Genomic DNA, 55382 nt, shown 5'->3' on the forward strand with positions numbered 1-55382 from the left:
GCTCTGAAGCTCCGCCTGCCAGGCTTCAATCCCCCTACACCACAAGCTATTTCAGCTCGGCGGACGTCTTCCCCAGCAGCCTGCGGGCAACGATCAACTGCTGGATCTGCTGGGTGCTCTCGAAGATGTCCAAAATCTTGCTGGTGCAGGCGGAGCGGAACCGGCGACGCTGATCGACGCTTGTCGACGTCTCACGGAGCAGTGACGGAGCAGAACCGACGGGACGCCTGCCAATCACTGGATTGCCGAACCTGAACGGAGTCCTTGACTGAGTGCCGCTGTACAGCGGAAGGGCAACAGCTGATCAGCGATGAGGTCCATGCTCAGACCGTGACTCAATGGCGGCCGAGTCGAAGTCGATGCCACACCCACCCTCGACGCCCAGGTCCACGCAGCAACCGAACCCGCCGACGCAGACCGTCTCGCTCGGACCACCTCTCACATCTTCCGCAAGACCACCGCCAGCATCCTCGACAACGACGGCCAAACCGCCCGCCAGATCGCCGACCAACTCGGCCACGCCGCGTCTCCATGACCCAAGACGCCTACTTCGGCCGCAGGACAGGCGATGCGACAGCAGCCGAGGCGCTCCAGCGAGCCTTCGACCGCACCATCAGGCCCGACTCAGCTTTGTGATGTTGCCTTCTCAGAGGCATTGCTTTACTACCTGACCCACCATACTGAAGAGCTAACCACCGCTTAGGTGTGGCGAAGCCGGGCGTCGGTGACGTTGCCAACGCCCCGTCCAAGCACGCCGATTCGGACGCGAGCGGTCAGCGCGGAGCGAGACCGCGCAGGAAGTTGGCTATCTGACGTTGGGTCAGTTCTGGCCACATCGGTTCGGCTGTAGGGAAAGGCTGGGCGATCATGGCCCCGAACACGATGACGTCCAGAGCCGTCACGCCGGGACGGATCGACCCATCCAGGATTCCCTTCTTGATCATCTCTGCCACGCGATCATGCAGCTCGCTCTCCAGCCGCAGCGTCTCTGGGTCCCGCGTCGGAGGGGCCCCATGCCAAGTCATGACCAGCTGCGAGCCGTGCTCGACAGTTCGCGTGAGGAACATCCGGACGCATTCCTGCCCGTCGCAGTCTGCAGCCCCGACTTCGCGCAGCATGTCCACGACCATCTGGTACGAACGACGTTGTAGGTCCTCGAGCAGGTGTTCGCGCGACGGATACCGCCGATAGAGTGTGCCAACACCCACACCCGCTTCCTCGGCGATCTTGGCCATGGATACGCCATGGCCATCCCGCAAGAGAGCTGTCACAGCAGCCGCGAGCAGTCGCTCGCGGTTGCGTTGTGCATCGCGCCTGAGCGGGCGGTCGGCTTTCTTGGGTGAGGCGGACGCCATCGCTTCAGCCTAATCGACTCACACGCAGACAGGCGGCGGCTCGCTGAGATCGGAACCTCGCTCGCCGACGTGCCTCGGCTCCGCAAGCTCGTCATAGAAGTCATTGCGTGACGGTGAAGAAGTCGAGCAGGATCTGGGTAAGTTCTTCCGGGTTTTCGTCGCTGACCCAGTGGCCGGCATGGGACACGACGGCGCTGCGCGGTGACTCAGCCACCTGCGACATCGCCTTGCCGGCCATCTCGCCCAGGTTGTGGCTCCCCCCGATGCCGAGCGCCGGCATGGTGAGCTTTCGCTGCATGCTCGCCTCGTTGGCGGCGAGGTCTTGCCACGCGGCGGCGTAGTACTCGATGCCGGCACGCAGTGCTCCCGGTCGCGAAACGTTCCGCACGTACTCGTCCAGGTGTTCGGGACTCACCGCCGAACCGTCGCACGAGCCGTGCCAGAAGAACCAGTTCAGCAGTTCACGCTCGCGACCACGGAATGCGAATTCGGCGACGTCCGGGACGGTGAAGAACGCCAGCTGCCAGTTGCTGCCCGTGTGCCAATCCGGCGTGGGTTGCATCGCGCGCTCGTAGCCGCACCCCGGCAGTACGTACTCGATGAACGCCAGCTGCGTCACAGAGTCGGGGTCTGCGCTGGCGTAGTTGTAGGCGACGCCGGCCCCGTGGTCGTACCCGACGAGGCGGATCGGCCCCAACTCCAGGTCGTCAACGAGCTGACGGACGGAGCGCGCGATCGACTGCTTGTCGAAACCCGATCGCGGGATCGAGGACGAACCGCACCCCGGCAGATCGGGTACGAGGACCCGGTACTGCTCGGCAAGTCGCGGTGCCACCGAATGCCACTGCAGCGAGTGCTGCGGCCACCCGTGGAGGAGAACGACGGGATCGCCCTCGCCTCCGATCTGGTAGCGCAGAGAAGTCCCCTGGGCCTGGTATCGGCCGTGTTCGAAACCCGCGATGCCGGAACTCATGTTCGTGCCTCTCTGGTGTGAGTGCGCCTCTGCGTGGATCTGGGAGACGCGGTCGTCACGAGTCAATGTCGTCGCTCGCCGGTCGCGGGCGGGCCACTCACCCACCCGCTCACGGATCGTAGACACCTAGGGGGATAAATGGAATGATTCATCCGTTTATCGGATCGGCTGAGCGCCAGCGCCTCAGGCGAAGCGCCAGCCGGCGCCTGCTCGATCACGGGTCGCCGGTTGCAGTTCCCAGCGAAAGGCGCGCGCTCTCAAGCGTGACCAGCACGCCGAGGACCTCGTCGGGCCCGTGTTCTTCCTCGCGTCCCCCGACGCGGACTTCGTCACTGGCCAGACCCTCAACGTCGACGGCGGCATGTACATGAACTGACCACCGACATCGACACCGCGCACACCGAAGAACGGCAACCAGAACAAAGGAAGGGAAACCTCATGACCTCGAACCTCTTCACCCCCGAGGACACCGCGATCCTGCTGATCGACCACCAGGTAGGAACCATGAGCTGGGTCAGGTCCGGCGACCGCGACGAGATGAAGGCAAACGCGTTGGCGCTGGCGAAGGCCGCCAAGGCCCTCGGGATGCCCCTCGTCCTCACCTCATCACTGGAAGACCATCAGCAAGGTCCCCTCGCAGAAGAACTGAAGGACATCGCACCCGAGGAGTACGCGAACCGTATCCAGCGCGTCGGAGTAGTGAACGCATTGGAAGACGAGAACTTCGCAGCAGCGGTTCGCGGCACGGGTCGCAAGAACCTCGTCGTCGCCGGCGTCACCAACGACGTGTGCACCGTCTACCCGACGCTCACCGCACTACAGGACGGCTATCGCGTACAGGTGGTGGCCGACGCCGGCGGCTCGATGAGCAAGCTCGCCGACGACGTCGCCCTCAGGCGCATGGAGAACGCCGGTGCAGGAATCACGTCGACCAACATGATTCTGACCGAGTTGGCGCGCAACTGGGCGTCCGCGGCCGGTGAGGCCCTCATCCCGATCGTGGGTGCCCTCATCCCGCAGTGATCGGACGTGCGTCCGAGACCCCCCGGGCGGACCTGTTGAGGTGGCTCAACCACCTCCGGAGTCCGCCCGGTGAAGGCGATCGAGATCGACAGGCGTTGACCAGGAATTATGCGGAATATATCGTCCACTTAGGAGGATGGATGACTACGTCAGACGATCGAGTGCTCGTGGTCGGAGCGGCCGGCCCCAACGCGGGACTGGTTGTTCCCGAACTGGTTCGACGCGGCGCACTCGTACGAGGGCTTGTGCGCCACGAAAACCAAACGGAAGCGGTACGGTCACGCGGCGCCCACGAAGTCGTCGTCGGTGACCTGACCGACCGAGACAGTGTGCGTGAGGCTCTCGACGGAGTCAGCCGTGCGTTCTATATCGCGCCCGCGTTCATCCCCGACGAAGCAGAGATCGGCCGAGCGTTCGTGACGGACGCCGTCGAATCCGGCGTGAGACGAATTGTCTTCTCCTCCGTCATACACCCCGTGCTTGCCGACCTCGTGAACCACGCAGCAAAGGCGCCGGTCGAAGAGGCGATCCTGAACACCGGCATCGAATTCACGTTCCTGCATCCCGTCCTGTTCTTCCAGATGCTCGAAGGCAGCATTCCCGCCGCCGCGGAGTCCGGAACACTGGCGGAGCCATGGTCGGCCGAGACGCGCTTCTCGCGTGTCGACTATCGCGACGTCGCAGAAGTAGCAGCCCACGCCCTCCTCGAGGACGACCTGCTGTGGGGCACGCTCGACCTGGCCGCGCCGGGGCAACTCAACCGACACGAAGTCGCCTCACTCATCGCCGACGCTTCCGGCCGCGACGTGAAGGCCACGCGAATCGACCCAGATCGACTCGACGTACCCGCGCCAATGCGGGCGATGTTCGACCACTACGACCACACGGGACTGGTGGCCAGCCCGCTCACGCTCCGCGCCGCCCTGGGCCGAGAACCGCGATCCCTACTCGACTACATCGACGAAACACTCGACCAGCATTGACCGCATCCCACAGAAAGTAGACGAGATGACAGCCACCGAGAACACCACCGCGGGCATCCCCGACGACGACCCTTCCCGCTCCCTGACGGTCGTCAAGCCCGACGACCCGGACACTACCTATCTCGCCCTCGCCGGCGACAACTACGCCATGCTGATCGGCGGTGACCAGACCGACGGACGCTATTGCCTGATCGACATGCGGGTGCCGGACGGCGGAGGCCCGCCGCCCCACCGTCACAACTTCGAAGAAATGTTCACCATCCTCGAAGGCGAGATCACCTTCACCTTCCGCGGGCAGGAGCACACAGTCCCGGCCGGGTCGACGGTGAACATCCCCGCGAACGCGCCACACTTCTTCCGCAACAAGTCGGGTGCGCCGGCACGAATGCTCTGCATGTGTACCCCTGCCGGTCAGGAGGAGTACTTCCTCCGAGTAGGTCACGTCGTCGACGGGCCCGAGTCGGCACCTCCGGAGCTCTCCCCCGAGGAGGAGGCCGCGGGTCGACAGCTCGCAGTCGAGCTGGCCGGGCAGTATCAGACCGAAATGCTCATCTGAGCGCGGACCGCCGGAGAGGATGGTGGCAGGTGCCGAGTTTCAACGACGAGATCATCGCCGAATTTCGGACCACCAAGGGACACGTCGGACGAGGGTTCGGTAGCAGCCTGGTGCTGATCCACACGGTCGGGCGCAGTAGCGGGAAACGACGGGTCAACCCCGCGATGTCTCTGCACGACGGCGATGACTGGCTCGTGGTGGGCTCCGCGGCGGGGGCGCAGTCAGACCCGGCGTGGGTGAAAAACCTTCGAGCGCATCCCCGGACCACCATCGAGGTCCCGCGCCGCAGGTCGGCGGGCGGGACGTCGAGCACGTCGAGATCACCGCCGAAGAACTCCAAGGAGCCGAACGTGACCAGGCATTCGCCCGCTTCACGGCGAAATCAGATTCGTTCCGCAAGTATCAAGCACGAGCGGGCCGAATGCTCCCGGTCATCCGACTGCGTCGATCATCCGTTGGATGAATTGCTGCGCCGAGCGGAGCAACAAACCTGATCAAGCATACATATTCCGAGTTCTAACCTCTGGTTCAATGCCGGCGAAACGCCAATAGTCCTTGGACCGTGGCTGGTGCACGGGGCTTGGTTGTCCATGCAACACCCCAACAGAAGTGAGAGTCAGATCCCATGTCCACGACCCCCCTCATACGAGACGGTGACCCAAGCGTCCCGGCCGTCGTCCAAAGAAGGTCCGTACTCAACCCCGAGCGAGCCTTTGCCATCATCGCCCCCATCGATCTCTCCCTCGTGTTCCGAGGATGGGGGCCGTTCCCTGGAGTGCGCGGGGTATCCAACCAGTCCGGCTCGTGGGATGCGGTCGGGGATCACCGGAACCCGGATCTCACCGACGGTTCAACGGCGAATGAACGCTTGACCGAGTACGTCGCACCACACTCGTTCGCCTACGAACTGACCGACTTCACGAACCTCCTGCGACACTTCGTTGCCGGGGTCCGAGGAGAATGGACCTTCGCTCCCGACGGAGGCGGTACGCTCATCCGCTGGACATATGAATTCAAACCTCTTCCCTGGCGAAGGGCAATTGTTGGTGGAGCATTGGCGCCGCTGTGGCGAAGGTATATGGAACAGGCATTGCGCGACGCCGTATCAGCCGCCGAGCGGATAGCGAACTCGGAGTAGCTCCCCGGGAGAGACGAAGTCGGCAGCGGCGACCGCGCATGGGAGCAGTGGCAATGACGAACCCGAGCAACTTCGAGGAGATCGGGGGAGCGAGATCGGGCGACGCGCCGCGGGGAGGAGACGGCCACCCGGCCACGACCCGATCCGAGGTGGCCTCCGGTTCATGCCGGAACTTCTGTGTCTGGTCGTCTGCATGACCGAGCAGGAACGCTGGCGGTCGCTGACCAGCGAGAGGAGATAGCTCGACCGGGATCAGCGCGCGCCGCGACGTGAACGGCGTACGGAACGACGGCTTCTCGCGTGACCGTCTCGGCAGTGCCACGGACCTATCCCGAGGTGGCTGTCGAGCGTGTCCGGCTGATTCAGCAGCTCTTCACCGCCGGCCTGCCCAGCGGGACCATCGTGCAGTGCAATTCGTACCCTGCATCGAGACCGGCCGCGCTTCACACGCGGCCTTCGAGCTGATGGCAGCCGAACGCAACCGCATCACCACTGCGATGACCCAACTTGCGGGCGCGCGAGACGCACTCGACCGCATGATCCATATCGCCAACCGCCCCACCCCGAACACTGCCCCGCCCTCCGGGAGCCGGCCTGGGCTCCGTACGATGCCACGAGCTCGGATGCGGCCGACCCGGAAGCGGCCGTCGCCGTCTGACCGCAGGAGAAACCGGTCCTTGCTCGAGGGTGAGTCGATGCTTCGGGCAACGCCCTGGGACACGATCGCGTCGTGCGCGAGGATCCAGGCCAGACAGATCGCCGCGGGCGCGACGCGTTGCCGCGTCGCGATTTCCCGGACGACGGGTCGTCCGGGGGATGGGATGCCTGCAGTGCACCATCACAGACAAGACCGGCGGCACGTGGCCCACGGCTCGGTGTCGATGCCGAGCATCCGGAATGGGCCATGATGCTCACGGAGGTTGGATGGTCACTCGCTGCCTGCAAAGGACATCCGAGGCCGGCGTCGGTACAAGCCGACAACACGACCGGCATGCATGCTCTGCGGCACTACTACGCGAGCGTGACTCCGTCGGACGCGATCAACATCAAGGAACTCTCGGAGTACCTTGGACATCACGATCCGGGTTCACGCTGCAGATGTACACCCACATGCTGCCCTCGTCGCACGAACGCGCTCGCCAGGCGGTGGATCGCCGGCTCGCGCGACTCGATCTGCGGCTCCCGGAGCAGCGACGGAGCAGGCTCCCATCGGGCCTGAGTACGAACCCCCAGACAACGATCCCAGCCTGCTCTGAGAGGCGCCCACAAAGGCGAGGTTCTCTATTCACAAGCTATTTCAGCTCAGCCGACGTCTTCCCCAGCAGCCGCCGCGCCACGATCAGCTGCTGGATCTGTTGGGTCCCCTCGAAGATGTCCAGGATCTTCGAATCCCGAGCCCACTTCTCCAGCAGCTCGTGTTCGGAGTAGCCGAGGGAGCCGGCCAGTTCCACGCAGCGCAGGGTGATGTCGTTGGCGGCGCGGCCGGCCTTGGCCTTGGCCATGGAGGCCTGCAGGGAGTTGGGCCGCGCGTTGTCCGCCATCCACGCGGCCTGCAGCGTCAGCAGGTACGCCGCCTCCCAGTCGGCCTCGAGTTCCACGAACGTCGCGGCCGCGGCCGGCTGCAGATGGGTCGGGCGGTCGTAGTCGATCTCGACTCCGGCCTCCGCCAGCAGCTCACGAGTGAGCTCCAACGAAGCCCGCGCGCAGCCGACAGCCATGGCGGCGACCAGGGGCCGGGTGTTGTCGAAGGTCTGCATGACGCCCGCAAAGCCCTTGTCGGGATCGACTTCGGGAGAGCCCAGCAGGTTCTCGGCGGGCACGCGGCAGTTGGTGAGGCGAATGGTCGCGGTGTCGGACGACCGGATGCCGAGCTTGTGCTCGACCCGCTCGACCGTCAGCCCTGGCGTCTCCTTCGGTACGACGAACGGCTTGATCGCCGCCCGGCCCAGCGACTTGTCGACCGTGGCCCAGACGACCACCGCGTCGCAGCGGGCGCCGGCGGTGACGAAGATCTTCTCGCCGTCGAGCACGTAGTGGTCGCCGTCGCGGCGGGCCGTGGTCTGGATGTTCGCCGAGTCCGAACCGCAGCCGGGCTCGGTGATCGCCATCGCGGCCCATACCCCGTCGAAGCGGCGCAACTGCTCGTCGGAGGCGACCGACGCGATCGCCGAGTTGCCCAAGCCCTGCCGCGGCATCGACAGCAGCAGGCCGACGTCGCCCCAGCACATCTCCATGATCGACAGCACCGACGACAGGTTGGAGCCGTTCTTCACTCGGCCACTGTCGTCGTCAGCGTCAGTACGCCGTACGCCGCTCGCTCCCGCCCCCGACCCCGTCCCGCTCGCGCCCAGGCCGTCGACGAGAGCGGCCAGCAGGTCGAGCTCCTTCGGATACTCGTGCTCGGCCAAGTCGTAGCGCCGCGAGTTCGGCCGCAACATCTCGGCCGCGACCTGGTGCGCCTGGTTGACGAAGGTACGGAACTTCCGGGGAACTTCCAGGTTGATCATCAGACCAGCACCGCACCTTCCATCACGCCGACGGCCCGCAGGTCGCGGTACCACCGCTCGACCGGATGCTCCTTGACGAACCCGTGCCCGCCGAGCAACTGGACGCCGTCCGTCCCGATCCGCATCCCCTTGTCCGTGCACAGCCGCCGCGCCAGCGCGACCTCTCGCGCGTACGAAAGCCCTTGCTCCGCACGCGATCCGGCCCGGTAAGTGACCAGCCGCATCCCCTCGAGCTCGATCGCGATGTTCGCCACCATGAACGCGACCGACTGCCGATGGCTGATCGGCTCCCCGAACGCCGTCCGCTCGTTCACGTACGGCGTGACGTAGTCGAGCACCGCCTTCGCCGTCCCGAGACTCAACGCGCACCAGCCGAGCCGCGACAAGCGCACACAGTCGGCGTAGTCCGCCAACGTCCCGAGCTGCACCGCCGGCACGTCCTCGAGCACCACCCGGCTGAGCGACGCCGCCCGCAGCCCCATCGACGGCTCGGCTTCGATGGTCACGCCCGGATGGTCGGACTCGACCAGGAACAACGCCGGCCCCTGATCCTCCAACTGGGCCGCGATCACGAACACCTCGGCCTCGGCGCCCCGCGGGACCAGCGACTTCACGCCGTTCAGCAGGTGGCCGGTGCGCTGCCGGGTCGCGCGGGTCTTCAGTGCGAACGGATCGAACAACGGCCGCGGCTCGACGATCGCCAGCGCGGCCGCGGGCACGTTCTCACCCGTGAAGGCCGGCAGGTACGTCGCTTGCTGGGTCTCGTCGCCCCACAGCGAGATCGCCGTACTGACCGCGGCCGGCGCGAGGCAGGCGACCGCCTGGCCCATGTCGCCGTGCGCCATCGCCTCGGCCACCAGGACGCCGGTCATCGCCGACCGCTCGGTGACGATCCCGCCGAGTTCCTCCGGCACCTCGATCAGGCTCAGCCCCAGCTCGGCGGACTGCTCCAGCACCTTCGGGTCGGTCGCGCACGCGGTGTCGGCGTCCGCGGCACCCGGCCGCAGCACCTCCGCCGCGAACTCGGTCACCACGCCGACGACCATCTGCTGGTCCTCGGTCGGCGTCAGGTCGAACCGCCCGGTCCCCCGCGCCGACGGCAGCCGGGCCGGCCTGGCCAGCTTCGTCGCGGCCGAGAAACTCCTGGTCAGCGCGCCGGCCGTGCGGAATCCCGTCCGGGTCGCCTCGAACACCACCCGCTCGGTCTGCTTACGCAGTCCGAGCCGGTCGATCGCCCGCGACCTGGCCAGCTTGTTGAGCAACGCGACGCCGTACCCGATCGCGTCCCGCCCGGTGCGTACCGCTTGGTCACTCGCCATGCGGTCACTGTAAACCGAAGTTACAACTCAAGTCACGCCCGCCACCGGCGCCGACGCGCTCAGACGGTCTTGCTGACCTGCCCGGGCCCGAGCAGCCGCTCGGTGAACTCCCCCACCTTGGCCATCGCCTGCTGCGCCTCGGGCAGGAACGACCAGAACAGCTGGAAGATGTGTGTCTCCACGGCGTACAGCTCCATCGTCACGTCGACGCCCTGCTGCTCCGCCCGCTCGGCCAACTGCCGCGCTCCCACCGCGACCGGATCACCGGTGGCGAGCTGGATCAGCAGCGGCGGAAGCCCGGTCAGGTCGGCGTTCATCGGGTCGAGCAGCGGATCGTCGGTCGGCTGCCCGGCGACGTACCACTCGACGCACTGCGCCAGCATGCCGAAGTTCTCGTGCTCGGCCAGCGGCGACGTTCCTTCGATGATCTCGGTCATGTCCACGCCGGGACACAGCAGCACGGCGCCTGCCGGCGTCGGATGGCCGCGGTCACGCAGAGCCAGCAGGAGCGACAACGCCAGAGCTCCTCCCCCGGAGTCGCCGGAGACGATCAGCTGGTCGGCCGGCACCTGCTCCAGCATCCACAGGTAGGCGCTCACCGCGTCGTCGACCGCCGCCGGGTAAGGATGCTCCGGAGCCAGCCGGTAGTCCGGAACCAGTACGCCGCTCCCGATGCTTGTCGCCAGCGCTCCGGAGAACCCGCGATACCCGTACGCCGAGCCCATCACAAAGCCTCCTCCGTGCAGGTGCAGCACGTTCGGCGGCCTGGACGCGTCAGCAGCGACCTGCAGAGCCGGTACGCCGCCGCACGTCAGCGGCAGCACCACAACGTCAGGCGGCACCGGCGCCTGCGCCAGCATCTGCTCGTACGCCGCACGCAAGCTCGTCAGGCTCTCCTGCCCCCGGTCCGAGCGACCGGTCGCCACCGGCGCCCACATGCGATTCGCCCGTCCGACCAGCTCTCCCCCGACCGATCGCGCAGTCACCAGCGCGCTGTCCAGGTCGGCCAGCAGCGTCCGGGTGCGATCCAGCAGCGCCTCGCCGGCCAGCGTGAGCTCTACCCGGTGGGTCGAGCGCCGGAGCAGGTCACACCCCAGCAGCCGTTCCAATGCACGGATTTGGCGGCTCAGCGCGGGCTGCGACAGGTAGAGCCGGCTCGCGGCGCGGCCGAAGTTCAGCTCCTCCGCGACAGCTACGAACGCCCGCAGGTGCCGCAACTCGATCGCGTCCGGCGTGTTGGACAGCGCCAGGACGTCCGCAGACTCGTTGCTCTCGCTCATGCCGACATTCTGACCCCGAAGCGGGCTGCCGGTCCGTCGTTCGGTCATGCCGTTGCCGCACGACCGCCATGCACAATCGGCCTTTCCCTTGGACCGGTGCGCACTGCGACGGTTTTCGGCATGACCTCCTCACCACCACTGACCCGTCGTGCAGCGGTCCAGCTGCGCGGCACCACCGGCCCGATCTGGGCCCGCATCTACTGGCCGCCCGGCAGCGGTCCGGGCCGGCCACCGCCTCCCCTGCTGATCTATTTCGCCGGGTCGGAAGCCAACGATGCCGACCCGGAGTGCCGGCAGCTCTGCCTGCGCGGCGGACTGGTCATCCTGGCCGGCCCCTCCACCACGCCGTACGACGTGGCGCTGGCCGACGCACAGGCGATCGTCGGCTGGGCCGCCGACCACGCGACCGAGCTGGAAGCCGATCCGGCCCGGCTCTTGATCTCCGGCCGCGGCGACGGCCTCGTACTGGCGACCGAGGTGAGTCGGATCGCCGGACAGGAGGGCTGGCCGGAGCTCCTCCTACTGACCGACCTGGCCACCACCTTGGAAAGGACGAACCGATGAGTGAGACATCTCCGCGCGCGACCCGGCGGGAGTGGATCGGACTGGCCGTACTGGCCCTGCCGACGCTGCTGCTGTCGCTCGACGTCAGTGTGCTCTACCTGGCGCTGCCGAAGCTGAGCGCCGACCTGGGCGCGGATAGCACCCAGCAACTCTGGATCCTGGACATCTACTCGTTCCTGCTGGCCGGCTTCCTGGTCACCATGGGCACGCTCGGCGACCGGATCGGCCGGCGCAAGCTGCTGCTGATCGGTGCGGGCGCGTTCGGCGTGGCCTCGGTGCTCGCGGCCTGGTCCAGCAGCCCGGAGATGCTGATCGGCACCCGGGCGCTGCTCGGCATCGCCGGGGCGACTCTGATGCCGTCGACGATGGCCCTGATCCGCAACATGTTCCACGACCCGCAGCAAATGGGACAGGCGCTCGGACTGTGGTTCAGCTGCTTCATGGGCGGCATGCTGCTCGGCCCGGTGGTCGGTGGGGTGATGCTGGAGCACTTCTGGTGGGGCTCGGCGTTCCTGCTCGGCGTACCGGTGATGGTGCTGCTGATGATCCTCGGTCCGGTGCTGCTGCCGGAGTACCGCGACCCGAACGCGGGCCGGATCGACCTGGCCAGCGTGGCGTTGTCGCTCGCGACGATCCTGCCGGTGATCTGGGGACTCAAGGAGCTGGCCCGATCCGGTTGGGCTGTCAGGCCCGCGGTGGCCATCGTGGTCGGCGTCCTGCTCGGTGTTGTCTTCGTACGGCGGCAGCAGCGGCTCGAACACCCGCTGCTGGACCTCGGACTGTTCCGGCTGCCCCGGTTCACTCCGGCGCTGGCCGTGATGCTCGCCAGTGGGGTGGTGATGGCCGGGATCGCCTTCCAGGCGGCACTGTTCCTGCAGGTGGTCGAGGGGCTGTCGCCGCTGGACGCCGGGCTCTGGCTGATCCCGTCGAACGTCGCGATGATCGCCGGGATGAGCCTGGCGCCCCGGATCGCTCAGCGCCGGCAGACCTCGACGGTGGTCGCGGCCGGGCTGCTGGTCTGTGCCGCGGGGCTGCTGATCGTGACGCTGGCGGACAGCAGCGGCGGACTCGGCGTACTGGTGACCGGTCTGGTCGTGACGTCGTTCGGGATGGGCCTGCCGATGACGCTGACGATGAACCTGATCATGGCGGCGACTCCGCCGGAGCGGGCGGGTTCGGCGGCGTCGCTGAACGAGACCAGCGGGGAAGGCGGGATCGCGCTGGGCGTCGCGATGCTGGGCAGCCTGGGCACGTTCGCCTACCAGCGGAGTCTCGAGGTGCCCGCCGGCCTGCCGTACGGCGTTGCGGAGCAGGCGCGGCAGAGCGTGACCGCCGCGGTTGCGGCGGCAGGTGAGTTGCCTGGTCAGCTGGGTGAGGATCTGGCGTCGGCGGCCAAAGCGGCGTTCACGACCGGGCTCGACGCGGTCGCGATGGTCGGTGCGGTGGTTTTCCTGGGCTGTGCGGTGATGGCCGCGATCCGGCTGCGGACCACGGCCACGCCGGAGCAGGCTACGGCTTCGGAGCCGGTCTCGGATCGCGCCGCCGAACCGGTCTGAGTGCGTTGAATCCGGCCGGGCGTCAGCCGTCGGCGATCTCGGTGGAGATCCCGGCGGCTTTCGCCGTGAGGTAGCGCTGCTCCGGCAGGCTCGTCGTACGGCGGGCCGCTGCGAGAAAATGTTCCCGGGCCGCGGCGAGCTCGCCGGCTCGCTCGAGCAGATGGGCCCGGACGGCGTCGAGCCGGTGGTTGTCGGCCAGGTGCTTGTCGTCGTCGAGCGTCGCGAGCAGGTCCAGCCCGGCCCGGGGCCCTTCGACCTGGGCGAGCGCGATCGCGCGGTTGAGCGTGACCATCGGGTTCGGCGCGAGCTTCTCCAGCAGCCGGTAGAGCGCGAGGATCTGCGGCCAGTCGGTCTCTTCGGCCGTCGGCGCCTCGGCGTGCACGGCGGCGATCGCGGCCTGCAGCTGGTACGGGCCGGCTTCTCCCTTGGCCAGCGTCTCCAGCGTCAGCGCCGCGCCCTCCTCGATGGACTCGCGGTTCCACAGTGAGCGGTCCTGCTCGTCGATCGGGATCAGCCCGCCGTCCTCGGTCGTCCGCGCCGCCCGGCGGGCATCCGTGAGCAGCATCAGCGCGAGCAGACCGGCGACCTCGCCCTCGTCCGGCAGCGACTCGCGCAGCATCCTGGTCAGCCGGATCGCCTCCGCGGTCAGCTCGACCCGCTGCAACTGCTCGCCGGAGCTGGCGGTGTAGCCCTCGTTGAAGATCAGGTAGAGCACCTGCAGGACGACGCGCAGCCGGTCGGCCCGCTCTTCCTCGGGCGGCAGCACGAACCGGCTCCCGGCCGCCTTGATGCTCTTCTTCGCCCGGCTGATCCGCGGCGCCATCGTTGCCTCAGGCACCATGAACGCGCGCGCGATCTCCGCCGTACCGAGACCGCCCACCGCGCGCAACGTCAACGCGACCTGCGAAGCAGGTGTCACCGCCGGGTGGCAGCACAGGAACAACAAGGTCAGCGTATCGTCGCCCTCAGCCGGCTGGTCCTGGTCGGCGCCCGGCGCGACCAGTTCGTCCGGACCCGCCATCGCCGCGACCGAGTCCTCGCGCTTGCGGCGCGCACTCTCGCTGCGGAACTGGTCGGTCAGCCGCCGGGTCGCGACGGTGATCAACCAGCCCCGCGGATTCGCCGGTACGCCGTCGGTCGGCCACTGCGTCGCCGCCGCCAGCAGGGCCTCCTGGACGGCGTCCTCGCAGAGGTCGAACTGCCCGTACCGCCTGGTCAGGAAGCCGAGCACCTGCGGGGTCAGCTCGCGCAGCGACTGCTCGATCCGCCCATCGCTTCCACTCATGACCCCACCCTGCCTCTCCCCCGGCTCACACACCAACCTCCTCCGCCTGGAACTGAGCTGCGGGCGGGTCGTGGATGTCGCTTCAGCGCTGGAGGTGGCGGAGGGCAGTCGTGGGAATCGCCCGGGTGAGCGGGCCGAGGACGGAGGCGTCCCGGAGGGCGGTGCGGGCGGCCAGGTGACCGCAGGCGCCGTGGACACCAGGACCGGGATGGATCGCCGAGCTGCCGAGGTAGAGACCCGTGACGAACGTGCGCGGACTGCCGAGACCAACCGTCGGCCGGAAGATGAGTTGCTGATGAAGCTGCGCGGTACCGCCGCCGAGCGCGCCGAGGCCGAGCGACGCGTTCTGGCCGACGAAGTCGCTGGGCCGTTGCAGGTCGCGGTCGATCACGACTTCGGAGAAGCCGGGGGCATAGCGCTCGATGTGCCGGTCCATCAGGTCGCCGAGCTTCTCGGCGGAGGCGTCGTCGTCGATGCCGCGCGGGAGATGTGAGTACGCCCAGACCGCCTCGGTCCCCTCCGGCGACCGGCTCGGGTCGGCCTTCGTGGTCTGACCGATCAGCATGAACGGTTCCACCGGCAACCGCCCGGTCTCCAGATCCGCGGACAGGTGAACGAGATCGTCGGCGGTCCCGCCGAGGTGAACCACTCCGGCCACGCGCGCGTCGTCGGAGTTCCACGGTATCGGCCCGCTCAGCCGGTAGTTGACCTTCACCGTCGGGTAGTCCCACTCGAACCGCTCGAGATCCCGCCGCAGCCCACCCGGGACACTTGCCTCAGGCAACAGTACGTCGTACAGCGTGCTCGCGGAGACGTCGCCGATCACCGCCCGGCTCACCGCGATGCGTTCACCCGAGGCGGTACGGACGGCGCTCGCGCGGCCGGCGGTCAGCTCGATGCCCGTGACCGGCGTACCGGCGACGAACAGTGCACCGGCGCGTTCGGCGCGGCGGCGCAACGCGTTCGACAGCGCACTCGAACCGCCTTCCGCGACCGGATAACCGACGTCCTGAGCCAGCATCGCGAGCAACCAACCCATCGTGCCGCTGACCGAGCCACTGAGCGGGGCGTCAGCGTGGAACGAGTTCCCGGCGAGCAGCGCACGACCGCCCGGCCCTTCGAACAACTCCTGCGCCATCCGATGCATCGGCATCGCCATGAACCGCGCGAACCGGACCAGCTCCCCCGCCGATCCCAGCCGCCGAGCCAGCCGCGCCGCGGGCAGCACCGGCGGCCACCTGGTCAACAGGGATTGCAGGAACGGCTCGCGGATTCCCACGTACTTGGAGTACAGGTCCAGCCACGCGTCGCCATCGGCCGGATGGTGGCGCGCGACGGAGGCGGCGGTGTCGTTGGGGTCCGGGTGAATCGCGACAGAGTTGTCCGGGTCGAGCAGGTGCGCGAGCGCCAGCGGAGCATGCGCCCACTTCAGCCCGAACTGCTCCAACTCCAGCGCCCGAAACACCGGCGACGCCACGCCCAGCGGGTAGTTCGAGCTGAACCGATCACTCACCCAGCCGTCCTCGACGGTCGACCGCACCGCACCGCCGAAGGTGTCGGCCGCCTCGAGCACCAGTACGTCCCACCCGGCATCAGCCAACTCAACCGCACTGACCAACCCGTTCGGACCCGACCCGATGACGACGGCATCCACCCTGCGAGGAAGCATGCTTCCGACCCTAAGCCATCTCGGTTGCCGCACACGGCAGCGCGCTCGCGATCTGCAGCACACTCCGCTGCCGCGCGACCACCTGACTGGCCGGTGCTCCAGGCGAGCCTGGGGCGGGGCAAGCATCCCGCCGGCGCAGAAAACCGGTCCAGGCAGCCCGCCGGCCCCGGCAGACCGCCTGGCGTGTTCAGCTCTGGCGGGACTCGATGTGTTGCATCAGCGTCGTGAGTTCCCGGGCTCGCGCCAGCATCGCCGGGTCGACCATGCGGCCGTCGGGGAGGACGATGACTCCGCCCTCGGCAACCCCGGCCTTCTCCACCGCCGCCAAGAGGTTGGCTGCATCGGCTAGTTGGGTCGCGGTGGGAGTGAAGGACTCGACGATCGGCGTGAGCTGGCGTGGATGGATCGCCGTGCGGCCGACGAAGCCGAGTTTGCGGCCTTCGAGGCTGGTACGACGGAGGCCTTCCTCGTCGTTGACGTACGGATAGACCGACATCATCGGGGCGCCGAGTCCGGCGGCGCGGGAGGCGGACACGAGTCGGCCGCGGGCCCACGCGAGGCCTTCGGGGCCGTCGACGCCAAGGGCACCGGAGAGGTCGGCTTCGCCGAGGGCGACTGCGACGACGCGGGGGTCGGCCGAGGCGATCTCGAAGGCTCGTTCGAGGCCGAGGGGTGACTCGATCAGGGCCGTGATTCTTGCCGAGGGCACCTGATCGAGGACGGCGCGCACGTCCGCCGCGCTTTCGACCTTCGGGAGTCGCACCCGCACGTCCGGAACCGCCGCGAGCGCGGCCAGGTCGTCCTCGATCCACGGCGTGCCGGGCGCGTTCACCCGTATCTCGAACGCCGCCGACGCGCGCGCCGCGATCCACGCCACGGCCCAGCCTCGCGCATCCGCCTTGTCGTCCACCGGTACGGCGTCCTCGAGGTCGAAGACCACCACATCGGGGCCTGCGGCAACGGCCTTCGCGAAGCGGTCCGGACGGTTGGCCGGCACGTACAGAGCGGTCAGCACTCAGACCACACCCGACTCACGCAGCGCCGCGAGTTGCTCCGGCGTGATGCCGATCTCGGCCAGCACCGCATCGGTGTCGGCGCCGTGCGGACGGCCGGCCCAACGGATCTGGCCAGGGGTGTCCGACAGCCGGAACAGCACGTTCTGCATCGCGACCGGGCCGCCGAGCTCCTCGTCGTCGACCTCGACGATCGTGCCGAGTGCGGCGTACTGCGGGTCCTCGACGATGCCGCGGATGTCGTGGACCGGGCCGACGGCCGCCTCGGCCTTCTCGAAGGCGAACATGACCTCGTCCAGAGAGCGCTCCCCGATCCAGGAACCGACCGCCTCGTCCAGCTCGTCGGCGTGCTGGGCGCGTTCGCGACCGGTGCCGAACCACGGTTGCGCGACCAGGTCCGGGCGACCGACCAGCGTGACCACGCGTTCGGCGATGCTCTGGGAGCTGGTCGAGACGGCGACCCAGCGGCCGTCGGCGGTCTGATAGACGTTGCGCGGAGCGTTGTTCGACGAGCGGTTGCCGAGCCGCGGCTGGACGTACCCGGTCTGCTGGTACGCCGTGATCTGCCCGCCGAGCATCATCAGGATCGGCTCGATGATCGCCATGTCGATCACCTGTCCCTGCCCCGACCGGTCCCGTTCGCGCAGTGCGACCAGTACGGCGTACGCGGTGGCGAGCGCGGTGATCCCGTCGGCCAGGCCGAACGGCGGCAGGGTCGGTGGGCCGTCGGGCTCACCGGTCACCGCGGCGAAACCGCTCATCGCTTCGGCCAGCGAGCCGAAACCCGGCCGGCTCGACCACGGGCCGACCTGGCCGAACGCGGTGATGCGGGCGATGACCAGGCGCGGATTCGCCTCGAGCAGGACGTCGGGACCGAGGCCCCAGCGCTCGAGCGTGCCCGGGCGGAAGTTCTCCACCAGGACGTCCTGTTCGCGGATCAGCTCGAGAAACACGTCGCGGCCGCGGGACAGGTCGAGGGTGGCGAGTCGCTTGTTCCGACCCAGGGTCTTGAACCACAACCCCACGCCGTCTTTCGAAGCACCGTGCCCGCGGGCCGCGTCCGGGCGCGCGGGGTGCTCGATCTTGGTGACGTCGGCCCCGAAGTCGCCGAGGAACGTCGCGGCGAGCGGACCGGCGAACAGCGTCGCCGCCTCCACCACCCTGACTCCCGCCAGCGGTGCCGCCCGACGAGCGGACACGCTCACGCCGGGCGCCGATTCAGTTGCCCCCAGCACCCCCGCATCGCCCGCACCCGCAGGCACGCTCGCGCCCGGCACCGCGGCTGAGGTGTTCCCGGAAGCGAAGTCGCCCGCGCTCACCGCGCGCACCGGAAGCCGATGGTTTCCGAGCGGTCGAGCCCACCGCCGGTGAGGACCAGCTTGAAGCTGACCTCCGGCTCCTGCGGACCACCGTCGGCGTACCAGTCGGAGCCCTCGGCGACGTACCACGAGCCGCCCTTGAGGATGCAGAAGCGGCTCCGGCCGTCGCGGTGCTCGCTCTCCGTCCAGTTCCAGACCTGCGGCTCCAAACGCGTGAACCCGTCCAGGGACGCCGCGACCTGCCACTCGTCCTCGGTCGGCAGCCGACCGCCGGCCCACTGGGCATACGCCCGCGCGTCCGCCAGATCCACATACGTCACCGGCTGGTCCTCGGTCCCCGGCGCCGGAGCGCCGTCGACCCAGTGCGCGAGGAAGCGGTTGGCCACCAGCGGCTGGTACCCGCTCGCGGCGAGGAACGCCGCGTACTCCGCGTTCGTCACCTCGCGGACCGCGACCGACACCTCCTCCAGCGACACGTCCCGCTGGAGCGTCTGCTGGTCGTGCAGGCGCGGAGGCAGCGGCTTCCACTCCTCCACGTACGGCGCTTCGTCGTACAGGCCGGTCTCGCGGCGCCGGTGCCGGACCACCAGAGAGCGCTCCTCGGCGGGCGCGACCACGACCGGGCCGAACGCCGGCTCGCCCACCGGCGTCGGCGGCGGGATGCGCCGCCCGGGCGCGGCCGGGAACGTCGTGTCCTTCAGATGCGGGCGCGGCATCGTGCCGAGCCGCCGCGCGGTGGCCCGGCAGGTCGCGCCGGCCGTCGCCCCGACGCGCACGATCCCGGCCACTCCACGACCCGGTACGACCAGGCGCACGCCGTCGTCGTCGGCCGTGATCGGTACGCCGGACGTCACGTCGTACCAGTCGCCGACCTGGTCCTCCGAGCGCAGCACGACGCCCTCGAAGTCCTCCTCGTCACGGTTGATCAGCGTCCAGAACGTGACGTCGGCCAGCTCGAAGCGCGAGCCGAACACCCCGTGCGAGCGGGCCTTGTCCGGGATCTCCGGCGTCAGCGGGATCCAGTCGCCGTTGATCAGCACCGGAGAGAACGCTCTCTGCGCCGCGACCATCCGGCGCAGCGTGGCCCGGTCGCGCGCGTTCCAGCCGACCCAGGCCGAGAACACGCTCTCCCAGACCAGGATGCCGACACCGTTCACCCAGGCCGACTGCAGCTCGTCGCTGTGATCGCGGTTCCAGCGGCGGGTGTGGTGCATCATGTGCCGGCGCTCGAACAGGTGCGCCCGCAGTACGCCGGGCGCCCGGGTGTCGGCGAACCACTGCGCCCAGGACAGCGCGTGGTCCGAGATCCTTGCCAACGGCAACCGTGACTCACCCTCGAAGGCGATCGCCGGGTTGACCTTGTGCAGCGCCCGGGTGAACGCCGGGTCGCCTTCCTTCAGCGTGTCCAGGAAGGCGCCGTCGGCACCGAAGTCGGCGACCAGCGCGGCGAACTCGTCGGCGTCCGGACCGTCCGCGCGGCGGGTGCCGACGTCCCACGGGTTGTAGTCGAAGAACACCTTCAGCCCGAGCCGGTGCAGGTCGTCGACCAGTTGCTTGAGGCCCGGGACGTCGCGGTAGAAGTCGAACTGGTTGCGCGAGTCGATCCCGATCACCGGGTAGGCGTGCCACAGCACCACCGCGTCGTACCCGCCGAAGTCCTCGACGCCGTGCTGGACGAACTCCTCCGGCGTGAACTTGCCGGTGGCCACGTCGTACAGCTGGTCGTCCCACAACCAGACCAGCGCCACCGAGTACGCCGTCTGGGTCCACTCCCGGCCCGGCTGCTCGTAGTGCGAGCCGCCGTCGTACGCCGTCCGGTCGTAGGCGCCCATCAGCCACTCGGCCAGCTTGCCCCGCCAGCGCGGCAGGTCGGCCGGGTCGTCCGGCGCGCCGATGATTTTGGCGTCGTCGAGAAGACTCAGGTCGGCACGCAAACCGAGCTCGACCTTCGCGGGGAGGTCGATCGGCCTCGGTTCCAGCGGGTTCACAGGTACACCTCCGCACAGCGCGCGTCGATAACGTCCCCGTGAGGCACCGAGGGGATGGCCCCCGCGGTCTGAACACTCAATGAAGCTGCAACGGTAGCGCGTCGGACCGCATTCGTCAGGTCGCTCGCTGTAGTTGATGTCGCAGCAAGTGTCGCGGCGAGCACTCCGCAGAAGGTGTCACCCGCGGCGGTGGTGTCGACCACCTCGACCCGGACCGCCGGGACCCGCACCTCGTCCGCCGAACGGGTCAGGATCACCGCGCCCTCGGCGCCCAGCGTCACCACCGCGGCGGGTACCCGGTCCAGCAGGGCGGACAGCTTCGCACCAGCCACCGCTTCGGCCTCCGTCTCGTTCACGACCAGCAGGTCGACATGCCCCAGCAACTCGTCGGACAGCTCGGCGGCCGGCGCGGCGTTCAGGATGAAGTACCGGCTCGCCTCGGCCGCCGCCTGCACCGTACCGAACGGAATCTCGAGTTGGGAAAGGACTATTTTCGCCTCCCCCAGCGCCGCGCGCGCCTCCGGTGTGAGGCGGAGTGTCGCGTTCGCGGACGGCGCGACGGTGATCGCGTTCTCGCCGTCGGCGTCGACGGTGATGATCGCGGTGCCGGTCGGCTGGTCGACGGTCTGCACCAGCGAGAGGTCGACACCGTCCAGGGCCTCGCGCAACAGCGCTCCCCCGTCGTCGGCACCGAGCGCGGCGACGAAGGCGGTGGACGCACCGGCACGGGCCGAGGCGACCGCCTGGTTCGCGCCCTTGCCGCCGGGGCCGCGGGTCAGACCGGAGGCGAGCACGGTCTCGCCGGGGCGCGGGATCCGCTGGACCGGCAGCACCAGGTCCACGTTCGCGCTGCCCACGACCACGACGTCAGCCACGCCGGTCCCCCTTCCCGTCCGCCACGGCCACGGTTCGCGCGGCCAGTTCGTCGAAAGCGACCTGGTTCATGCCGGGCAGGCTCGTGGCCAGCCGGTTGTCCAGTGGTTCGGTCCACTCTGCCGGAACGCCGCGCACCGCGCCAAGCACGGCGCCGACCGTCGCGCCGACCGAGTCGGTGTCCCAGCCGCCCATCACCGCGCGGCCGACTCCGGTGGCGAAGTCCGGGGCGGTCAGCGCGTACGCCGTGAGCGCGCTGTTGTTGACGGCATGGACCCAGTGCAGATGCCCGTACTCCGCGTGCAGTACGTCGAGCGCGTCGTCCAGCGGCTTGTCGGCCAGGGACAGGCCGAGGTGGACCGCGCGAGCGATCTCGCTGTCGGGGGCAACGGCTTCGAGCCCCGCCAGCGCGGCTTGGCGCGGGTCGTCGAGCACGAGCGCGGCGGCGGACATCGCGGCGACCCAGATCGCGCCGTCGACGCCGGCGCCGGTGTGGGTGAGCCGGGCGTCGGTCAGCGCGAGCCGGGCGGCCGCCGTACGGTCGCCGGGGTGGACCCAGCCGTAGACGTCGGTCCGGATCTGCGCGCCGATCCACCAGCGGAACGGGTTACGCACCAGCGCCGCGCGCTCGGGGGCGACGCCGTCGAGCAGGTTGCGGTAGGCGACTCGCTCGGCGGTGAACACGCGTCCCGCCGGAAGATCACTCAGCCAGGCTTGAGCCACGTCCTCGGTGGTCAACTCGTCGCCGTGCCGCTCGACCAGCTGCAGCGCCAGGATCGCGAAGTTGAGATCGTCGTCCTCCGGCATCCCGTCGATGACTTCCCGCAAACTCGTCGGCTTCGACCGCCGGTTCCACGGCCACCGCGCCTGCACGTCCTCAGGGACTCCCACCGCTGTCACGTACCGCGTCAAAGGCCACTGCCCAGAACTGACCAAGATCTCCCGGATCCCCTCCCGGGGAATCTTCTCCACCGGCTTCCCGAGCAGATTGCCCGCCGCCCGACCCAACCAACCATCCAGAATCCGCTGTTCCACAGCACGGAACGCGCCGCCCGCGCTCCGCGCGGACGACGCGGAAAAGGCGGAGTGATCGGAGGGTCCCGCCTCCCCCGTCCCCCCGCTGCGCGCCTCCGGCGCGGACGCTTCGCCCGACGCAGCAAGCCCTCCGGCGTCCAAGCCGCTCGCCTCCGGCGTGGGTCCTCCGCTCGACGCAAACCCCGTAGCGTCCACGAACCCGCCGCGCGCATCCGGCGCGCTCGCCCCGCCGGCCGGCGCCGCAGGCGCCGAGGCGTCCGGGTGCCCATGCCGGAGCGTCTCCCCGCCTTGACCGCTGGAGCCGGCGGCGAGCAGCGGCAGCTCCGGGATCGCTGGTGAAGACCACGTGGGTGTCCTCTTGTCCAGCTCGTCGAGCAACTCGCGGGCCAAGGCTCGGAGTTCCGGCGTGGCCGGCACGGCCGAAGCCCCGGACACCGGCGCCTCAGCAGAACCTCCAGCCGAAACCCAGCGCGTGGTGATGTCCGTGACGTCGGCGCCTTCGGCCGAGGACTGGACCAGTTGGTGCGGCAGCAGGTCTTCCGGCTGCACCCAGGTCAGTCTCATCTGCGTTCTTCCTCCTGTTGCGCCAGGTGAAACAGGCACCTGGTTCGTCTCGTCGTCACGGCCGGATACTCCGTGCCATGCTCTCCGCCGCCCGCGGTCTCGCCGCCGCCACCGCGACCCGTCGTAGCTTTCTCAGCGCCACCGGTGCGGCCGCGGCGCTCGCGCTCACCGGCACCCTGCCGGGGCTCGTCCCGACCGGCGCGCCCACACCGACGAACCGCCCGCTGTTCACGCTCGGCGTCGCCTCGGGCGATCCACTGCCGGACGCCGTGGTGATCTGGACCCGCCTCGCCCCCGGCCCGCTCGAACCGTTCGGCGGTCTCGACGACCGCCCGATCGACGTCGACTGGGAAGTCGCCGAGGACGAGTCCTTCGGTCGCGTCGTACGCCGCGGCAAGGCGACGGCGCGACCGGAGTACGCACACTCCGTGCACGTCGACGTCCGCGGCCTCAGGTCGTGGCGGCACTACTTCTACCGCTTCCGCGCCCGAGGCCAGATCAGCCCGACCGGCCGCACCCGCACGGCGCCCGCGCCGCACGACCTGCCCGCGATGACACTGGCGGTGGCGTCCTGCCAGGCCTTCTACGACGGCTTCTACACGGCGTACCAGGATGTCGCCCGGCGCGACCACGACGTGGTGCTGTTCCTCGGCGACTACATCTACGAGGTCGGCGTCGGCCCGACCGCCGGAATCCGCAACCAGCCCGTCCCGATCGACTTCGCCGGCGAGATCTTCACACTCGACGAGTACCGCGCCCGGTACGCCCTGCACAAGACCGATCCCGACCTCCAGGCCGCCCACGCCGCGTCGGCCTGGGTGGTCACGCTCGACGACCACGAGGTCGAGGGCAACTGGTCCGGCGACATCTCCGAGGACGGCCTGCCCGAGCCCGAGTTCCTGGTACGCCGGGCGAACGGCTTCCGCGCGTACTGGGAGCACATGCCGCTGCGCCTCGACCAGTCCGCCGACGGCCCGTCGATCCGCCTGCACCGCCATCTGCGCTTCGGCCGGACCGCCGACCTGAGCGTGCTCGACACCCGGCAGTTCCGCGACGACCAGCCCGGCGACGGCGGCTGGCTCCCGCCCGACCAGGTCTCCCAGGACCCGGCCCGCACGATCACCGGAGCGGAGCAGGAACACTGGCTGCTCGACACCCTGCGCCGCTCCCCCAGCCGCTGGAACGTCGTCGCCCAGCAGGTCGCGATGGCCCAGCTCGACCGCAAGACCGGCCCGGACCTGGAGCTCCCGATGGACACCTGGAACGGGTACGCCGCCTCGCGCGATCGCGTGCTGCACGGCGTCCGTGATCGTGGCGTCGACAACTTCGTCGTACTGACCGGAGACCTGCACCGCAGCGTCGCTGCCGACCTCAGGCTCGACTTCTCCGACCCGTCCGCGCCGGTCGTCGGCAGTGAGTTCGTCACCACGTCGATCTCGTCCGGCAAGGACGGTGTGGACGTCGACGCCACCGGCCGCGCGCTGCTCGCCGAAAACCCGCACGTCAAGTACCAGAACGTCCAGCGCGGCTACCTCAGCTGCCGCCTCGACGCGGACCGCTGGACGTCGCAGTTCCGCGTGGTCGACAAGGTCACCACGCGCGGCGGTACGCCGAGCACCCGCGCCAGCCTGGTCGTCGAGAACGGCCGCCCCGGAATTCACCAGGTCTGAGGGGATCCCGCCATGAAACGCGTCATCGCCCTGCTCGGAGCCGTCCCGCTGCTCGTCGTACCAGCCGTTGCTCACAGCAACGTCAAGCACCACGACATCGAACTCAGCGCGACTCCTCAGCCCGTCGAGGTCGTTCCGCTGCCCTGCTTCCCGTCCGGCCGGCTCACCCTCGGCATGACCAACGCCGGCCGCAAACCTGTCGTCGCCGACATGCGCGTCAGCGGCGAGGACCCACTCGTCCTGTCCCGCCGTCAGTTGTCCAGCTACCTTCCGGTCGAGCAACTCGTCACAGCGCCGCTCGACGTCACCGTCCCGCGCGGCACCGCGCCCGGCAGCTTCACCGTCGACCTCGCCGTCGGCCGCGAGACCCACAAAGCGTCCGTGGTCGTGAAACCCGTCCCCCCGAAGGGCCCCGGCGACAACCTGCTGCTCGGCGAGCAGGCCGTCGCCTCGTCCACCCACGGCAACATGAAGCTCTGCGGCGGCGTCGACGGCAACACCGACTCCGAGCAGTGGGGAGCCAGCGGCTGGCACGACGCCACCAAGGGCGTCTTCCCCGACACGTACGGCGTCGACTTCACCGCCCCCGCCACGGTCGGACGGATCACGCTGCAGACCCTCGACTCGGCCCGCTACCCGGCGGCCGCGATGGGAGTCCGCGACGTGGACGTCCGGGTTCGGACCGGTGACACCTGGACGACCGTCGGCCAGATCCGGGGCAACGTGCAGGGCCTCCGCGAGGTCACCTTCGCCCCGGTCGCGGCCGACTCCGTCCAAGTGGTCGTCCTCGACTCCAACGATCACGGCTACTCCCGGATCATCGAGCTCGAGGCCTTCAGCAACTGACATCGCTCAGGCCAGCGCATCCAGCGCCGCGGTACGCCGGGCCCAGCGCTCGGCGTCCGCGGCCCGCAGGTCCTTGGCCACCGACGCCATCACCCGGCCGGGCGCGATCAGATCGGTCTTGCTCGCCTCAGCGATCCTCCCCGCCCACTCCTCCGGTACGCCGGCCTGCCCGCTCAGCGCGCCGGTGACCGCGCCGGCCATCGACGCGATCGAGTCGGCGTCGCGACCGTAGTTCGTGCCGCCGAGCACCGCCTGCCGCACGTCGCCACCGGAGACCAGGACGAATCCCAGCGCGACCGGCAGCTCTTCGATGGCCTTGGTCCGGCTCGGACGCCGGGCGTCGAGCGACTGGTCGCGATAGTCCGGCCCGACCGTGTCGAACGGCTCGATCGCCTTGCGCAACTGGGGAATCGCGGCCTGCCAGTCGTCCAGTCCTTCGGCCACCTCGGCAACGGCCGCGACCGCAGCGCGAGTCCCGTCCTTGGCCAGCTCCAGCGCCGCCTCGACCGCCGACGAAGCCGTAGCCCCGGGCACCATCGCCGCGGCGACGGCGGCCGCGAACACCCCGGCCGCCTCCCGTCCGTAGCTCGACTGGTGTGCGCCGGCCAGGTCGATCGCCTCGGCGTACGCTCCCGCCGGGTCGCCCGCGTTGGCGATCCCGACCGGAGCGGCGTACATCGCCGCGCCGCAGTTCACGATGTTGCCGACACCGGCCTCGCGCGGGTCGATGTGCCCGTAGTGCAACCGGGCCACCAGCCACTTCTCGGCCAGGAAGACCCGCTGCAGCAGCAACGCGTCCGCCTCGAGCTCCGGCACCCAGCGCTTGCCGGCCAGCATCTTCGGCACCAGCCGCTCGGCGATCGCGTACGCGTCCAGGTGCGCCCGCGTCTCGTCGTACACCTCGACCAGCGCGTGCGTCATCAACGTGTCGTCGGTGATGTGCCCGTCGCCCTTGTGGTACGGCGCGATCGGGCGCGCGTTGCGCCAGTCGTCGTACCAGGGGCCGACGATGCCGGTCACCCAGCCGCCGTGCCGTTCCCGGATCGCCTCCGGGGTCCAGCCCTCGACCGCGCCGCCGATCGCGTCCCCGACGGCGGAGCCCAGCAGGGCCCCGACCGACCTGTCCTCCAGCGCGTTCTTCGTCTGCTCGGGCATCAGCTGTTGACCTGGCCCCACCCGTCGTTCAGCTTCCGGCCGAGCGTCGCGAGATCGATCTTGTTCGCCAGGAACTCCTGCAGCGCCGGAGTGGCGATCTGGTCCTTCCACTTCGGGTAGTTCTCCACGCTCTGGAACGGCGCCTTGGTCATCTCCGCGCCACTGGCCAGCGTCTGCTGCCAGCCGTTCTTGCCGCCGGTCGCCTTCTGGATCGCGTCCCGGGCCGGCTGCGTGGTCGGGATCAGCCAGTCGCCCTGACCGACCGCGGCCAGGTTCTCGGCCTTCATGAAGTAGTCGATGAACTCGGCCGCCTGCTTGATGTGCTTGCCCTCGGCCGGAACCGACAGGGTCTGCGGGTTCGCGGCCTGCTTCTCCGAGGTGCCCTTCAGCGGCGGCAGCACCTCCCACTGGAAGCCCTTCGGCGCCTGCTCGACCATCTGCTGGGCGGTGTAGTTGCCCGCGACCACCATCGCGTACTTGCCGCCGAAGAAGCCCGGCAGCACGTCCGAGCCGCTCTGGGTCAGCGAGGTCGGGTCGATCGACTTGTCGGTGTAGGCCATCGCGTGGATGCGCTTGGGCACCTCGAGCTCCGCGTCGCCGATCTTGGCCTTGGCGTCGCGGCCGGTGCCCTCGAAGAACGCGGCGTCGAAGTTCATGCCGAGGTTCAGCACGGTCGCGGTCGGGCTCTTCAGGCCCCAGCCGAGGCCGAATTTGCCGCCGGTGGTGAGCTTCTTCGCGTCCGCCTGCAGCTGGTCCCAGCTGAGCGAGTCCCCGGTGGTGGAGATCCCCGCCTGCTTGAGCAGCGCGGAGTTGCCGAACACGACGTACGACTGCAGCAGCGTCGGCGCGGCGATGATCTTGCCGTCACCGGACTTCACCGTGTCCCAGACCCCCGCCGGTACGGCGTCCTTCGTCTCCTGGCTCAGGTACGGCGTGAGGTCGGCCAGGTAGCCCTGGTTCGCGAAGCCGGTGATGTCGGCGGACTCGTCGTGAATGATGTCCGGCGCGGTCCCGCCCTGGAACTGGGTGACCAGCTGGTCGTGCACGGAGTCCCAGCTGCCCTGCACGTACTCGACCTGGATGTCGGGGTGCGCGGCGTTCCAGTCGGCGACGATCTTCTTGGTCGCCGCGACGGTGGTCTTCTGGAAGGCCAGGCTCTGGAACTTCAGCGTGACCTTCTCGCCCGGCGCGGGGTCGCCCGAGCTGTTGTCGTTCCCGCTGCCGCAGGCCGCGAGCGCCACCAGGGCGCCCGCCGCCATCAGGGCGGTCAGTGCTTTTTTCATGGTTTCTCCTCGTACTTCACGTACCGCTTTTGCTTTTGCTTTTGTTCTTTGGTCTTTCAGCCCTTGACCGCGCCGCTGAGCAGTCCACTGGTCAGTCGGCGTTGCAGGAAGGCGAAGAACACGAGACTCGGCACGGTGGCCAGGACGGACGCGGCCGCGAGCGGGCCGAACTGGACCTGGCCCTCCGCCCCGACGAAGCGGGCCAGCACCAGCGGCAGCGTCTTGAGTTGCGGATCCTGCAGCAGGACCAGGGCGAAGAAGAACTCGTTCCAGGCCGAGATGAAGGTGAACATCGCGGTCGCGATCAGGCCGGGCCGCAGCAACGGCATCACGATCGACACGATCGTGCGCAGCCGGCTCGCGCCGTCCACGGAGGCCGCCTCCTCCAGCTCGCGCGGCACCGCCGCGACGTAGCCCTGCAGCATCCACAGGGCGAACGGCATCGACCAGACCATGTAGACGATCACCACGCCGGGGATCGTGTTGGTCAGGTGCAGCGGGCGCAGAATCAGGAACAGCGGGATCACGATCAGGATCACCGGGAAGACCTGGCTGACCAGGATCCAGCCGTTGGTGATCGGCCGCAGCCGGCTGCGGAACCGCGCCAGCGCGTACGCGACCGGGAGCGAGACGATCAGTACGAGGATGGTGGTGGCGACGGAGATCTGCAGCGAGTTCAGCATCGAGCGGACCAGGCCCTGCTCCTCGAGCGCGGCGGTGAAGTTCGCCAGCGTCGGGGCCTTGGGCAGGAAGGTCGGGTCGATGGTGGCGAACTCGCGGGGCGACTTGAGCGAGCTGGAGATCAGCCACACCAGGGGAAAGCCCAGGAAGATCAGGTACGCCACGACCGCGACGTACTGCGCCGCGCGGGTGGCCGGACGCGTTCTCATGCCTCGCTCCTCAACCGGTTGCGCAGGTAGAAGGCCAGGAACACGATGATGATCACGACCATCACGTCGCCCATCGCGGCGGCCATGCCGAAGTTGCCGTACCGGAACGCCTCGTTGTAGGCGAACAGCATCGGCAGCATCGTCTTGCCGCCCGGGCCGCCCGCGGTCAGCACGTAGACCAGGCCGAACGAGTTGAAGTTCCAGATCATGTCCAGGCTGGTGATCGCGACGATCACCGTCTTCAGCTGCGGCAGCGTGACGTGCCGGAACTGGGCCCAGGCACCGGCGCCGTCGACCGCGGCCGCCTCGTACAGGGATCGGTCGATACTCTGCAGACCGGCCAGCAGCGTGACCGTCGTCATCGGCATGCCGACCCAGATGCCGACCACGATGACGGCCGGCAGCGCGGTGCCGAAGTCGCCGAGGAAGTTGATCGGGTGGTCGGTCAGGTGCGCGCCCTGGAGGATGTCGTTGACCGGGCCGTTGGTCGGGTGCAGCAGCAGGCGCCACATGATCGCGACCACCACCGGCGGCATCGCCCACGGGATCAGCGCGAGGGTGCGCGCGATGCCGCGGAACTTGATGTCGGTGTTCAGCAGCAGGGCCAGGCCGAGTGCGGCGACGAACTGCAGCACGGTGACCGAGACGGTCCAGATCAGGCCGATCCGGAAGGAGTCCCAGAACAGGTCGTTGTGCAGCAGCTTGGCGAAGTTGCCGAAGCCGATGAAGTTGGTGTCGACGTTCAGGCCCGCGCGGGCGTCGGTGAAGCCGAGCGCGATGCCGCGCACCAGCGGGTAGACGCTGAGCAGCAGCACCGGCAGCAACGCGGGCAGGAACAGGAAGATCGCTTCCCGGTTCTGCTTCGGGCGGCCGGTGCCGCGGCCCGGTGGTTTGCGGGCCGCGGTGTCCGGCGCGGCGACGGCTTGGGTGGTCACGATGATCTCCGCACACTCAGGGACGGCTGCACCACGATCCGGCGCGGGGTCCGGCTGTCGTCCTCGATCCTTGCCAGCAGCAACTCGGCGGCGCGCCGCCCTCGCTCGGCCGAGCCCAGGTTCACGCTCGTCAACGGCGGGAAGGACTGCTCGGCCAGCGCGCTGTCGTCCATGCCGATCACCGCGACGTCGTCCGGGACGCGCAGTCCGCGGGCGGCCAGCTCGTGCATCACGCCCACCGCGAGCAGGTCGTTGGCGGCGATCACGGCGTCGATTCCAGGGGTGTCCTCCAGCAGTTCACGACCGGCGGCGCGGCCGGCGGCGAAGGTGAAGTCCTCGGCGGCGACCTCGGCCACCGGCGTCAGCTTGTTCGCCTTCATCGCGTCGGTGAACCCCTTGGCCCGGGCGGATCCGGGCACCGTGTCGACCGGGCCGTTGACGAAGGCAACCTTGTGCCGCTTGGTGGTGAGCAGGTGCTCGACCGCGAGCAGCATGCCCTTCGGCGAGTTCGCGCGAACGGTGTCGACGCCGGCCCGGGCCGGGACGTTACCGGCGACGACGACCGGCACGTCGCACTCCTGGATCGACTTGATCAGGTCGTCGTCGACCCGCAGCGGGCTGATCACCAGACCGTCGGCGTACCCGCGCGCCATACCGCGGACCAGCGCGACCTCGTCGGCGACGTCCGGGCCGGTGGTGGTGACCACGAGCCGGTACCCCGCCGCCGAGACGACCTCCTCGACGGCGCGCATCATCGTCACGTAGACGGGGTTACCGACGTCGGCGACCGCCAGGGTCAGCTGGAACGTCCGCCCGACCTTCAGCGACCGCGCCCGCGAGTCCGGCACGTAGCCGAGCTCGGCGACCGCGCGCCGCACCCGCTCGGCCATCTCCGCGGTGGCCGGCAGACCGTTCAGCACCCGCGACACCGAGGCCACCGAAACGCCCGCGGCCCGGGCCACGGCGGCGATCGTCGGACGGCTCACGCGCTGCTCCTGTAATCGTTCTTGTAATCGTTTACAGATCAGACCTTAAGACGCCGCCCATCCGGCGTCAAGAACGGACCACTCCGTCACCTGGTCCGCACTTTCCGCGATCGCGACGCCGCCCGGGCGACGGAATATCGGCTCAACGACCCCAGTACGGGGAGTGTCTCGGCCGGAGCCGAGGTGGGTTACTCGTCCTCGTCGTCGGCGCCCGGGCGCTCGGCCCAGGGGGTTTCCTTGGCGGGGCGGACGACGATGAGCTTGTCGCCGGCGGCCAGGACCGAGACGTTGGAGTCGTAGTACCGGTAGACCTTGCCGTCGCGCACCACGGAGACGACGCGGTCGGGCACCGACGACGGGGACTTGCCGACCTCGCGGCCCAGGATGGCGCGTTCGGCGACCTCGAGGCCCTCGCCGTAGGTGAGCAGGTCCTCCATCACCTCGCCCAGATTCGGGCTGACCGCGGACAGGCCGAGCAGGCGTCCGACCGCCTCGGACGACGTGACGACGGCGTCCGCGCCGCTCTGCCGCAGCAGCGGGACGTTGTCCTCCTCGCGGACGGCGACGACGATGTGGGCGTTGGGGTTGAGCTGCCGCACGGCCAGCGTCACCAGCACGGCGGAGTCGTCGCGGTCGGTGGTGACGATCACCTCGCGGGCTGTCATCACCTCGGCCCGGCGCAGCACCGTCCGGTTCGTGGCGTCGCCGTGGAAGGCGGCCATCTGGTCGTTGCCGGCGTCTCCGATCGCCTGGGCCCGCGGGTCGATCACGACGATCTGCTCGCGCTTCACCCCGTTGCTCAGCAGCGTGTGCACGGCCGAACGGCCCTTGGTGCCGTAGCCGACGACAACAGTGTGGTCCTTCATGCGCTTCCTCCACCGAGAGTCGCGCATGATGCGCCGACCTTCGTTCGCCAGGACTTCCAGGGTCGTGCCGACCAGGACCACCAGGAACGAGATGCGCAACGGCGTGACGACGAACGCGTTCACCAGCCGGGCGGTCGGCGTCACCGGAGTGATGTCGCCGTACCCGGTCGTGGTGAGCGTCACCGTCGCGTAGTAGATGCTGTCGATCAGGTCGACGCGGCCGTCGTAGGTGTCCTTGTAGCCGTCACGGTCGACCACCACGATCAGCACCATCACGGTCAGCAGGCCCACCGCGATCAGGAGCCGACGGAACAGCTCCAGGACCGGCGAGCGCGTGCTCGCGGGGAGATTGACCAGTAGACCGTGTGGGTTGCGGCCGGAGGGCAGGGATGGCACGGGTCCGACGATAGGGCACCGGGCCCCGATCCACGGAATGCGACAGGCTCTGGTCGGACAGCGCGATGGCCACCATCAGGTTGTCGCCGTCCGGGACGACGCGGGTTCGCATCCGCAGACCCTCGACCGTGCGGAGCATCGCGGCGTTGTCCGGCTGGACCATGCAGACCGCCCGGTCGGCGCCGAGCAGCCGTGCCTCGCGGATCACCTGGCGCAGCAGTTGCGACCCCAGGCCCTGCCCTTGCCACCCGTCCTCGACCAGCACGGCGATCTCCATCGCGTGGCCGCCGAGCTCCTCCCAGGGCGCGGCCGTCGCCATCCCGACCACGGCGTCGTCGACCGTCGCGACGATCGACACCCCACCGGCCGGAGCGGACAGGTGCCGCGCGGTCCGGGCCGTCAGCCGCGGAATCGGCACGTGGTACCGCCGGGTGCGGCTCTCGTACGAGCACCGCTCGTGCATGGCGACGACAGCCTCGGCGTCCTCGACCGTCGCCCGCCGCAGCTCCGGTACGGCGCCACCGCCGGGCCGCGGCGCGTCCAGCACCTCGTCGGCGTACCGGGCGGACAGGCGACCGGCGATCTCGACCAGCACGTCGGCACGGGCCCACTCGGCCGGGGTGTACTCGCCGAAGCCCTGCAGGTTCTCCAGCTCCTCGTCGACCGCCAGCGGGTCGTCGATCAGGCGCAACACGGCCCGCAGGTATCTGGTCGGGGCATCACTCAGTACGTCGGCCTGGCACGGGCTGACCGTCGTACGGGCGCAGCCGGCCTCGACGGTCAGGGCGGCCAGGTCGTCGGCGGTCCAGCCGACGCCGGTGGAGACCACCAGCTCGTCGATCGCCCCGCCCTCGGAGGTGAAGACCTCCAGGCTGAGGATGTTGATGTCGTCCGCACCACACCGTGCAGCGAGTTCGGCCAGTGCGCCTGGCCGGTCGGCGAGTTCGGTCCTGATCTTCCAGAGCATGCGGACGCCCTCCCTCGTGGATCGTGCCTCCACTGTGCGCGGAGGGTGTGACCACGCCGGGTCCGCCGTGTTACGCCTTTGTCAAAAGCTCACGCGCGGCGGCGTCGCTTCGGGAGCCGGTCAGTGAGCTTGGGACGCTGCGCGGCGGCCAGCTCCGCGGCCTTCTCGCGCCGGTCCAGGTCGGCGTGCCGGAGCAGCTCCGGGTAGGTAGCCTGCGGAACCGGCGGGTACGTGGTGACGATCGCGTCGCCGCTGAAGACGAAAAAGATCGCCGAGCCGTCCTTGATCACCTTGAGCAGGGAACCGTCCCGCACGGTCAGCGCGTGCTCGACCGCTTTGCGGCGCGCGGTGCGCTTGGCCAGCGCCGCCTGGATCGCCTGCTGGGCCGGCTCCCGGCCGTGCTTGACCGCCTCGAAGGCCATCGGCCCGTACCGCACGCCGTACTTCACCAGGTTCTTCGCCAGTCGCCCACGCTGAGGTGCAGCCATGCGTCGACTCTACTAGCGGACGTGCAGCACCCACCAAGGATCGCCGTGGCGACTCCGTCACGCTCACGGACAGCTCGAAACGGGCCGAAACGACGGGTTGGACAGTGGTGGGCGTACCGGGTCGGCATGCGCAGGTCGGTGGCGTCGGGGATCATGACGGGGTGACCGTTCCTACTCCGCGCCGGCCGATCCTGCCGGGTAACCAGCTGTTCGAGTCGCTGCCTGGTGCCGCGACCGACCCGGCGAAGGCGGCCGAGGTCGCGCACCGCACCGCCGAACTGCTGGTTCGTGGCGCCCGGTCGAGCGAGGACGCGGACGTGATCTCGCGGGTGGTCAAGCTGGCCGACGACTACGGCCTGGACGAGCTGGCCGATTTGTGGTCCGAGGCGCCCGCCGACTCCCTGCCCGGCACGCTCTGGCGGCTCTACCTGCTGCGTTCCTGGGTCCACTCGCAGGCCGAGGACGTCTCCCGCGAGTACGCGACCGGCCGCAAGTACGCCGAGGTGCACGCGGCGGTCGCCGGCGTCGCCGACCCACCCGGCCCGGACGAGGTGCGGGCGATGGTGGACGCCGTACTGCGTGGCGTCGCGACCGGCGACTTCGCGACCACGCTCGACCGCGCGGCGGCGTTCGCCCGGATCGTGGCGACCGGCCGCGCCCACCTGGCCGACGAGACGCACGACCAGGTCCGATCGGCGTCCAAGCTGGTGGAGATGGCCGACCAGCTGCAGACCGCGGCCCGCGCCGAGCGCGTCGGTCAACTCTGGTAGTTGCCTGGCGGTCCGGCGGGGACCCTTGCGTACGGCCCCTGGAAATGTTAGGTGCGCCACGACCGAAAACCTCAACAGGACAAGGCGTTTGGGCACCGGCTACACTGATACACGCGTCGGGCCGTGGTAGCCCCGGGTCCCAAAAATAGCCGCTACGAGCGGCCACGCGCCGTGAGGCGCTTCCCGGTCCGGCGCACAATCTTCCGGCCGACCGGCCGCTCCCCCGCAGCTCCTGCTCGGTGAGCCCGGTCGGCCGTTGTATTCCTCCTGCCCCACCAGCCCCGCCGGCGCGCGCCGGACGGTCAGTGATCGGCGCTGGGCGGTTACCAGTCGGCCGCTTGTTGGTTACCTTCGGGTGGCACCGGGTATCCCTGAGCCCTGAACCATCGCACCGACCCCTCCGCCCGACGAACAGGAACCCCTCATGCGCCGCCTGCCCCGCGCGCTGCTCCCGCTCGCCCTCACCGCCGCCCTGCTCGGCCAGAGCCTGGTCTCCGTCCAGGCCTCCGCCCACCGCGGCCGCGAGCTCGACCTCCAGGCCCACCGTGGCGGACTCGGCCTCACCGTCGAGTCCACCATCGCGTCGTTCTCCCGCGGCCTGGAGACCGGAGTCAGCACCCTCGAGCTGGACGTCCAGATCACCGAGGACGGTCACGCCGTCGTCACCCACGACCGCAAGGTCAGCGGGTCCAAGTGCAAGGACACCGCGCCGTACACCGCCGGAGACCCCGAGTACCCCTACGTCGGCAAGTACGTCAACACGCTGACGCTGAAGCAGGTCCAGCAGCTGGACTGCGGTTCGCTCACCCTGGCCAACTACCCCGGCCAGACGCCCGACCCCCGCGCCCGGATGCCGGAGCTGCGGGATGTGTTCGCGCTGGTGCACCGCTTCCGCGCGAACGACGTGAAGCTGAACATCGAGACCAAGGTCGAGGCCGGCGCGCCGACCGAGACCGCACCACGCGAGCAGTTCGTGCAGGTCGTCGCCCAGGAGGTCCGCAAGGCGCGGATCAGCCGGCAGGTGACGATCCAGAGCTTCGACTGGGGCGCGCTGATGCGGATGCGCCAGGTCGCTCCCGAGCTGCCGATCGTTGCGCTGACCAACTACGACTTCCTGCAGACCGGTCAGCCCGGCAAGTCGCCCTGGCTGGGCGGGATCGACATCGACGACTTCGGCGGCGACCTGGTCAAGGCGGCCAAGTCGTTCGGCGCGAACGCGATCTCCCCGGTGCACGGGTTCCCGCAGGACGGCAAGATCGGCGACCCGGCGTACCGGCCGTACGTGACCGAGGCGATGGTCGAGGACGCGCACCGGGCCGGCCTGAAGGTCGTGCCGTGGACGGTCGACGACCCGGCCACGATGCAGTCGCTGATCGACAAGGGCGTCGACGGGATCATCTCCGACTACCCCGACCGGTTGCGCACGGTCGCCCGGGACAACGGCTTCCGGCTGCCGAAGGTTTACGACGCACCGGCGGTCCGGTCGCTGCCGTCGGCGCACGCGCACAACGACTACGAGCACCGGCGGCCGCTGCAGGACGCACTGGACCGCGGCTTCAACTCCGTCGAGGCCGATGTCTGGCTGGTCAACGGCGAGCTGCGGGTCGCGCACGACCTGGAGGACGCCGTACCGGGGCGCACGCTGGAGAGCCTGTACCTGAAGCCGCTGGCCGACCGGATCCGGGAGAACCACGGCGAGGTCTACCACCGCGGCCGTGACTTCCAGCTGCTGATCGACATCAAGAGCGACGGCCCCACGACGTACGCCGCGATCGACGCCGCGTTGCGCAAGTACCGCGGGATCAGCACGATCTTCGCCGGCGGTCGCACCTTCCGCGGCCCGGTCACGGCGGTGATCAGCGGCAACCGGCCGCTCGACGTACTGAAGGCCCAGAAGATCCGGTACGCCGGCTACGACGGCCGCCTGTCCGACTTGAACTCGAAGCTGCCCGCGTCCCTGATGCCGCTGGTCAGCGACAACTGGACGAACAACTTCACCTGGCAGGGCGTCGGCGCGTTCCCGGCGGCCGAGCGCGAGAAGCTGCGCCAGATCGTCACCACCGCCCACCGGGCCGGCTACCGGGTTCGCTTCTGGGCCACACCGGACACCCGCGGCGCGGCCCGTGACGCCCTCTGGTCCGAACTCACGGCCGCCGGTGTGGACCACCTCAACACCGACGACCTGCACGGCCTGGAGGACTTCCTTCGCGGTTAGGGCATGGCTCCCGATTCCGCGCCGTAGCGAGCAGGTGCTCGGTGCGGTAGCTCGGTGCGCGGGAGACGAGGTTGCGATGCGGAGCATCGTGGCCTTGGCTCCCGTGCGGCGAGGTGCCGTGCCGAGTGCCGCGCAGTAGGCGGGGAATCGGGAGGCATGCCCTTAGTGGGTGACTTCCGTGAGGGCGATCAAGTCGTCGCCCTCACGGAAGGCCTTGCGCTGCCGGACAGCGCCGTTGCCCTCCCGGAAGAGCCGCTCCATCGTGGACTCCACGCGCTCGACCTCGTCGAGCTGCTCGAGCGCCGGCCGGATGTGATCGATCAGCAGTCCCTGCACCTGCTTCATCGGCATCGGCTCGCCCCGCAGTACGTCGAGGTTGTCGCCGGTCAGACCGTCGCGCGACGCCAGCCAGTACGCCGCCCGCAGCACCTCGGGTTGCAGCTCCGGGCCCAGGCCGCCGTCCTCCAGCGCGGTCATCACCAGCGCGCGGACCACCGTCGCCAGCAGCACCGTCTCGTCGACCGTGAGCGGGACGTCACTGACCCGGATCTCCACCGTCGGCAGGTGCGAGGACGGCCGGACGTCCCAATAGACCATCTGCTCGTCCATCAGTGTGCCGGCCGACAGGTGGGTCGCCACCAGCTTGTCGTAGTGCTCGGCCGACTCGAAGTACGGCGGCTGCCCGACGCACGGCCAGCGCGACCACATGATGGTCCGCCAGCTGGAGAAGCCGGTGTCGTTGCCCAGGTAGATCGCCGAGTTGGCGGTCATCGCGAGCAGCGACGGCAGCCACGGGCGCAGGTGATTGCTGACCCTGATCGCCGCTTCCTTGTCCGGTACGTCGATGTGCACGTGACACCCGCACACGGCCTGTTCGCGGGTCAGTAGGCCGTACCGCTCCTCCATCTCCAGGTACCGCGGCTTGCGCGTCACCAACTGAACGGCCTGACCGGTCGGCGGTGCGGCAACAGCCAGCAACCGCCCGCCGTGCTCCGCCGCGGCAGCGGCCAATTTCGCCCGCATGGCGGCGACCTGCGTGTGCAGTTCGTCCGCGGTCTCGCAGACCGGCGAGTTGGTCTCGACCTGCGCCCGAGTCAACTCGAGCTCCACGTCGATCCCACTCACCTCGTCGGCGACCGCCTTGCTTCTCGGCAGCGGCTCACCGGTGGCGGAGACCAGTAGCAGCTCTTCTTCGACGCCCATGGACGGATGCTTCACGCCGGATCGGTACCCGGCGCCGCTGCGGAGGAAACGGCCCTCTAGGCTCACCCGCGTGAGTCTGCCGACCGTCACCGCCACCCGCTACGTGCTGCCGTTGCGCGAAGGTGGGTCGTTACCGGGAGTTGTCGAAGGCAACGATCTGGGCACGTACGTGCTGAAGTTCCACGGCGCCGGCCAGGGCCCGAAGGCGCTGGTCGCCGAGATCATCGCCGGCGAGCTGCTGCGCCGGCTGGGCCTGCGGGTCCCCGAGCTGAAGCTGTGCCGGCTCGACCCGGCGATCGGCAAGTCCGAGCCGGACGAGGAGATCCAGGAGCTGCTGGTCCGCAGTGCCGGCCTGAACCTCGCGGTCGACTTCCTGCCCGGCTCGTTCGGCTACGACGGCTCCAGCGGTACGCCGGACCAGGCGACCCGGGCGCGGATCCTCTGGCTGGACGCGTTCATCGCGAACGTGGACCGCTCCTGGCGCAACACCAATCTGCTCGTCTGGCACAAGGAACTCTGGTTGATCGACCACGGCGCCGCCCTGTACTTCCACCACTCCTGGATGTCGGCCGAGCGCTTCGCCGCGCTGCCGTACGACGCGACCGACCACGTCTTCCGTGACGACGCGGCCGCCGTACCGGCGATCGACGCCGCGCTGGCCGCGGAGATCACGCCCGACCTGCTGACCGAGGTGATCGCGCTGGTGCCCGACGAGTGGATCGCGGACGGTGACCGCGAGCGGTACCACGGTCACCTGACCGCGCGACTGGCCGACCGGTCGGCGTGGCTGCCGGGTGGTGCGCGATGAGCGAGACCGGCGAGCTGATTCCGTTCGACTACGTCATCCTGCGCGCGGCGCCGCGGATCCATCGCGGTGAATTTGTCAACGTCGGCGCGGTGCTCTACTGCCGCGGCATGGACTTCCTCGGCGCCGCCTGGGACGTCGACCCGGCTCGGTTGCGGGCACTGGACCCGGCCGTGGACGTCGACGTGGTGTGCGCGTCGCTGGAGCACATCCGGGCGATCTGCGCCGGCGACCCGGCCGGCGGACCGGCCGCTGCCACGCGGATCGGCGAGCGCTTCCGCTGGCTCGCCGCACCTCGCAGTACGGTCGTCCACCCCGGCCCGATCCACAGCGGGCTGACCAGCAGCCCCGCCGCGGACCTGGACCGGTTGGTGGACGCCTTCGTGCGCTGAGCCGCGAACGCGAGTGGGCACCTCGGACACGAAACCGGGACCTCGGACAGGTTGTTACCTGTCCGAGGTCCCGGTTTGCTGGTCCAGGTCCCGGCTTCAGTCCAGCGCGTTCGAGACGACCTCACGGGCCTGGACGAAGACCTCTTCGAGGTGGTCGGCCCCCTTGAACGACTCGCCGTAGATCTTGTACAGGTCCTCGGTCCCCGACGGCCGGGCGGCGAACCACGCCGACTCCGTCGTCACCTTCAGCCCACCGATCGCCGCACCGTTGCCCGGCGCGCTGGTCAGCCGGTCCAGGATCGGCTCGCCGGCCAACTCGGTCGCCGTCACCGCGTCGGCCGACAGCGCTGCCAGCTTGGCCTTCTGCTCCCGGCTCGCCGGAGCGTCCACCCGCGAGTACGCCGAGGCGCCGAACCGCTCGACCAGCTTCGCGTGCGCCTGCGAGGGCGTCTCGCCGGTCACCGCGGTGATCTCGCTGGCCAGCAGCGCGAGCAAGATCCCGTCCTTGTCGGTGGTCCAGACGCTGCCGTCGAAGCGCAGGAAGCTCGCCCCGGCCGACTCCTCGCCGCCGAAACCGACCGACCCGTCGATCAGCCCCGGGACGAACCACTTGAACCCGACCGGCACCTCCCACAACCGGCGGCCCAGATCCGCGACCACCCGGTCGATCAGCGACGACGAGACCAGCGTCTTGCCGACCGCGACGTCGGGGCCCCACTCGCGGTTGGCGAACAGGTAGGAGATCGCCGCGGCGAGGTAGTGGTTCGGGTTCATCAGCCCCGCGTCGGGTGTGACGACGCCGTGCCGGTCGGCGTCCGCGTCGTTGCCGGTGGCCAGGTCGTACCGGTCCTTCTGCGCGACCAGGGACGCCATCGCGGACGGCGAGGAGCAGTCCATCCGGATCTTGCCGTCGTGGTCGAGCGTCATGAACGACCAGGCGGGATCGATCCGCGGGTTCACCACGGTCAGGTCGAGGCGGTGCCGCTCGGCGATCGCGGCCCAGTAGTCGACGCTCGCGCCGCCGAGCGGGTCGGCGCCGATCCGCAGCCCGGCCGAGCGGATCGCGTCCAGGTTGATCACCGACGGCAGGTCGTCGACGTAGTGGCCGAGGAAGTCGTAGCCCTCCGCCTGGCTCCGCGCCCGCTCGAACGGCGTACGGCGAACCTCGCGGTTGCCCGCGGCGATCAGCTCGTTGGCGCGGGCGGCGATCCAGCCGGTCGCGTCGGAGTCGGCGGGTCCGCCGTGCGGCGGGTTGTACTTGATGCCGCCGTCGCGCGGTGGGTTGTGCGACGGCGTGATCACGATGCCGTCCGCCGTGACACTGGCGCTGCCGCCGTCGCCGCGGTTGAGCCGCAGGATCGCGTGCGACACGCCTGGCGTCGGGGTCAGCCGGTCCGCGCTGTCGACCAGGGTCTGCACGCCGTTGCCCGCGAGCACCTCGAGCACGGTCCGCCAGGCGGGCTCGGACAGGCCGTGGCTGTCCCGGCCGACCAGGAGCGGGCCGTTGGTGCCCTCACCGGCGCGGTATTCGCAGATGGCCTGCGTGATCGCCAGGATGTGGGCCTCGTTGAAGGCGCCGTCCAGGCTCGAGCCGCGATGGCCCGACGTACCGAAGACGACCTTCTGAGCGGGGTTGTCGACGTCCGGGGTGATCCCGTCGTAGGCCGCGAGCAACGCGTCGACGTCGACGAGGTCCTCGGGCTGGGCGGGCTGACCTGCGCGTGGGTGCATGTGCACATGCAACAAGCCCGAAGCGCGGAGCACAACTCGACTCCGTCGATCGCGCGAGTTCTGGTCAGCTTCGGCCGGGCGCCGATCAGCTGGAGATCGGGGCTCCGGTCAGCTGGAGAACGGGGTGAGCAACTGGTCCACCGGGGCGAAGTCGTCGGTCAGCAGCGGCGCGTCGCCGACGAACCGGCGTACGGCGTCGGCGCCGTCGAGTACGTCCGCGCGGTCGCCCAGCCGGGTGCGCAGCTCGTTGACCGGCAGCGCCTCGTCGGACGCGACCAGCACGAAGTTGCCGCCCTCTTCGCCCGCGAGCGCCTCCTCGGTCGAGATGACCGCGACGTTGTCGAACTCCTCCGCGACCGTGCGGATCTCGGCCTTGAGGAAGCGCTGCGGCCCGAAGTCGATGATGTTGACCGCGTAGATCCCGTCCGGCCGCAGCACCCGGTGCACGTCGGCCACCAGCTCGCGGGTCGTCAGATGCCACGGCACCGCGACACCGCCGAACGCGTCCATGATGATCAGATCCCGGCTGTCCGCAGGCTCCGACCGTACGCCGAGCCGGCCGTCGCGAATCTGCAGGTCGAGGTCCGGACCGGATCGCGCCCCGAGTTCCGCCTTGTCGAGCGCGATCACGCCGGGGTCGATCTCGTAGACCTTGTTGTTCGTCCCCGGCCGGGTCGCGGTCAGCCAGCGCGGCATGGTCAGCCCGCCGCCGCCGACGTGCAGCGCGTCGAGCCGCCGGCCGGCGGGGAACTCGCTGTCGATCAGGGCGCCGAAGTTCTTGATGTACTCGAACTCCAGGTAGGTCGGATCCTGCAGGTCGACGTACGAGTGCCGCAGCTGGTCGAGATAGAGCGTGCGGCCGGACGCGCGGTTCGGGTCGGGCTCGATGCGGGCGCAGTGATACGCGGTCTCGACCTCGCACGGCCGCGGCGCGACGACGGTGAGCCCGGCGCCGACGAGCGCGAGCACCAGCGGGCGAGCGGCGGCCTGGATGCCGCGCAGGAAGATCGTCAGCACCGCGCCGGTCACCACCAGCACACCGCCGAGACAGAGCACGATCACGCTCGTCGGCACCTTGGCCACGAACACGAACCCGGTCAGCACCGTGCCGACGATCCCGCCCACCGTCGCGTACGCCGACAGACGCCCGACAACCGTGCCGGTCTGAGCCAGCGTCGACAGCCGCAGCTTCGTCACCATCGGAGTCACCGCGGCCAGCAACGACGCCGGGATGAACACGGCGACCGCGACCGCCAGGAACACCGCGTTCGCCCCACCACCCCGCACCGCTTCGCCCGTCCACCGAACCACCGGCAGCACGAGCAGCACGAGCGCGCCCCCGAACAGGATCATCGGCCCGAGCGTCCGCGTCGGCGGCACGGAGTCCGCGAACCGCCCACCCAACGCCGCACCGGTCGCGATCGCCGCCAGCGCGACACCGATGATCGCCGTGTTGGTCTCCAGCGTCAGCCCCAGGTACGGCGCCACCAGCCGCAACGAAACCAGCTCCAGCACCATCACCGCCGCCGAACTCCCGAACGACAACCCAATGGCCAGCTTGTCGCCGATCCCCCGGACCCGGACTTCCGTCTCACTCACCGCGCCACCCTATCGGTGGGTCCCAGCGCGGGGCGTTTCCGCGACTCAGCAGGAGGCTGACAAACCACGCGCCGGGCGGGAGGGTGGAGGCATGGACGCGTTGGAGCGGTTGCGGGAGCTGTGCCTGGTGTTGCCCGAGGTGACCGAGCGGCTCAGTCATGGCGAACCGACGTGGTTCATCCGGGACAAGAAGACCTTCGTCATGTTCGCGAACCAGCACCACGACGACCGCGTCGGCTTTTGGTGCGCGGCCCCCGAAGGTGCCCAGGAGGAACTACTGGCCACCGACCCAGACCGATTCTTCCGTCCCCCGTACGTCGGCCACCGCGGCTGGATCGGCGTCTACCTGGACATCGAGGACGTCGACTGGGATCACCTCGCCGACATCGTCCGCGACGCCTATCGCCACGTCGCACCGAAGTCTCTCGCCGCGCTGGTCGACTAGCTGACTGGCAAGGATCTCCACCATCCAGTACTGGATGTGACTCAGGTCACAGTGACCACTGTCCGTGTCACCGCGTTACACGAACAGTGCCGGTGGTAGCGGCAGTACCGCGTCCGACGGCACCTGACAGGAGGTTCGACCCCATGCGCATTCGGAACCTGGCGGTGACCGCCACGCTGATCCCGGTCCTGATGCTCGCCGGTTGCGGCGCCGACACGTCGGCCGACGTGGCCGCCTCGTCCCCCGGCGCCCAGAAGGCGTCCAAGCACACCGATGTTCCGGTCGGCGCGGCCCAGCCGGAGACCACGCAGGTCTCCGACGACCCGGTCGTCAACGCGTACTACGACTACCGCGCCGCGCTCGACACGATGATGAAGAGCGGCGGCAAGGCGACCAAGCAGCTGGTCCCGGTGATGACGCCGACGCTCTACAAGGCGATCAGCCTGCAGGCCAAGTACTACCGCGCCCGCAAGCTGCGCAACACCGGTGCCACGAAGGTGGTCTGGGCCAAGCGCACGGTCGCCGCCGCCGGCGTGATCGTGCGCGCCTGCTACGACACCAAGGCCGCCCGCACGGTCGACGCGAAGGGCCGCGGCGTGATCCCGGCCAAGACGCCGACCCGCTGGGTCGACGAGATGCGCGTCGAGCAGCGCGACGGCCGCTGGGTCGTCGACGGCGGGCGCACCACGCCTCAGAAGTGCTGAATCCGCCACACCCCTGAAGCAACCTCCGGGCCTTGCCGGAGGAGAACACGACTCCGGATCGCCGCCCTCGGGCACACCTCGCGGACCGGAGCCAGCCAACAGCGCGGAGAGTCCACCTCTCCGCGCTGTCGGCTTCCCAACCTCGGCAGCGGCGCACCCGGCCCCGAGAGCACCGCCCTCAGAGCGGGTGCCGCGACTCCTGCGCGATCAACTCCTCGACCGCCGCCCGCAGCTCGGCGTCCTGTTCCGGTCCGGACCACACCACGATCCGCGCCTTGTCGCCCAACTTGTCCGCGACCAGCTCGCGCGCCGGCGTCGGATCACCCTGGTTCAGCAGGACCACCAGGCGCCTGCCGTCCCGCTGCAACCGGTCGAGCAACGGCGGCAGCGTCGACCCGCGGAACAACCCCGGATCGCTTTTCACCTTCGTCTCGACCATCACCCCGCGCCCGCGCACCACCAGCAGGAAGTCGGCCCGGTCCCGAGCGAACTCCCGGTCGTGGTAGACCCGCGCCTTCGGCCAGAGCCGCTGCAGCGCCTCGTCGACGTCCGCGTCGTAGCGGGCCGCGAGCCGGCTGACCCGCGAACTCGTCCCGCGCGGGCGAAAGGACTCCGGCGTACGGCGTACCGGTCGGCGTCGGCCGAGCAGCGGCAACATCCACCGGTAGAGCCTGGTGTCGATCATCGGCGGACCCCCTGGCCCTAGGTCGTCACTCAGGCAAGAGCTTTCCAGCCTCCGGGGGCGGCAAAACCTTCCCGCCCGCACCGAAGGCCGATCGTGACCGCACCGCGACGAACCCGACACCCGGCGACCCACCGACGGACCGACCGATGGGCCCGGACAGACGAACACCGGGGCCGCCGACCAGCAGCGACCCCGGTGGCGCCTGTACGGCGAAACGCTCAGGCGTTCTTGATCGCCGAAACCTCGATCTCGAGGGTGATCTTTTCGCTGACCATGACGCCACCGCCATCGAGGGCCGCGTTCCAGGTGACGCCGAAGTCCTTGCGGTTGATCGTCACCGAGCCCTCGACGCCGACCCGGACGTTGCCGTACACGTCCGTGGCGGTCCCGGTGTACTCGAAGTCGATCGTGACCGGCTTGGTGATGCCCTTGATGGTCAGGTCGCCGGTGACCGCGAAAACGTCGTCACCCTTGGGCTCGACGGCGGTCGACACGAAGGTGATCTCCGGGTGCTCGTCCATCTCGAAGAAGTCGTTGCTCCGCAGGTGGTCGTCGCGCTGGCTGTTGCGGGTGTCGATGCTCTTGGCCTGAATCGTGACCTTGACCGAGGAGTTGGCCGGGTTCTCGCCGTCGATGTGCGCCGAACCCTCCCACTCGTTGAACGACCCACGAACCTTGGTCACCATCGCGTGCCGGGCGACGAAGCCGACACGGCTGTGCGAGGTGTCGATGGTGTAGTCGCCGGTCAGCGTGGCGTAGCCAGTCGTCGTGCTCATGAGTGATGTCCTCCGGGGGCGATTAGTTGAAGTTTGTATCTCTTACTGTGCCAGAGCCAGGTTGATAAGTCCACTCCCCCAGACGGTGTGTTGCTCGAACGGCTACATATTCGGTTGCGGCGCCGGACCGCGGCGGGTTTGAGTAGCTCGGCAATCGTTCGAGGTGAGGAGTTCGTGGTGCAGGCGTTGAGCGCCGACGAGATCCGGCGATCGTTCGTGAACTCGTCGAAGAGCCAGGTGAAGGCGATCACGATGCCGGCCGGGCTGACCGAGCTGCCCTGGGAGTCGCTGGACTTCCTCGGCTGGCGCGACGCGAAGGCCCCGGCTCGCGGCTACCTCGTCGTACCGCGTGAGGACGGAGTCCTCGGTGTCGCCCTCAGCACGGCCGCGACTGGTAAGCCTCGTCGTGGCACCGGGCTGTGCGACGTCTGCCACACCGCGCACCAGGTCACCGACGTCGCGCTGTTCGCCGCCCGCCGGGCCGGCACGGCCGGGCGTGAGGGCAACACGGTCGGCACCTACATCTGTGCCGACCTGGCCTGCTCGTTGTACGTGCGCGGCCTGCGCGACCCCGAAGTGCCGCAGGGCGAAACCGTCAGCCCGCAGATCCGGATCGAGCGCCTCGGCCAGCGGCTTGAGACTTTCCTGTCCCGGGTACTCGCCTAGCAGCATCCGGAGAGACACAATCAGCTTCGGCAGACTGGTCCGGGGAACTAGTCTGGAATCAGGACCGGACACGAGAACGAGGTCGCGATGTCGGAGTTCAGAATCACCCACGAGATCCACGAGGTCCACCCGGACATCCGCGAGAAGCTGACCACCGCGACAATCGACGCGATCAACGAGTCGAGTTCCCGGTCCGCCGAGGACGCCGCGCTGGTGCTGCGCAACCGGCTCGGCGAGATCGGCGTGCACATGAGCCCCGAGGCCTGCCTGGCCGCGGTGGAACGGATCCGCTCCGGCAAGAGCCTGCGCTTCGAGATCGAACGCGAACCCGCTGCGGACTGATCCGGAGGTGGCGGCCGGCGCGAGGTCGCGGCGGCCCGCCGCCGGTGAGGGTCCGCTGCAAGCCGGGATGCGGTACGTCGGGGTCGACCTCGCCTGGGGTCAACGTGGCGTCACCGGTCTGGCCGTTCTCGACGCGTCGGGCGCCCTGCTGGACGTCACCGTTCTGCAGACCGACAGCGACATCCTCACCTGGTTGCGTCGTTGGACCGCCGGGCCGTGCTTCGTGGCGTTCGACGCGCCGATCGTCGTGCGCAATGCCGGCGGCCATCGGCCGTGCGAACGCCTGATCTCGCAGTATTTCGGGCGCTTCGGCGCGTCCTGCCACGCGGCCAACACCGCGAACCCGAGCTTCACCGACGGCTCGCGCGCGTTCCGCTTCATCCAGGAGCTCGAGCTCGACCTCGATCCCGGGTCGGAGCGGCACGCCGCGGAGGTCTACCCGCATCCGGCGCTGGTCACCCTGTTCGAGCTGCCGCGCATCCTGCAGTACAAGGCGAAGCCGGGCCGCGACTTCGCCCACCTGCACGGCGAGATGCTCCGCCTCACCCAGTACGTCGAGTCGCTGGCCAACGCTTCGCCACCACTGGTGCTGGAACACAGTCCCGCCTGGCAATTGCTCCGCGATCAGCTGGCAACCGCCGCCCGCAAGGCTGATTTGAAACGGATCGAGGACGCGCTCGACAGCATCGTGTGCGCCTACATCGCGGCCTACGCGACCACGCATCCCAGCCGGGTCCGCTACTTCGGCAGTCCGGACACGGGCCAGATCCTCGTACCGGTCACGCCCGACCAGGCAGCGCGCTACGACCTCGAAGCCGTCGCGCCGGCTACTCGCTGCTGAGATCAGCCGCCCGCAGCAACGAGATCAGCCCGAGGCCGCTCTCCTCGAGCGCCTCCGCGCCGCCCTGCTCGCGATCGATCACACACAAGGCCTCGCGGACATCGGCGCCGAGCCCGCGCAGGTCCTGTGTCGACAGCACGATCTGCCCGCCGCTGGTCACCACGTCCTCGACCACCAGCACGCGGCGCCCCTCGATGTCAGCCCCCTCGGCCAACCGCGAGGTCCCGTACTTCTTCGCTTCCTTGCGGACGAACGCGCACGGCAAGCCCGTGTGCCGCCCGAGCGCGGTGACGACCGGAATCCCGCCCATCTCCAGCCCGGCGAGCACCTCGGTCTCCGCCGGCACCAACGGCACCATCGCCGCCGCGACCGCGTCCAGCAGCACCGGGTCAGCCTCGAACCGGTACTTGTCGAAGTAGTGATCGGTCGTCCGCCCCGACCGCAGTGTGAACTGCCCGGTCAGATGCGCCACGTCGTAGATCCGCCGCCCCAGCTCCGCTTTGTCCACGCCGCCGACCCTAGATCACCCGGCCTGCCGCTCGTCGAGCGGCAGCAGGTGCGCCGGCAGCAATCGGCGGAACGCCTCCACCGCGATGATCGGTACGCCGTACTCCCGGGCCGTCCGGGCCTTCAGCGACAAGCTGTCCACGTCGGCGGCGACCACGAACGTCGTGTCCGGCCGCACCGCCTCCTGCGGACTGAACCCGGCCGCGACCGCCCGGTCCCACCACACCTCCCGCGGCTCGACCATGTCCCCGGTGAACACCATCGTGCTGCCCGGCGGAAATCCGCCGGCTCCGGGCCGCGCCGGCACGACGTACTGTCCGTTGCTCGCGGCAACCAATGCGTCGTCGACGTCGCAGGCGTGCCGCCCGAGCATCGTCGCCACCCGGTCGAGATCCGCGCGCTGGTCGTCGGTGATCTCGCCGTCCAGCCAGACGGCCGCGGCCAGCTCAGCGAGGTAGACGCCGTGCAACTGGTCGACCTGCGACCGGGTCAGGCCGAGATCCGTCGCCACGTGCACCAGCAGATCGGCACCGGCCGCGTCGATCTCACGATCCGCGAGCAGTGTGTCGAGCACGCCGAGGTAGGAGTCGGCCTGCGGCGGCTGCGGAACCCGTGGCAACTGGTCGACGAGTCGACTCATCCACCCGTGCCGGCCACCCGCGTGCACCGGCCGCACGGTGGGAGTGAAATGCGTGCCCGGCAGCTCCGGCCAGGGCAGGTCGCGGATCTCCTCGTAGGCCCACTGCCACGGAGGTGGTGACGGGAACGAGCGCAGGTACGTGCTGAACAGCTCGGCCGTGGCGCGGGTGTCCGCGAGCGCCGAGTGCCAGCCCTCCAAGGTGATCCCGGCGGCCGCGCAGCACGCGCCGAGCGTCCGCTTCGACCCCGGATACAGGTAGCCGGCCAGCGCCATCGTGCACATCGACCGCTCGGTGATCAGCGGCACGACATGCCCGAGCCGGGCGAACTCCGCACGCAGGAAGCCGAGATCGAACTCGACGTTGTGACCGACCACCATCCGCCCGGCGAGCAGCTCACCGAGATGGCGCGCGACATCGACGAACTCCGGCGCGGCCAGCACGTCGGCGGTCAGGATCCCGTGGATGTGCTGCGGACCGAGGTCGCGCTGCGGATTCAGCAGCGTCACCCACTCGTGCTCGAACCGGCCCTGGGCGTCCAGCAGCACGACGGCGATCTCGATCACCCGATGCCGGTGCCCGGGCAGCAGGCCGGTCGTCTCGGTGTCGATGACGGCATACATCCGCGACGCCTCCTCGGAATCGGTCCGTGGTGTCCAGCTACGACCAGCCAATCACAGGCCACCGACAATTCCGGCCCGCCCAATCGCAGGCCGGTCCCAGGCCCGTCTCAGGCCGGTACGTCGACCGCGATCTCCTCGCCGAGCGTCGCCCCGAGCCCGAGATCCAGGTCGTCACCACTCCAGAACCGGCCCGGGTCGTACCAGTTCGGCCGCCGTCCACCCGGCAGCAGCCCCATCTCCTCGTAGGTCAGCGCGACCACCTCGGCGCAGTACGCCGTCTCGAGCACCAGCTCGCGCTGACCACGCCGGAACGCCGGGATCCGGCCGCGCAACCATCGCGAGGCCAGCCGCGCGGTCGACGGGAACGGCGTACCGTCCAGGCGCGCGACCACCCGCAGTACGGCGTCCTCCATCTCCTTGCCGACCTCGGGATCCAGCTGCCGCAGCCAGGCCCGCTGGCCGTACTTGTGCACCCAGGTCGTCACCGCGTCGCGCAGGTCGTGCAACTGGGCACCGCGCTGGTGGTTCCCGGTCCAGACGTCGGGCAGCGAGCGGCCGAGCTCCGCGTGCCACATCAGTGGTGGCAGGTCCTCGATCACGATCGCCATGCCGACGTGGTTGATCGGGCTGTTCGTGGTCAGCTGGATCGCCCGGTCGGCCGCGGAAGCCCCGCGAAACAGCCAAATGTCACCCGTTCGTGTCAGATCCGTAGCCTCGTCCAGCGTTATCCGCGTCTCCACATCGCTAGGTTAGTGCTCATGAAGGTTTGGAAGGTGCTCGGAGTCGCGGGTCTTGTCGGTGTCGCGGCGACCGGTGTGGTGATCGCGCGGGGTGAGCGCAAGCGCCGCGCCTACACACCCGAAGAGGTCCGCGACCGGCTCAAGGCCCGGGTCAAGGAAGCCGCCAGCGCCTGACCCGCCGCCCTAGAGGTTGTGCAGGGCAACGTTTTCCAGCCGGCCGGACGTGATCGTCGCCGTCTGGTAGGTGCAGTACGGCTGCCGGCGGCGATCCGTCGGTGATCCGGGGTTGAGCAGCCGCAGACCCCGCGGTGACGTGGTGTCCCACGGGATGTGGCTGTGCCCGAACACCAGCAGGTCGACGTCCGGGAACGCCTTCTCGCAGCGCAGCTCCCGCCCCTGCTTGCCGCCGGTCTCGTGGACGACGGCGACCCGCAGACCGTCCAGCGTCTCCCGGGCGATCTCCGGCAGCCGCCGACGCAGCTCCGGGCCGTCGTTGTTGCCCCAGCAGCCGATCAGCCGGTCCGCTCGCTCGGTCAGTTCGTCCAGCAGCTCGACACTCACCCAGTCGCCGGCATGGATCACCACGTCGGCGTCGTCGACCGCCTCCCAGACCTGCTCCGGCAGCTTCTTCGCCCTCACCGGCAAGTGGGTGTCAGAGATCAGCAGCAGCTTCATGCCTCACTCTGTGCCCAGCTGCGCGATCAGTTCACGTTCCCGCGCCGGGCTGAGTCCTGCTTTGCGCTCCCGGTCCAGCCCGAGCTCGCGCTCCCACTCCAGCGTGTCCCGGATGAGCTCCTCCCGGGACCTGTGCTGCAGCCCGGCTCGGACCGCTGCCTGTCCGCTGCGGTTCGACCAGCCTTCGTAGCCGGGCTCGGTCAGCCACATGGCCAGCGACTCCGGTCCCATGTACTGCTCGACCTTCTGCTCCTCCAGCCACTCCCTCGGGGCGAGCACCACCGGACCGGTGTGACCACCGATCGCCCGCGACGCCTCGATCCACTCACCGAAGGGCACCACCGGCCCGACGGTGTCGTACGTCCCGGTCACGCCGCGCTCAGCGCAGTCGAGCAGCCAGGAGGCGAGGTCGCGTACGTCGACGACCGACGTCGGCAGCTCTGGCGTGTCCGGCACCAGCAGCGGCTCCTCCGGTGCTCTGGCCGCGCGGGCGACCCAAGCTCCGGCCCGGTCGCTCCGGTCGCCCGGACCGCCGATCAGACCCGCCCGTGCGATCACCAGGCGGTCCCCCACCGCGGCTGACGACGCCTGCTCGCAGGCGACCTTCGCCTCGCCGTACTGGTCGCGCTCGGCCGTCTCCGCGTCAGTCGGCTCGCGCAGTGCGGCGGACTCGTCAGCGCCCGGCGTACTGAAGTCGGCGTAGGCGTTGCCGGACGACACGTAGGTCCAGTGCTTGGCGTGCTCGCCGAACGCCGCCAACGCCTCCTTGACGAAGCCCGGCTGCCAGGAGACCTCGAACACGGCGTCCCACTCCCGCTCCGGTACGCCGTCGTACGCGCTGGGCTTGCTCCGGTCCGCGGCGACCAGCGTCGCTCCGTCCACCACGTCACCGCTCTCGCCGCGGGCCAGACAGGTCACCGCGTGACCCCGTGCGAGCGCCTGCGCCGAGATCTCCCGCCCGAGGAAGGCCGTGCCGCCCAGTACCAGAATCTGCATGGCACCCAGCCAAGCAGCCCGTAGCAGCAATTCCCACTGCCTCTGCTGACAGCAGATCGTTGCCCATCCCCCGCAGCGAGTCATCGGTGGGCTCATGCCCTTGCGGAGGGGCGCGGGTGCGGAGCACTGTCGGCAGGAGGAGAACTACCACCAGGGGGAGTCATGACAGGTTTTGTGCAACTCATCGAGTACCGGACCTCCCGGCCGGACGAGATCGCCGCGCTGATGTCCGACTACCGCGGCAAGCGAGAGGCCGAGGCTGCCGACGGACCTTCGCCGACTCGGGTGATGGTGTGCTCGGACCGCGACGAGAGCGGCCGGTACACCTCGATCGTCGAGTTCGCGTCGTACGAGGAGGCGATGGAGAACTCCAACCGGCCGGACACCAGCGAGTTCGCGTCCGCCTTGATGGAGCTGTGCGACGGGCCGCCGACGTTCCACAACCTCGATCTGCTGGAGGTCGAGGAGTTCCAGCGGAAGTCCTGACAACGACGAGCGGGCCGGGCACCGGAGGGAGTTCGGTGCCGGCCCACTCGGGGTGAGGACCGGGTCCGCGGCGCCGGACCCGGTCGTGGTCGGTGGACTGGAGTCGTGAGGTGGAAGCCAGTCCGTGGATGGTCAGATCAGATCGGTGAAGCCCGTACGCCGGTGCGTCCGTGAGGCCGGCTCCATGAACTCCGAGAACAGCCCCTTGTGCTGCGAGAACCCCGACCGCTCCGCGGGGAAGATCGGGCCGGCCGATCCGTGCTCGGCGGGGAAGATCGGCGCGGTCGCCTTCGAGTTCGGCGCGGTTCCTGGAGGGCGCTCGACGCCGTCCGGCGCCGGCGCGTCCCCTGCGGAGTCTCCCCGCGAGTGCCGCCCGGACAAGCTCGGCCCGGGTCCCTCGTCCACCGCCTCCGGTGCCGGGTGCAACTCCGGCCAGGGCTGCGGCGGCAGATCCTCCCGCCGCGGCACCTTCGGATCAGGCCCTGGATCCGGGTCCAGCCACTCGACCTCGGTAGCGCCCCCGTGCCCGTGGATGGCGATCACCGAGTCGATCCCGTCCCAGACCGTGGTCGTCGGATAGTCCCCGAACCACCGCAACGCGACCGCCCCGTCGGTGAACTGAACCCCCTCGGCGACGGGCCCGGTCCCACTCACCCCGGACACGTCCTCGTACCGCATCAACCGAAACCGGCGAGAGCTCATTTCGGCGCGACCTCCCACAACCGCTCACCGGGCAACGGCCGCCCCGATCCGGGATCAGCCGCCGACACCGGTTCGCTGGTCACGCGAAGCCCCGCGAACCGCCGCGACATCGCCGCGACGTACCGATCGGCCAACTCCGCCTCGGCGCAGTAGTCCGCGACCACGTGGTCGCCGAACCAGACCCGGACCCGCCGCCGCTGCCGCGGCCCGGCTTGGTCCCCGCCCATCAGTGCACCCGACGCAAAACCAGGAGGCGAGACGATCCGCCCCGTGACCTACCCACCAGCGACCTCGACAACCTGCACATCACGTCAATCACTTCCACTTCCCTGTGGGGATGGGTTCACAGGTAGTGACGAAGCGCTCACGGCTTCATGACGCGATTTCCCAGAAGTTTTCGCCACGCCCGCCTGGAGGCGACCTACGCTGCGCTCAGACCAGCCGCTCGCGCACCTCACGCGGCGTGATCCCGGTGACGAGCTCCACGCTCCGCATCGACCCCGGCTCGATCAGGTGCAGCCCCGAATCCCCGGGCGCCACGTCCGCCGCGAACCACACCGCGAACTCGGCCGCGCCCTCCAGATCCGCAGGGTCCAACGTCACCGCCTGCCCCGTCCCGCTCAACGCGATTCCCAACTCCCCTCGCCCAGATCCGCCGGGAATCAACGCCTCCAAAATCATCGAAGAACCCCCCACCGAGCCGAAACCGACCCGAACGTCAGGCCATCGCCCCCGCAATGCCACCGCGAGATCCTCGGCAGAAACACTCCACGCCGACTCCTCCAGCGGCGCCAGGACGTACCGCTCAATCGTCGGCCACCACGGCGAGCGGCTCCCCAGAAAGATCTCGTCACTGTCGGACATGCATCTCCTTGGCGAGCGTCACGAGCCGGGACCGGCGCCTTGATCTCGACTCTCGTGAGGCTTCAGCACACCGTCCGGGCCGTCCACCCTAGGCTCGAGATCGTCTTCCAATGCCCGCGGCTCGAACTCCGGGTCCTCCACCTCCACGTCGATCGCCGGTACGTCGACCGCATCCGGCGGCTCGGTCGCCTCGAAGTCAGGCAGCTCGACCTCGATCTCAGGTACGTCCACCACCTCCGGCGGCTCGGACGGATCGGACTCGTCCAGCTCAACATCGACTGCCGGTACATCGATCGCTTCCGGGGGCTCGGTCGGCTCATAGTCCGGCAGTTCGACGTCGACCACCGGTACGGCGACCTCCGGCTCATCCGGCCCTTCGGCGTACTCGAAGTTCGCCGTGACCCGGTCGACCTCGATCACCAGCTCGACGCGCTCCCACCGCTGCTCCCCCGCCGCGACCATCGCCTCCAGCAGCTCACGCGCCGCATCACCCAGGTCGACCGCGATCTCGTACGCCGGCTCGTCGTCCTCCCGGCGTTCCTCGTCGTCCTCGTCCTCCGCAGCCTTCGCCGCCGCCCGCAATTCGCCCTTCGGGTCGACGACGATCTCGACCTCGAGCTGCTTCTCCGGCTCGTCGTCCCGGCGTTCCTCCTCGTCCTCGTCCTCCGCAGCCTTCGCCGCCGCCCGCAATTCGCCCTTCGGGTCGACGACGATCTCGACCTCGAGCTGCTTCTCCGGCTCGTCGTCCCGGCGTTCCTCGTCGTCCTCGTCCTCCGCAGCCTTCGCCGCCGCCCGCAGCTCGCCCTTCGGGTCGACCACGATCTCGACCTCGAGCTCCTCCTCCGGCTGCTCCTTCTCGCGCTCCTCGGCGTCCTTGTCCTGCTGCTTGCGCAGCTGCTCGAACGCCTTCCGCGCGACCTTGATCAGCGGCGGCTCCGGCGCCTCCGGATCCTCGACCGGCTTGAACCGCGCCGTCAGCTTCTTCGTCCGCCCCCGCTCATCCCGCTCGGCAACGTCCCCGCCCCCACCGGTCGCCTTGTTGCGGTCCGCCGAGCCCGAGTCAGGCCGGTTCGTCGAGCGACCCTCACCCACCAGCCGCTCCGCCCAGGCCTTCGCCTTGGGCGGAGCCATCGACAGGTAGTGCGCAGCCGCCTCACAAGCCCGCGCGGCCGCGTCCAGCTGCTGAGCCGCGACCGTCGCCTGGCCGTGTGACGCCGCGATCGCCAGCGCCGCGTTCTCCCGGCACCGGTCCGCCGTCCGCTGCAGGTGCACGACGACCTGCGGCACCTCGTCGAGGCACTCCACCAGGCCCCGCGCAACCCGCTGCAGGTCAGACGGCACGCCGAAGGCCTAGATCTGGTCCGCGTAGCTCTTGCAGCCGGCCGACGCGATCTCCAGCGCCTCGGCGGCCTGTTCGACCGCCTTGCCGGCCGCGTCCAGGATCTCCGAGATATCCCGGTCCACCCCGGTCGCCGTACCGGCGATCAGACTCTCCACCTGCGCACTGTGCTGCGTGAACCGCAGCTTGAACCCCGCCAGTCCACCCGCTGCCTGCTTGGCCTCGGCCGAAACCTGGTGCAACTGTTCCTTGAGCCGCTGTACGTCCGACACTTCGACTGCCTCTTCCCTAGGAGTTGCGCTTCTTCGGCAGCACGATCGCCGTCCCCGCCACCACCACCGGTACGCCGATCGCCAGCCACCACGGGAGCCCGGCCGCCATCAGGACGACGACCAGCCCCGCTCCACCCCAGCCCCACCAGCGTGCTCCGGGGAGCCGGGGCAGGCCCAGCACCCGCGACGCGGCGAGCATCGTCACCGCCGCCAGCGCGGCCGCCTCGACGCCCGCGAGGAACGACCGGGTCACCACCCAGACGACGACGAACCCGACCACCATCAGGGCGGCGCTGATCGTACGGCGCTTGCGCCGCTCCTGCTCGGCCCGGGTCGCCGCCCGGACCTCCTCCAGCTTGTCGACGGTCTCGGCCAGCTGCTTGGTGAGCCGTGCGGCGACCACCTCGATGTCGGCGATGCCCCTGATCTCCGGCAGCGGCACGTTCGCCCGCTTGCCGTCCGGCGGCAGCCCGGCTCGCTGCAGGCTGACTGCTGCCTTCTCGGCGAGCCCGTTGAGCCGCGTCTCCAGCTTGCGCCCGCGCTCGGCCATCGCGTCGGCCTCGGCGGCAGCGGTTGCCTCTGCCTGCGTCTTGGCCGCCGTACGCCGGTCCTGCTCCTGCTGCGCGTCCGCACGGGCCCCGGCGACCTGCCGCAGCGCCCGCACGTAGGCAGTCCACTCCTCTTCTTCGGTCTTCATCGCCGCACCAGCTCCAGGTACCGCTCGACCTCGTCAACACGCAGCGGAGCGAACGGCACAACCACCTGTGCCTCCGGGTGCAGCCCGTCCCACAGCAGCCCGCGGTGCGGCTCCGACGCCCATCGCACCAGCGGACCCGCCACCGCGCGTACGCCGTCCTGCGGGTGCCGCAGGAACAGGTGGGTCG

57 protein-coding genes and 1 pseudogene (1 of these 58 only partly in view) are annotated in these 55382 nt (G+C 69.4%); 21 read left to right on the forward strand and 37 right to left on the reverse strand.

Annotation, left to right across the window (positions count from 1 at the left end; genetic code table 11):
- Positions 1–773 precede the first annotated feature (773 nt).
- Both BWI15_RS13685 and BWI15_RS13690 read right to left on the reverse strand, forming a co-directional pair.
- Positions 774–1355, reverse strand: coding sequence for a TetR/AcrR family transcriptional regulator (locus tag BWI15_RS13685; RefSeq protein WP_077014671.1), 582 nt, complete (start codon positions 1353–1355; stop codon positions 774–776).
- Between the two features lie 100 nt (positions 1356–1455).
- Entirely contained in the window at positions 1456–2328 is an 873-nt protein-coding gene (locus tag BWI15_RS13690; RefSeq protein WP_077014672.1) for an alpha/beta fold hydrolase, read from the reverse strand.
- 250 nt (positions 2329–2578) lie between these two features.
- On the opposite strand from BWI15_RS13690, the pseudogene BWI15_RS40720 reads away from it, so the two are divergent.
- The 6 genes and pseudogenes from BWI15_RS40720 to BWI15_RS13720 all read left to right on the forward strand — a co-directional run.
- Positions 2579–2704 (forward strand): annotated as a pseudogene (locus tag BWI15_RS40720) (SDR family oxidoreductase); the annotation flags it as partial.
- A 62-nt stretch (positions 2705–2766) separates the two neighbouring features.
- The gene (locus BWI15_RS13700) at positions 2767–3351 is read left to right on the forward strand and encodes an isochorismatase family protein (RefSeq protein ID WP_077014673.1); all 585 of its coding nucleotides are present in this window, start codon (positions 2767–2769) and stop codon (positions 3349–3351) included.
- Positions 3352–3491: 140 nt separating this feature from the next.
- Positions 3492–4334 carry an NmrA family NAD(P)-binding protein gene (locus BWI15_RS13705; protein WP_077014674.1) on the forward strand — a complete coding sequence of 281 codons (843 nt, stop codon included), beginning with the start codon at positions 3492–3494 and terminating at the stop codon, positions 4332–4334.
- Between the two features lie 25 nt (positions 4335–4359).
- Positions 4360–4890 carry a cupin domain-containing protein gene (locus tag BWI15_RS13710; protein ID WP_077014675.1) on the forward strand — a complete coding sequence of 177 codons (531 nt, stop codon included), beginning with the start codon at positions 4360–4362 and terminating at the stop codon, positions 4888–4890.
- Between the two features lie 29 nt (positions 4891–4919).
- The gene (locus tag BWI15_RS13715) at positions 4920–5384 is read left to right on the forward strand and encodes a nitroreductase/quinone reductase family protein (protein WP_202817635.1); all 465 of its coding nucleotides are present in this window, start codon (positions 4920–4922) and stop codon (positions 5382–5384) included.
- A gap of 131 nt (positions 5385–5515) precedes the next feature.
- The gene (locus BWI15_RS13720) at positions 5516–6028 is read left to right on the forward strand and encodes an SRPBCC family protein (RefSeq protein WP_077014676.1); all 513 of its coding nucleotides are present in this window, start codon (positions 5516–5518) and stop codon (positions 6026–6028) included.
- 1292 nt (positions 6029–7320) lie between these two features.
- Here BWI15_RS13720 and BWI15_RS13730 read toward each other — a convergent pair.
- Genes BWI15_RS13730 through BWI15_RS40055 form a run of 3 tightly spaced genes read right to left on the reverse strand, consistent with a single transcriptional unit; the run spans position 7321 to position 11134 of the window.
- The gene (locus BWI15_RS13730) at positions 7321–8535 is read right to left on the reverse strand and encodes an acyl-CoA dehydrogenase family protein (protein ID WP_077014677.1); all 1215 of its coding nucleotides are present in this window, start codon (positions 8533–8535) and stop codon (positions 7321–7323) included.
- Positions 8535–9854, reverse strand: a complete 1320-nt coding sequence (locus BWI15_RS13735) for an acyl-CoA dehydrogenase family protein (protein ID WP_143465557.1) — start codon at positions 9852–9854, stop codon at positions 8535–8537. The genes BWI15_RS13730 and BWI15_RS13735 overlap by 1 nt, the downstream gene beginning before the upstream one ends.
- Before the next feature lie 59 nt (positions 9855–9913).
- Positions 9914–11134 (reverse strand): alpha/beta hydrolase fold domain-containing protein, encoded by a 1221-nt coding sequence (locus BWI15_RS40055; RefSeq protein ID WP_077014678.1) that lies wholly within the window; start codon positions 11132–11134, stop codon positions 9914–9916.
- A 96-nt stretch (positions 11135–11230) separates the two neighbouring features.
- Here BWI15_RS40055 and BWI15_RS13745 point away from each other — a divergent pair, with 96 nt between their 5' ends.
- On the forward strand, positions 11231–11698 hold the full coding sequence (locus BWI15_RS13745; protein ID WP_143465559.1) for an alpha/beta hydrolase fold domain-containing protein: 468 nt from the start codon (positions 11231–11233) through the stop codon (positions 11696–11698).
- Positions 11695–13254 carry an MFS transporter gene (locus BWI15_RS13750; RefSeq protein ID WP_077014680.1) on the forward strand — a complete coding sequence of 520 codons (1560 nt, stop codon included), beginning with the start codon at positions 11695–11697 and terminating at the stop codon, positions 13252–13254. Before BWI15_RS13745 ends, BWI15_RS13750 begins: the two co-directional genes overlap by 4 nt.
- Before the next feature lie 22 nt (positions 13255–13276).
- Here the strand turns inward: BWI15_RS13750 and BWI15_RS39715 are convergent, their stop codons facing one another.
- The 7 genes from BWI15_RS39715 to BWI15_RS40065 form a co-directional block, all read right to left on the reverse strand.
- Positions 13277–14539, reverse strand: a complete 1263-nt coding sequence (locus tag BWI15_RS39715) for an RNA polymerase sigma factor (RefSeq protein ID WP_077014681.1) — start codon at positions 14537–14539, stop codon at positions 13277–13279.
- A gap of 82 nt (positions 14540–14621) precedes the next feature.
- Positions 14622–16208, reverse strand: a complete 1587-nt coding sequence (locus tag BWI15_RS13760; RefSeq protein WP_077014682.1) for a phytoene desaturase family protein — start codon at positions 16206–16208, stop codon at positions 14622–14624.
- 187 nt (positions 16209–16395) lie between these two features.
- Positions 16396–17223: an HpcH/HpaI aldolase/citrate lyase family protein gene (locus BWI15_RS13765; protein ID WP_077014683.1), complete on the reverse strand. Its 828-nt coding sequence runs from the start codon at positions 17221–17223 to the stop codon at positions 16396–16398.
- A complete protein-coding gene (locus tag BWI15_RS13770; RefSeq protein WP_077014908.1) occupies positions 17224–18420 on the reverse strand; it encodes a CaiB/BaiF CoA transferase family protein in 1197 nt (398 codons plus the stop codon).
- Between the two features lie 116 nt (positions 18421–18536).
- A complete protein-coding gene (locus BWI15_RS13775) occupies positions 18537–20528 on the reverse strand; it encodes a formylglycine-generating enzyme family protein (RefSeq protein ID WP_077014684.1) in 1992 nt (663 codons plus the stop codon).
- Positions 20525–21403, reverse strand: a complete 879-nt coding sequence (locus BWI15_RS13780) for a ribokinase (RefSeq protein WP_077014685.1) — start codon at positions 21401–21403, stop codon at positions 20525–20527. The genes BWI15_RS13775 and BWI15_RS13780 overlap by 4 nt, the downstream gene beginning before the upstream one ends.
- Entirely contained in the window at positions 21396–23000 is a 1605-nt protein-coding gene (locus BWI15_RS40065; RefSeq protein ID WP_077014686.1) for an ADP-ribosylglycohydrolase family protein, read from the reverse strand. Before BWI15_RS40065 ends, BWI15_RS13780 begins: the two co-directional genes overlap by 8 nt.
- Positions 23001–23077: 77 nt before the next feature.
- On the opposite strand from BWI15_RS40065, the gene BWI15_RS13790 reads away from it, so the two are divergent.
- Both BWI15_RS13790 and BWI15_RS13795 read left to right on the forward strand, forming a co-directional pair.
- Positions 23078–24670, forward strand: coding sequence for an alkaline phosphatase D family protein (locus BWI15_RS13790; RefSeq protein ID WP_077014687.1), 1593 nt, complete (start codon positions 23078–23080; stop codon positions 24668–24670).
- Positions 24671–24682: 12 nt separating this feature from the next.
- Entirely contained in the window at positions 24683–25516 is an 834-nt protein-coding gene (locus BWI15_RS13795; protein WP_077014688.1) for a galactose-binding domain-containing protein, read from the forward strand.
- 6 nt (positions 25517–25522) lie between these two features.
- On the opposite strand, the gene BWI15_RS13800 is transcribed toward BWI15_RS13795, so the two are convergent.
- The 8 genes from BWI15_RS13800 to BWI15_RS13835 all read right to left on the reverse strand — a co-directional run bounded on the left by BWI15_RS13800 (position 25523) and on the right by BWI15_RS13835 (position 33482).
- Complete coding sequence (locus tag BWI15_RS13800) at positions 25523–26671, reverse strand: ADP-ribosylglycohydrolase family protein (RefSeq protein WP_077014689.1); 1149 nt, start codon at positions 26669–26671, stop codon at positions 25523–25525.
- Entirely contained in the window at positions 26671–27954 is a 1284-nt protein-coding gene (locus tag BWI15_RS13805) for an ABC transporter substrate-binding protein (RefSeq protein WP_077014690.1), read from the reverse strand. Before BWI15_RS13805 ends, BWI15_RS13800 begins: the two co-directional genes overlap by 1 nt.
- 56 nt (positions 27955–28010) lie before the next feature.
- Positions 28011–28844, reverse strand: a complete 834-nt coding sequence (locus BWI15_RS13810; protein ID WP_077014691.1) for a carbohydrate ABC transporter permease — start codon at positions 28842–28844, stop codon at positions 28011–28013.
- A complete protein-coding gene (locus BWI15_RS13815; RefSeq protein WP_077014692.1) occupies positions 28841–29779 on the reverse strand; it encodes a carbohydrate ABC transporter permease in 939 nt (312 codons plus the stop codon). The genes BWI15_RS13810 and BWI15_RS13815 overlap by 4 nt, the downstream gene beginning before the upstream one ends.
- Positions 29776–30765, reverse strand: a complete 990-nt coding sequence (locus BWI15_RS13820; RefSeq protein WP_077014693.1) for a LacI family DNA-binding transcriptional regulator — start codon at positions 30763–30765, stop codon at positions 29776–29778. The genes BWI15_RS13815 and BWI15_RS13820 overlap by 4 nt, the downstream gene beginning before the upstream one ends.
- A 188-nt stretch (positions 30766–30953) precedes the next feature.
- Positions 30954–31904, reverse strand: a complete 951-nt coding sequence (locus BWI15_RS13825; protein ID WP_143465598.1) for a potassium channel family protein — start codon at positions 31902–31904, stop codon at positions 30954–30956.
- Positions 31876–32994, reverse strand: coding sequence for a GNAT family N-acetyltransferase (locus BWI15_RS13830; RefSeq protein ID WP_077014695.1), 1119 nt, complete (start codon positions 32992–32994; stop codon positions 31876–31878). The genes BWI15_RS13825 and BWI15_RS13830 overlap by 29 nt, the downstream gene beginning before the upstream one ends.
- 89 nt (positions 32995–33083) lie before the next feature.
- Complete coding sequence (locus BWI15_RS13835; RefSeq protein ID WP_083750733.1) at positions 33084–33482, reverse strand: hypothetical protein; 399 nt, start codon at positions 33480–33482, stop codon at positions 33084–33086.
- Positions 33483–33643: 161 nt separating this feature from the next.
- On the opposite strand from BWI15_RS13835, the gene BWI15_RS13840 reads away from it, so the two are divergent.
- Both BWI15_RS13840 and BWI15_RS13845 read left to right on the forward strand, forming a co-directional pair.
- A complete protein-coding gene (locus BWI15_RS13840; RefSeq protein WP_077014696.1) occupies positions 33644–34252 on the forward strand; it encodes a hypothetical protein in 609 nt (202 codons plus the stop codon).
- Between the two features lie 424 nt (positions 34253–34676).
- Positions 34677–36467 carry a glycerophosphodiester phosphodiesterase family protein gene (locus BWI15_RS13845; protein WP_077014697.1) on the forward strand — a complete coding sequence of 597 codons (1791 nt, stop codon included), beginning with the start codon at positions 34677–34679 and terminating at the stop codon, positions 36465–36467.
- A 162-nt stretch (positions 36468–36629) separates the two neighbouring features.
- On the opposite strand, the gene BWI15_RS13850 is transcribed toward BWI15_RS13845, so the two are convergent.
- On the reverse strand, positions 36630–37670 hold the full coding sequence (locus BWI15_RS13850) for a carboxylate-amine ligase (protein ID WP_077014698.1): 1041 nt from the start codon (positions 37668–37670) through the stop codon (positions 36630–36632).
- Positions 37671–37740: 70 nt separating this feature from the next.
- Between BWI15_RS13850 and BWI15_RS13855 the strand changes: the two genes are divergently transcribed.
- Both BWI15_RS13855 and BWI15_RS13860 read left to right on the forward strand, forming a co-directional pair.
- Positions 37741–38478, forward strand: a complete 738-nt coding sequence (locus BWI15_RS13855; protein ID WP_077014699.1) for a HipA family kinase — start codon at positions 37741–37743, stop codon at positions 38476–38478.
- Positions 38475–38867: a DUF3037 domain-containing protein gene (locus tag BWI15_RS13860; protein WP_077014700.1), complete on the forward strand. Its 393-nt coding sequence runs from the start codon at positions 38475–38477 to the stop codon at positions 38865–38867. Before BWI15_RS13855 ends, BWI15_RS13860 begins: the two co-directional genes overlap by 4 nt.
- A 96-nt stretch (positions 38868–38963) precedes the next feature.
- Here the strand turns inward: BWI15_RS13860 and pgm are convergent, their stop codons facing one another.
- A complete protein-coding gene (pgm, locus tag BWI15_RS13865) occupies positions 38964–40598 on the reverse strand; it encodes a phosphoglucomutase (alpha-D-glucose-1,6-bisphosphate-dependent) (RefSeq protein ID WP_077014701.1) in 1635 nt (544 codons plus the stop codon).
- A 108-nt stretch (positions 40599–40706) separates the two neighbouring features.
- Positions 40707–42197, reverse strand: a complete 1491-nt coding sequence (locus tag BWI15_RS13870) for a fused MFS/spermidine synthase (protein WP_077014702.1) — start codon at positions 42195–42197, stop codon at positions 40707–40709.
- A gap of 91 nt (positions 42198–42288) precedes the next feature.
- Between BWI15_RS13870 and BWI15_RS13875 the strand changes: the two genes are divergently transcribed.
- Both BWI15_RS13875 and BWI15_RS13880 read left to right on the forward strand, forming a co-directional pair.
- A complete protein-coding gene (locus BWI15_RS13875) occupies positions 42289–42642 on the forward strand; it encodes an MmcQ/YjbR family DNA-binding protein (protein ID WP_077014703.1) in 354 nt (117 codons plus the stop codon).
- A 143-nt stretch (positions 42643–42785) separates the two neighbouring features.
- Positions 42786–43346 (forward strand): hypothetical protein, encoded by a 561-nt coding sequence (locus BWI15_RS13880; RefSeq protein WP_077014704.1) that lies wholly within the window; start codon positions 42786–42788, stop codon positions 43344–43346.
- 178 nt (positions 43347–43524) lie between these two features.
- On the opposite strand, the gene BWI15_RS13885 is transcribed toward BWI15_RS13880, so the two are convergent.
- Complete coding sequence (locus BWI15_RS13885; RefSeq protein ID WP_077014705.1) at positions 43525–44031, reverse strand: hypothetical protein; 507 nt, start codon at positions 44029–44031, stop codon at positions 43525–43527.
- Between the two features lie 218 nt (positions 44032–44249).
- Positions 44250–44807: a YceI family protein gene (locus tag BWI15_RS13890; protein ID WP_077014706.1), complete on the reverse strand. Its 558-nt coding sequence runs from the start codon at positions 44805–44807 to the stop codon at positions 44250–44252.
- A 177-nt stretch (positions 44808–44984) separates the two neighbouring features.
- Here BWI15_RS13890 and BWI15_RS13895 point away from each other — a divergent pair, with 177 nt between their 5' ends.
- The 3 genes from BWI15_RS13895 (at position 44985) to BWI15_RS13905 (ending at position 46656) form a co-directional block, all read left to right on the forward strand.
- Positions 44985–45473, forward strand: a complete 489-nt coding sequence (locus tag BWI15_RS13895; RefSeq protein WP_077014707.1) for an FBP domain-containing protein — start codon at positions 44985–44987, stop codon at positions 45471–45473.
- An 87-nt stretch (positions 45474–45560) separates the two neighbouring features.
- Positions 45561–45815, forward strand: a complete 255-nt coding sequence (locus BWI15_RS13900) for a hypothetical protein (RefSeq protein ID WP_077014708.1) — start codon at positions 45561–45563, stop codon at positions 45813–45815.
- A 67-nt stretch (positions 45816–45882) separates the two neighbouring features.
- The gene (locus tag BWI15_RS13905; protein ID WP_077014910.1) at positions 45883–46656 is read left to right on the forward strand and encodes a DUF429 domain-containing protein; all 774 of its coding nucleotides are present in this window, start codon (positions 45883–45885) and stop codon (positions 46654–46656) included.
- Here the strand turns inward: BWI15_RS13905 and pyrE are convergent.
- From pyrE to BWI15_RS13920, 3 genes are all read right to left on the reverse strand, one after another.
- A complete protein-coding gene (pyrE, locus tag BWI15_RS13910; RefSeq protein ID WP_077014709.1) occupies positions 46643–47164 on the reverse strand; it encodes an orotate phosphoribosyltransferase in 522 nt (173 codons plus the stop codon). The genes BWI15_RS13905 and pyrE overlap by 14 nt on opposite strands.
- A gap of 15 nt (positions 47165–47179) precedes the next feature.
- On the reverse strand, positions 47180–48424 hold the full coding sequence (locus BWI15_RS13915) for an exonuclease domain-containing protein (RefSeq protein WP_077014710.1): 1245 nt from the start codon (positions 48422–48424) through the stop codon (positions 47180–47182).
- A gap of 107 nt (positions 48425–48531) precedes the next feature.
- Positions 48532–49164, reverse strand: a complete 633-nt coding sequence (locus BWI15_RS13920) for a hypothetical protein (protein ID WP_077014711.1) — start codon at positions 49162–49164, stop codon at positions 48532–48534.
- Between the two features lie 18 nt (positions 49165–49182).
- Here BWI15_RS13920 and BWI15_RS39380 point away from each other — a divergent pair, with 18 nt between their 5' ends.
- Entirely contained in the window at positions 49183–49338 is a 156-nt protein-coding gene (locus BWI15_RS39380; protein WP_168197307.1) for a hypothetical protein, read from the forward strand.
- Positions 49339–49347: 9 nt separating this feature from the next.
- On the opposite strand, the gene BWI15_RS13925 is transcribed toward BWI15_RS39380, so the two are convergent.
- A complete protein-coding gene (locus BWI15_RS13925) occupies positions 49348–49839 on the reverse strand; it encodes a metallophosphoesterase family protein (RefSeq protein WP_077014712.1) in 492 nt (163 codons plus the stop codon).
- Between the two features lie 3 nt (positions 49840–49842).
- On the reverse strand, positions 49843–50835 hold the full coding sequence (locus tag BWI15_RS13930; RefSeq protein WP_077014713.1) for an oxidoreductase: 993 nt from the start codon (positions 50833–50835) through the stop codon (positions 49843–49845).
- Positions 50836–50997: 162 nt separating this feature from the next.
- On the opposite strand from BWI15_RS13930, the gene BWI15_RS13935 reads away from it, so the two are divergent.
- Entirely contained in the window at positions 50998–51321 is a 324-nt protein-coding gene (locus BWI15_RS13935; RefSeq protein WP_077014714.1) for a hypothetical protein, read from the forward strand.
- Positions 51322–51453: 132 nt separating this feature from the next.
- Here the strand turns inward: BWI15_RS13935 and BWI15_RS40070 are convergent, their stop codons facing one another.
- The 7 genes from BWI15_RS40070 to BWI15_RS13970 form a co-directional block, all read right to left on the reverse strand.
- The gene (locus tag BWI15_RS40070; RefSeq protein ID WP_237771266.1) at positions 51454–52023 is read right to left on the reverse strand and encodes a hypothetical protein; all 570 of its coding nucleotides are present in this window, start codon (positions 52021–52023) and stop codon (positions 51454–51456) included.
- Positions 52020–52250 (reverse strand): hypothetical protein, encoded by a 231-nt coding sequence (locus tag BWI15_RS13945; RefSeq protein WP_077014715.1) that lies wholly within the window; start codon positions 52248–52250, stop codon positions 52020–52022. Before BWI15_RS13945 ends, BWI15_RS40070 begins: the two co-directional genes overlap by 4 nt.
- Before the next feature lie 205 nt (positions 52251–52455).
- Positions 52456–52887: a hypothetical protein gene (locus BWI15_RS13950; RefSeq protein ID WP_077014716.1), complete on the reverse strand. Its 432-nt coding sequence runs from the start codon at positions 52885–52887 to the stop codon at positions 52456–52458.
- A gap of 18 nt (positions 52888–52905) precedes the next feature.
- Entirely contained in the window at positions 52906–54228 is a 1323-nt protein-coding gene (locus BWI15_RS38370; protein WP_237771267.1) for a hypothetical protein, read from the reverse strand.
- 9 nt (positions 54229–54237) lie between these two features.
- Positions 54238–54498: a hypothetical protein gene (locus tag BWI15_RS13960; protein ID WP_012922179.1), complete on the reverse strand. Its 261-nt coding sequence runs from the start codon at positions 54496–54498 to the stop codon at positions 54238–54240.
- Positions 54499–54514: 16 nt separating this feature from the next.
- Positions 54515–55195, reverse strand: a complete 681-nt coding sequence (locus tag BWI15_RS13965; RefSeq protein WP_077014717.1) for a hypothetical protein — start codon at positions 55193–55195, stop codon at positions 54515–54517.
- On the reverse strand, positions 55192–55382 hold the 3' portion of the coding sequence (locus BWI15_RS13970) for an FtsK/SpoIIIE domain-containing protein (RefSeq protein ID WP_237771268.1). Its footprint extends 2560 nt past the window's final position; 191 of the gene's 2751 nt are visible here — the last part of the coding sequence; its start codon lies off the right edge, out of view — the gene reads right to left on this strand; it ends in the stop codon at positions 55192–55194. Before BWI15_RS13970 ends, BWI15_RS13965 begins: the two co-directional genes overlap by 4 nt.

It is taken from the genome of Kribbella sp. ALI-6-A, assembly GCF_001984195.1.
Taxonomy (GTDB): Bacteria; Actinomycetota; Actinomycetes; order Propionibacteriales; family Kribbellaceae; genus Kribbella.

What these genes read in the sequence shown, in the direction of transcription:
- pgm (WP_077014701.1), bottom strand. Translation starts at nt 40,598, where the DNA reads ATGCACCCACGCGCAGGTCAGCCCGCCCAGCCCGAGGACCTCGTCGAC.
- BWI15_RS13705 (WP_077014674.1), top strand. Translation starts at nt 3,492, where the DNA reads ATGACTACGTCAGACGATCGAGTGCTCGTGGTCGGAGCGGCCGGCCCC.
- BWI15_RS13935 (WP_077014714.1), top strand. Translation starts at nt 50,998, where the DNA reads ATGACAGGTTTTGTGCAACTCATCGAGTACCGGACCTCCCGGCCGGAC.
- BWI15_RS39380 (WP_168197307.1), top strand. Translation starts at nt 49,183, where the DNA reads ATGAAGGTTTGGAAGGTGCTCGGAGTCGCGGGTCTTGTCGGTGTCGCG.
- BWI15_RS13890 (WP_077014706.1), bottom strand. Translation starts at nt 44,807, where the DNA reads ATGAGCACGACGACTGGCTACGCCACGCTGACCGGCGACTACACCATC.
- BWI15_RS13905 (WP_077014910.1), top strand. Translation starts at nt 45,883, where the DNA reads ATGCGGTACGTCGGGGTCGACCTCGCCTGGGGTCAACGTGGCGTCACC.
- BWI15_RS13925 (WP_077014712.1), bottom strand. Translation starts at nt 49,839, where the DNA reads ATGAAGCTGCTGCTGATCTCTGACACCCACTTGCCGGTGAGGGCGAAG.
- BWI15_RS13950 (WP_077014716.1), bottom strand. Translation starts at nt 52,887, where the DNA reads ATGTCCGACAGTGACGAGATCTTTCTGGGGAGCCGCTCGCCGTGGTGG.
- BWI15_RS13735 (WP_143465557.1), bottom strand. Translation starts at nt 9,854, where the DNA reads ATGGCGAGTGACCAAGCGGTACGCACCGGGCGGGACGCGATCGGGTAC.
- BWI15_RS13930 (WP_077014713.1), bottom strand. Translation starts at nt 50,835, where the DNA reads ATGCAGATTCTGGTACTGGGCGGCACGGCCTTCCTCGGGCGGGAGATC.
- BWI15_RS13830 (WP_077014695.1), bottom strand. Translation starts at nt 32,994, where the DNA reads ATGCTCTGGAAGATCAGGACCGAACTCGCCGACCGGCCAGGCGCACTG.
- BWI15_RS13750 (WP_077014680.1), top strand. Translation starts at nt 11,695, where the DNA reads ATGAGTGAGACATCTCCGCGCGCGACCCGGCGGGAGTGGATCGGACTG.
- BWI15_RS13730 (WP_077014677.1), bottom strand. Translation starts at nt 8,535, where the DNA reads ATGATCAACCTGGAAGTTCCCCGGAAGTTCCGTACCTTCGTCAACCAG.
- BWI15_RS40055 (WP_077014678.1), bottom strand. Translation starts at nt 11,134, where the DNA reads ATGAGCGAGAGCAACGAGTCTGCGGACGTCCTGGCGCTGTCCAACACG.
- BWI15_RS13700 (WP_077014673.1), top strand. Translation starts at nt 2,767, where the DNA reads ATGACCTCGAACCTCTTCACCCCCGAGGACACCGCGATCCTGCTGATC.
- BWI15_RS13720 (WP_077014676.1), top strand. Translation starts at nt 5,516, where the DNA reads ATGTCCACGACCCCCCTCATACGAGACGGTGACCCAAGCGTCCCGGCC.
- BWI15_RS39715 (WP_077014681.1), bottom strand. Translation starts at nt 14,539, where the DNA reads ATGAGTGGAAGCGATGGGCGGATCGAGCAGTCGCTGCGCGAGCTGACC.
- BWI15_RS13835 (WP_083750733.1), bottom strand. Translation starts at nt 33,482, where the DNA reads ATGGCTGCACCTCAGCGTGGGCGACTGGCGAAGAACCTGGTGAAGTAC.
- BWI15_RS13710 (WP_077014675.1), top strand. Translation starts at nt 4,360, where the DNA reads ATGACAGCCACCGAGAACACCACCGCGGGCATCCCCGACGACGACCCT.
- BWI15_RS13790 (WP_077014687.1), top strand. Translation starts at nt 23,078, where the DNA reads ATGCTCTCCGCCGCCCGCGGTCTCGCCGCCGCCACCGCGACCCGTCGT.
- BWI15_RS40070 (WP_237771266.1), bottom strand. Translation starts at nt 52,023, where the DNA reads ATGAGCTCTCGCCGGTTTCGGTTGATGCGGTACGAGGACGTGTCCGGG.
- BWI15_RS13825 (WP_143465598.1), bottom strand. Translation starts at nt 31,904, where the DNA reads ATGGTGCTGATCGTGGTGGTCGACCGTGACGGCTACAAGGACACCTAC.
- BWI15_RS13810 (WP_077014691.1), bottom strand. Translation starts at nt 28,844, where the DNA reads ATGAGAACGCGTCCGGCCACCCGCGCGGCGCAGTACGTCGCGGTCGTG.
- BWI15_RS13860 (WP_077014700.1), top strand. Translation starts at nt 38,475, where the DNA reads ATGAGCGAGACCGGCGAGCTGATTCCGTTCGACTACGTCATCCTGCGC.
- BWI15_RS13900 (WP_077014708.1), top strand. Translation starts at nt 45,561, where the DNA reads ATGTCGGAGTTCAGAATCACCCACGAGATCCACGAGGTCCACCCGGAC.
- BWI15_RS13690 (WP_077014672.1), bottom strand. Translation starts at nt 2,328, where the DNA reads ATGAGTTCCGGCATCGCGGGTTTCGAACACGGCCGATACCAGGCCCAG.
- BWI15_RS13685 (WP_077014671.1), bottom strand. Translation starts at nt 1,355, where the DNA reads ATGGCGTCCGCCTCACCCAAGAAAGCCGACCGCCCGCTCAGGCGCGAT.
- BWI15_RS13880 (WP_077014704.1), top strand. Translation starts at nt 42,786, where the DNA reads ATGCGCATTCGGAACCTGGCGGTGACCGCCACGCTGATCCCGGTCCTG.
- BWI15_RS40065 (WP_077014686.1), bottom strand. Translation starts at nt 23,000, where the DNA reads ATGAGACTGACCTGGGTGCAGCCGGAAGACCTGCTGCCGCACCAACTG.
- BWI15_RS13885 (WP_077014705.1), bottom strand. Translation starts at nt 44,031, where the DNA reads ATGATCGACACCAGGCTCTACCGGTGGATGTTGCCGCTGCTCGGCCGA.
- BWI15_RS13805 (WP_077014690.1), bottom strand. Translation starts at nt 27,954, where the DNA reads ATGAAAAAAGCACTGACCGCCCTGATGGCGGCGGGCGCCCTGGTGGCG.
- BWI15_RS13965 (WP_077014717.1), bottom strand. Translation starts at nt 55,195, where the DNA reads ATGAAGACCGAAGAAGAGGAGTGGACTGCCTACGTGCGGGCGCTGCGG.
- BWI15_RS13875 (WP_077014703.1), top strand. Translation starts at nt 42,289, where the DNA reads ATGGACGCGTTGGAGCGGTTGCGGGAGCTGTGCCTGGTGTTGCCCGAG.
- BWI15_RS13850 (WP_077014698.1), bottom strand. Translation starts at nt 37,670, where the DNA reads ATGGGCGTCGAAGAAGAGCTGCTACTGGTCTCCGCCACCGGTGAGCCG.
- BWI15_RS13760 (WP_077014682.1), bottom strand. Translation starts at nt 16,208, where the DNA reads ATGCTTCCTCGCAGGGTGGATGCCGTCGTCATCGGGTCGGGTCCGAAC.
- BWI15_RS13945 (WP_077014715.1), bottom strand. Translation starts at nt 52,250, where the DNA reads ATGGGCGGGGACCAAGCCGGGCCGCGGCAGCGGCGGCGGGTCCGGGTC.
- BWI15_RS13795 (WP_077014688.1), top strand. Translation starts at nt 24,683, where the DNA reads ATGAAACGCGTCATCGCCCTGCTCGGAGCCGTCCCGCTGCTCGTCGTA.
- BWI15_RS13845 (WP_077014697.1), top strand. Translation starts at nt 34,677, where the DNA reads ATGCGCCGCCTGCCCCGCGCGCTGCTCCCGCTCGCCCTCACCGCCGCC.
- BWI15_RS13800 (WP_077014689.1), bottom strand. Translation starts at nt 26,671, where the DNA reads ATGCCCGAGCAGACGAAGAACGCGCTGGAGGACAGGTCGGTCGGGGCC.
- BWI15_RS13915 (WP_077014710.1), bottom strand. Translation starts at nt 48,424, where the DNA reads ATGTATGCCGTCATCGACACCGAGACGACCGGCCTGCTGCCCGGGCAC.